The organism is Mesobacillus thioparans, assembly GCF_965138835.1.
Classification (GTDB): Bacteria; Bacillota; Bacilli; order Bacillales; family Cytobacillaceae; genus Mesobacillus; species Mesobacillus thioparans.
Window position 1 is genome coordinate 403201 of record NZ_CBCSFH010000002.1, and the last position, 57190, is coordinate 460390.

Annotated in this window: 66 protein-coding genes and 1 pseudogene (1 of these 67 cut by a window edge); 15 read left to right on the plus strand and 52 right to left on the minus strand. The window is 38.3% G+C overall.

From position 1 onward, the window contains the following. Nucleotides 1-167: 167 nt before the first annotated feature. From ACNAZ4_RS06510 to ACNAZ4_RS06555, 10 genes are all read right to left on the minus strand, one after another. Nucleotides 168-653, minus strand: a complete 486-nt coding sequence (locus ACNAZ4_RS06510) for a group II intron maturase-specific domain-containing protein (RefSeq protein ID WP_415813434.1) — start codon at nucleotides 651-653, stop codon at nucleotides 168-170. A gap of 94 nt (nucleotides 654-747) precedes the next feature. Further along, nucleotides 748-1458, minus strand: a complete 711-nt coding sequence (gene ltrA / locus ACNAZ4_RS06515) for a group II intron reverse transcriptase/maturase (protein ID WP_415813436.1) — start codon at nucleotides 1456-1458, stop codon at nucleotides 748-750. A gap of 584 nt (nucleotides 1459-2042) precedes the next feature. After that, entirely contained in the window at nucleotides 2043-3839 is a 1797-nt protein-coding gene (locus tag ACNAZ4_RS06520) for an ATP-dependent helicase (RefSeq protein WP_044390600.1), read from the minus strand. Then, nucleotides 3833-5980 (minus strand): AAA family ATPase, encoded by a 2148-nt coding sequence (locus ACNAZ4_RS06525; RefSeq protein WP_044390601.1) that lies wholly within the window; start codon nucleotides 5978-5980, stop codon nucleotides 3833-3835. Before ACNAZ4_RS06525 ends, ACNAZ4_RS06520 begins: the two co-directional genes overlap by 7 nt. Nucleotides 5981-6244: 264 nt before the next feature. Continuing rightward, entirely contained in the window at nucleotides 6245-6379 is a 135-nt protein-coding gene (locus tag ACNAZ4_RS06530) for a hypothetical protein (protein ID WP_277813868.1), read from the minus strand. 403 nt (nucleotides 6380-6782) lie between these two features. Further along, entirely contained in the window at nucleotides 6783-7322 is a 540-nt protein-coding gene (locus ACNAZ4_RS06535; protein ID WP_415813437.1) for a DUF5915 domain-containing protein, read from the minus strand. Between the two features lie 374 nt (nucleotides 7323-7696). Further along, on the minus strand, nucleotides 7697-7915 hold the full coding sequence (locus ACNAZ4_RS06540) for a hypothetical protein (protein WP_044390604.1): 219 nt from the start codon (nucleotides 7913-7915) through the stop codon (nucleotides 7697-7699). 195 nt (nucleotides 7916-8110) lie between these two features. Continuing rightward, complete coding sequence (locus ACNAZ4_RS06545) at nucleotides 8111-8959, minus strand: cytochrome c oxidase assembly protein (protein WP_052806912.1); 849 nt, start codon at nucleotides 8957-8959, stop codon at nucleotides 8111-8113. Between the two features lie 223 nt (nucleotides 8960-9182). Beyond that, on the minus strand, nucleotides 9183-9479 hold the full coding sequence (locus tag ACNAZ4_RS06550) for an AbrB/MazE/SpoVT family DNA-binding domain-containing protein (protein WP_044390606.1): 297 nt from the start codon (nucleotides 9477-9479) through the stop codon (nucleotides 9183-9185). Nucleotides 9480-9608: 129 nt separating this feature from the next. Further along, complete coding sequence (locus ACNAZ4_RS06555) at nucleotides 9609-10463, minus strand: peptidylprolyl isomerase (RefSeq protein WP_044390608.1); 855 nt, start codon at nucleotides 10461-10463, stop codon at nucleotides 9609-9611. Between the two features lie 205 nt (nucleotides 10464-10668). Here ACNAZ4_RS06555 and prsW point away from each other — a divergent pair, with 205 nt between their 5' ends. Both prsW and ACNAZ4_RS06565 read left to right on the plus strand, forming a co-directional pair. Continuing rightward, nucleotides 10669-11361, plus strand: coding sequence for a glutamic-type intramembrane protease PrsW (prsW, locus tag ACNAZ4_RS06560; RefSeq protein ID WP_044390609.1), 693 nt, complete (start codon nucleotides 10669-10671; stop codon nucleotides 11359-11361). A 300-nt stretch (nucleotides 11362-11661) separates the two neighbouring features. Further along, nucleotides 11662-11874 carry a hypothetical protein gene (locus ACNAZ4_RS06565; protein ID WP_044390610.1) on the plus strand — a complete coding sequence of 71 codons (213 nt, stop codon included), beginning with the start codon at nucleotides 11662-11664 and terminating at the stop codon, nucleotides 11872-11874. A gap of 64 nt (nucleotides 11875-11938) precedes the next feature. Here the strand turns inward: ACNAZ4_RS06565 and qoxD are convergent, their stop codons facing one another. The 7 genes from qoxD to ACNAZ4_RS06600 form a co-directional block, all read right to left on the minus strand. Next, a complete protein-coding gene (qoxD, locus tag ACNAZ4_RS06570; protein ID WP_044390611.1) occupies nucleotides 11939-12220 on the minus strand; it encodes a cytochrome aa3 quinol oxidase subunit IV in 282 nt (93 codons plus the stop codon). A gap of 2 nt (nucleotides 12221-12222) precedes the next feature. After that, nucleotides 12223-12819, minus strand: a complete 597-nt coding sequence (gene qoxC, locus ACNAZ4_RS06575; protein ID WP_044390613.1) for a cytochrome aa3 quinol oxidase subunit III — start codon at nucleotides 12817-12819, stop codon at nucleotides 12223-12225. Next, nucleotides 12816-14765: a cytochrome aa3 quinol oxidase subunit I gene (gene qoxB / locus ACNAZ4_RS06580; protein WP_415813439.1), complete on the minus strand. Its 1950-nt coding sequence runs from the start codon at nucleotides 14763-14765 to the stop codon at nucleotides 12816-12818. The genes qoxC and qoxB overlap by 4 nt, the downstream gene beginning before the upstream one ends. A 76-nt stretch (nucleotides 14766-14841) precedes the next feature. After that, nucleotides 14842-15735, minus strand: coding sequence for a cytochrome aa3 quinol oxidase subunit II (gene qoxA, locus ACNAZ4_RS06585; protein ID WP_044390617.1), 894 nt, complete (start codon nucleotides 15733-15735; stop codon nucleotides 14842-14844). 627 nt (nucleotides 15736-16362) lie between these two features. Continuing rightward, the gene (locus ACNAZ4_RS06590; protein ID WP_157841605.1) at nucleotides 16363-16530 is read right to left on the minus strand and encodes a hypothetical protein; all 168 of its coding nucleotides are present in this window, start codon (nucleotides 16528-16530) and stop codon (nucleotides 16363-16365) included. Between the two features lie 34 nt (nucleotides 16531-16564). Continuing rightward, nucleotides 16565-17893 carry an MATE family efflux transporter gene (locus ACNAZ4_RS06595; RefSeq protein ID WP_415813441.1) on the minus strand — a complete coding sequence of 443 codons (1329 nt, stop codon included), beginning with the start codon at nucleotides 17891-17893 and terminating at the stop codon, nucleotides 16565-16567. 30 nt (nucleotides 17894-17923) lie between these two features. Continuing rightward, nucleotides 17924-19687 (minus strand): ABC transporter ATP-binding protein, encoded by a 1764-nt coding sequence (locus ACNAZ4_RS06600; RefSeq protein WP_044390619.1) that lies wholly within the window; start codon nucleotides 19685-19687, stop codon nucleotides 17924-17926. Nucleotides 19688-20149: 462 nt separating this feature from the next. Between ACNAZ4_RS06600 and ACNAZ4_RS06605 the strand changes: the two genes are divergently transcribed. Beyond that, complete coding sequence (locus ACNAZ4_RS06605; RefSeq protein WP_044390621.1) at nucleotides 20150-20992, plus strand: COX15/CtaA family protein; 843 nt, start codon at nucleotides 20150-20152, stop codon at nucleotides 20990-20992. Nucleotides 20993-21068: 76 nt separating this feature from the next. On the opposite strand, the gene ACNAZ4_RS06610 is transcribed toward ACNAZ4_RS06605, so the two are convergent. The 6 genes from ACNAZ4_RS06610 to ACNAZ4_RS06635 all read right to left on the minus strand — a co-directional run bounded on the left by ACNAZ4_RS06610 (nucleotide 21069) and on the right by ACNAZ4_RS06635 (nucleotide 25911). Then, on the minus strand, nucleotides 21069-21797 hold the full coding sequence (locus ACNAZ4_RS06610) for a ZIP family metal transporter (RefSeq protein ID WP_044390623.1): 729 nt from the start codon (nucleotides 21795-21797) through the stop codon (nucleotides 21069-21071). Nucleotides 21798-22210: 413 nt separating this feature from the next. Beyond that, the gene (locus ACNAZ4_RS06615; protein WP_044390625.1) at nucleotides 22211-23128 is read right to left on the minus strand and encodes a cation diffusion facilitator family transporter; all 918 of its coding nucleotides are present in this window, start codon (nucleotides 23126-23128) and stop codon (nucleotides 22211-22213) included. A gap of 163 nt (nucleotides 23129-23291) precedes the next feature. Next, nucleotides 23292-23630 carry an ArsR/SmtB family transcription factor gene (locus tag ACNAZ4_RS06620; RefSeq protein ID WP_044390627.1) on the minus strand — a complete coding sequence of 113 codons (339 nt, stop codon included), beginning with the start codon at nucleotides 23628-23630 and terminating at the stop codon, nucleotides 23292-23294. A 119-nt stretch (nucleotides 23631-23749) separates the two neighbouring features. Continuing rightward, nucleotides 23750-23956 (minus strand): capping complex subunit for YIEGIA, encoded by a 207-nt coding sequence (locus tag ACNAZ4_RS06625; RefSeq protein WP_044390629.1) that lies wholly within the window; start codon nucleotides 23954-23956, stop codon nucleotides 23750-23752. Nucleotides 23957-23959: 3 nt separating this feature from the next. After that, nucleotides 23960-24871: a YIEGIA family protein gene (locus ACNAZ4_RS06630; RefSeq protein WP_044390631.1), complete on the minus strand. Its 912-nt coding sequence runs from the start codon at nucleotides 24869-24871 to the stop codon at nucleotides 23960-23962. A gap of 143 nt (nucleotides 24872-25014) precedes the next feature. Further along, nucleotides 25015-25911 (minus strand): cation diffusion facilitator family transporter, encoded by an 897-nt coding sequence (locus ACNAZ4_RS06635; RefSeq protein WP_044390633.1) that lies wholly within the window; start codon nucleotides 25909-25911, stop codon nucleotides 25015-25017. A gap of 271 nt (nucleotides 25912-26182) precedes the next feature. On the opposite strand from ACNAZ4_RS06635, the gene ACNAZ4_RS06640 reads away from it, so the two are divergent. From ACNAZ4_RS06640 to ACNAZ4_RS06650, 3 genes are all read left to right on the plus strand, one after another. Beyond that, on the plus strand, nucleotides 26183-27550 hold the full coding sequence (locus tag ACNAZ4_RS06640) for a sensor histidine kinase (protein WP_044390635.1): 1368 nt from the start codon (nucleotides 26183-26185) through the stop codon (nucleotides 27548-27550). Between the two features lie 2 nt (nucleotides 27551-27552). Then, on the plus strand, nucleotides 27553-28239 hold the full coding sequence (locus tag ACNAZ4_RS06645; RefSeq protein ID WP_044390636.1) for a response regulator transcription factor: 687 nt from the start codon (nucleotides 27553-27555) through the stop codon (nucleotides 28237-28239). Nucleotides 28240-28354: 115 nt separating this feature from the next. Further along, complete coding sequence (locus ACNAZ4_RS06650) at nucleotides 28355-29317, plus strand: arsenic resistance protein (protein ID WP_044390637.1); 963 nt, start codon at nucleotides 28355-28357, stop codon at nucleotides 29315-29317. A gap of 35 nt (nucleotides 29318-29352) precedes the next feature. Here the strand turns inward: ACNAZ4_RS06650 and ACNAZ4_RS06655 are convergent, their stop codons facing one another. Next, nucleotides 29353-29973: a YdhK family protein gene (locus ACNAZ4_RS06655; protein ID WP_044390638.1), complete on the minus strand. Its 621-nt coding sequence runs from the start codon at nucleotides 29971-29973 to the stop codon at nucleotides 29353-29355. Between the two features lie 235 nt (nucleotides 29974-30208). Here ACNAZ4_RS06655 and ACNAZ4_RS06660 point away from each other — a divergent pair, with 235 nt between their 5' ends. The 7 genes from ACNAZ4_RS06660 (at nucleotide 30209) to ACNAZ4_RS06690 (ending at nucleotide 35385) form a co-directional block, all read left to right on the plus strand. Beyond that, nucleotides 30209-30442 (plus strand): YkuS family protein, encoded by a 234-nt coding sequence (locus ACNAZ4_RS06660; protein WP_044390640.1) that lies wholly within the window; start codon nucleotides 30209-30211, stop codon nucleotides 30440-30442. A gap of 327 nt (nucleotides 30443-30769) precedes the next feature. Further along, nucleotides 30770-31093, plus strand: coding sequence for a four-helix bundle copper-binding protein (locus tag ACNAZ4_RS06665; protein ID WP_044390641.1), 324 nt, complete (start codon nucleotides 30770-30772; stop codon nucleotides 31091-31093). A 266-nt stretch (nucleotides 31094-31359) separates the two neighbouring features. Beyond that, nucleotides 31360-31869, plus strand: a complete 510-nt coding sequence (locus tag ACNAZ4_RS06670) for a hypothetical protein (RefSeq protein ID WP_044390642.1) — start codon at nucleotides 31360-31362, stop codon at nucleotides 31867-31869. Between the two features lie 141 nt (nucleotides 31870-32010). Continuing rightward, nucleotides 32011-32532, plus strand: coding sequence for a hypothetical protein (locus ACNAZ4_RS06675; RefSeq protein ID WP_044390644.1), 522 nt, complete (start codon nucleotides 32011-32013; stop codon nucleotides 32530-32532). Between the two features lie 41 nt (nucleotides 32533-32573). Next, nucleotides 32574-33350, plus strand: a complete 777-nt coding sequence (locus ACNAZ4_RS06680) for a hypothetical protein (RefSeq protein WP_415813442.1) — start codon at nucleotides 32574-32576, stop codon at nucleotides 33348-33350. A 103-nt stretch (nucleotides 33351-33453) separates the two neighbouring features. Further along, a complete protein-coding gene (locus tag ACNAZ4_RS06685; RefSeq protein ID WP_044390698.1) occupies nucleotides 33454-34863 on the plus strand; it encodes an MATE family efflux transporter in 1410 nt (469 codons plus the stop codon). Between the two features lie 69 nt (nucleotides 34864-34932). Beyond that, nucleotides 34933-35385 (plus strand): DUF305 domain-containing protein, encoded by a 453-nt coding sequence (locus ACNAZ4_RS06690; RefSeq protein ID WP_044390645.1) that lies wholly within the window; start codon nucleotides 34933-34935, stop codon nucleotides 35383-35385. A 52-nt stretch (nucleotides 35386-35437) separates the two neighbouring features. On the opposite strand, the gene ACNAZ4_RS06695 is transcribed toward ACNAZ4_RS06690, so the two are convergent. The 18 genes and pseudogenes from ACNAZ4_RS06695 to ACNAZ4_RS06780 form a co-directional block, all read right to left on the minus strand. Then, the gene (locus tag ACNAZ4_RS06695) at nucleotides 35438-35674 is read right to left on the minus strand and encodes a hypothetical protein (RefSeq protein WP_415813444.1); all 237 of its coding nucleotides are present in this window, start codon (nucleotides 35672-35674) and stop codon (nucleotides 35438-35440) included. A 10-nt stretch (nucleotides 35675-35684) separates the two neighbouring features. Further along, nucleotides 35685-36359, minus strand: coding sequence for a response regulator transcription factor (locus ACNAZ4_RS06700; RefSeq protein ID WP_415813445.1), 675 nt, complete (start codon nucleotides 36357-36359; stop codon nucleotides 35685-35687). Between the two features lie 9 nt (nucleotides 36360-36368). Beyond that, the gene (locus tag ACNAZ4_RS06705; RefSeq protein ID WP_044390649.1) at nucleotides 36369-37745 is read right to left on the minus strand and encodes a sensor histidine kinase; all 1377 of its coding nucleotides are present in this window, start codon (nucleotides 37743-37745) and stop codon (nucleotides 36369-36371) included. A 241-nt stretch (nucleotides 37746-37986) separates the two neighbouring features. Beyond that, nucleotides 37987-38469, minus strand: coding sequence for a multicopper oxidase domain-containing protein (locus tag ACNAZ4_RS06710; protein ID WP_415813526.1), 483 nt, complete (start codon nucleotides 38467-38469; stop codon nucleotides 37987-37989). A 30-nt stretch (nucleotides 38470-38499) separates the two neighbouring features. Next, nucleotides 38500-38697 (minus strand): annotated as a pseudogene (locus ACNAZ4_RS06715) (multicopper oxidase domain-containing protein); the annotation flags it as partial. After that, nucleotides 38669-38875 carry a cupredoxin domain-containing protein gene (locus tag ACNAZ4_RS06720; protein WP_044390651.1) on the minus strand — a complete coding sequence of 69 codons (207 nt, stop codon included), beginning with the start codon at nucleotides 38873-38875 and terminating at the stop codon, nucleotides 38669-38671. The gene ACNAZ4_RS06720 and the pseudogene ACNAZ4_RS06715, both read right to left, overlap by 29 nt. Before the next feature lie 225 nt (nucleotides 38876-39100). Next, nucleotides 39101-39652, minus strand: a complete 552-nt coding sequence (locus tag ACNAZ4_RS06725) for a class I SAM-dependent methyltransferase (protein ID WP_241768400.1) — start codon at nucleotides 39650-39652, stop codon at nucleotides 39101-39103. Between the two features lie 290 nt (nucleotides 39653-39942). Further along, nucleotides 39943-40197 (minus strand): QcrA and Rieske domain-containing protein, encoded by a 255-nt coding sequence (locus ACNAZ4_RS06730; RefSeq protein ID WP_241768401.1) that lies wholly within the window; start codon nucleotides 40195-40197, stop codon nucleotides 39943-39945. A 376-nt stretch (nucleotides 40198-40573) separates the two neighbouring features. After that, on the minus strand, nucleotides 40574-40864 hold the full coding sequence (locus ACNAZ4_RS06735) for a metal-sensing transcriptional repressor (protein ID WP_044390652.1): 291 nt from the start codon (nucleotides 40862-40864) through the stop codon (nucleotides 40574-40576). Nucleotides 40865-41094: 230 nt separating this feature from the next. Then, entirely contained in the window at nucleotides 41095-41346 is a 252-nt protein-coding gene (locus ACNAZ4_RS06740) for an SHOCT domain-containing protein (protein WP_044390654.1), read from the minus strand. A gap of 219 nt (nucleotides 41347-41565) precedes the next feature. Further along, entirely contained in the window at nucleotides 41566-41766 is a 201-nt protein-coding gene (locus ACNAZ4_RS06745) for a hypothetical protein (protein WP_044390655.1), read from the minus strand. A 272-nt stretch (nucleotides 41767-42038) separates the two neighbouring features. Then, nucleotides 42039-42860, minus strand: coding sequence for a prolipoprotein diacylglyceryl transferase (gene lgt / locus ACNAZ4_RS06750; protein WP_044390656.1), 822 nt, complete (start codon nucleotides 42858-42860; stop codon nucleotides 42039-42041). A gap of 706 nt (nucleotides 42861-43566) precedes the next feature. Then, nucleotides 43567-43794 carry an SHOCT domain-containing protein gene (locus tag ACNAZ4_RS06755; protein WP_044390658.1) on the minus strand — a complete coding sequence of 76 codons (228 nt, stop codon included), beginning with the start codon at nucleotides 43792-43794 and terminating at the stop codon, nucleotides 43567-43569. Between the two features lie 15 nt (nucleotides 43795-43809). Continuing rightward, a complete protein-coding gene (locus ACNAZ4_RS06760) occupies nucleotides 43810-44094 on the minus strand; it encodes an SHOCT domain-containing protein (RefSeq protein WP_044390659.1) in 285 nt (94 codons plus the stop codon). A 30-nt stretch (nucleotides 44095-44124) separates the two neighbouring features. After that, nucleotides 44125-44310 (minus strand): SHOCT domain-containing protein, encoded by a 186-nt coding sequence (locus ACNAZ4_RS06765; protein ID WP_044390661.1) that lies wholly within the window; start codon nucleotides 44308-44310, stop codon nucleotides 44125-44127. A 56-nt stretch (nucleotides 44311-44366) separates the two neighbouring features. Continuing rightward, on the minus strand, nucleotides 44367-44801 hold the full coding sequence (locus ACNAZ4_RS06770) for a hypothetical protein (protein ID WP_052806917.1): 435 nt from the start codon (nucleotides 44799-44801) through the stop codon (nucleotides 44367-44369). A gap of 26 nt (nucleotides 44802-44827) precedes the next feature. After that, nucleotides 44828-45076, minus strand: a complete 249-nt coding sequence (locus tag ACNAZ4_RS06775; RefSeq protein WP_241768402.1) for an SHOCT domain-containing protein — start codon at nucleotides 45074-45076, stop codon at nucleotides 44828-44830. 73 nt (nucleotides 45077-45149) lie between these two features. Beyond that, entirely contained in the window at nucleotides 45150-45377 is a 228-nt protein-coding gene (locus ACNAZ4_RS06780) for an SHOCT domain-containing protein (RefSeq protein WP_044390664.1), read from the minus strand. A 231-nt stretch (nucleotides 45378-45608) separates the two neighbouring features. On the opposite strand from ACNAZ4_RS06780, the gene ACNAZ4_RS06785 reads away from it, so the two are divergent. Then, entirely contained in the window at nucleotides 45609-47084 is a 1476-nt protein-coding gene (locus ACNAZ4_RS06785) for a multicopper oxidase family protein (RefSeq protein ID WP_415813448.1), read from the plus strand. 294 nt (nucleotides 47085-47378) lie between these two features. Here the strand turns inward: ACNAZ4_RS06785 and ACNAZ4_RS06790 are convergent, their stop codons facing one another. The 5 genes from ACNAZ4_RS06790 to ACNAZ4_RS06810 form a co-directional block, all read right to left on the minus strand. Further along, nucleotides 47379-48452: a copper resistance D family protein gene (locus tag ACNAZ4_RS06790; protein WP_044390665.1), complete on the minus strand. Its 1074-nt coding sequence runs from the start codon at nucleotides 48450-48452 to the stop codon at nucleotides 47379-47381. After that, entirely contained in the window at nucleotides 48449-49027 is a 579-nt protein-coding gene (locus ACNAZ4_RS06795) for a copper resistance CopC family protein (protein WP_415813449.1), read from the minus strand. The genes ACNAZ4_RS06790 and ACNAZ4_RS06795 overlap by 4 nt, the downstream gene beginning before the upstream one ends. A gap of 170 nt (nucleotides 49028-49197) precedes the next feature. Next, nucleotides 49198-49812, minus strand: a complete 615-nt coding sequence (locus ACNAZ4_RS06800) for a class I SAM-dependent methyltransferase (protein WP_044390669.1) — start codon at nucleotides 49810-49812, stop codon at nucleotides 49198-49200. A 21-nt stretch (nucleotides 49813-49833) separates the two neighbouring features. Next, entirely contained in the window at nucleotides 49834-51975 is a 2142-nt protein-coding gene (locus ACNAZ4_RS06805) for a heavy metal translocating P-type ATPase (protein WP_084221680.1), read from the minus strand. Continuing rightward, the gene (locus ACNAZ4_RS06810; RefSeq protein ID WP_044390671.1) at nucleotides 51968-52336 is read right to left on the minus strand and encodes an ArsR/SmtB family transcription factor; all 369 of its coding nucleotides are present in this window, start codon (nucleotides 52334-52336) and stop codon (nucleotides 51968-51970) included. Before ACNAZ4_RS06810 ends, ACNAZ4_RS06805 begins: the two co-directional genes overlap by 8 nt. Before the next feature lie 205 nt (nucleotides 52337-52541). Between ACNAZ4_RS06810 and ACNAZ4_RS06815 the strand changes: the two genes are divergently transcribed. Further along, the gene (locus ACNAZ4_RS06815) at nucleotides 52542-53033 is read left to right on the plus strand and encodes a PCYCGC motif-containing (lipo)protein (RefSeq protein WP_347230902.1); all 492 of its coding nucleotides are present in this window, start codon (nucleotides 52542-52544) and stop codon (nucleotides 53031-53033) included. Nucleotides 53034-53345: 312 nt separating this feature from the next. Here the strand turns inward: ACNAZ4_RS06815 and ACNAZ4_RS06820 are convergent, their stop codons facing one another. The 5 genes from ACNAZ4_RS06820 to ACNAZ4_RS06840 form a co-directional block, all read right to left on the minus strand. Beyond that, nucleotides 53346-54746: a HAMP domain-containing sensor histidine kinase gene (locus tag ACNAZ4_RS06820; RefSeq protein WP_044390673.1), complete on the minus strand. Its 1401-nt coding sequence runs from the start codon at nucleotides 54744-54746 to the stop codon at nucleotides 53346-53348. Then, entirely contained in the window at nucleotides 54743-55417 is a 675-nt protein-coding gene (locus ACNAZ4_RS06825) for a response regulator transcription factor (RefSeq protein ID WP_044390675.1), read from the minus strand. Before ACNAZ4_RS06825 ends, ACNAZ4_RS06820 begins: the two co-directional genes overlap by 4 nt. Nucleotides 55418-55749: 332 nt before the next feature. Next, entirely contained in the window at nucleotides 55750-56418 is a 669-nt protein-coding gene (locus tag ACNAZ4_RS06830; protein WP_044390676.1) for a PepSY domain-containing protein, read from the minus strand. Between the two features lie 121 nt (nucleotides 56419-56539). Beyond that, nucleotides 56540-56722 (minus strand): aspartyl-phosphate phosphatase Spo0E family protein, encoded by a 183-nt coding sequence (locus tag ACNAZ4_RS06835; RefSeq protein ID WP_044390677.1) that lies wholly within the window; start codon nucleotides 56720-56722, stop codon nucleotides 56540-56542. A 10-nt stretch (nucleotides 56723-56732) separates the two neighbouring features. After that, nucleotides 56733-57190: the 3' portion of a hypothetical protein gene (locus ACNAZ4_RS06840; protein ID WP_044390679.1), read on the minus strand. It continues 82 nt past the right edge of the window; the window shows 458 of its 540 coding nt (coding positions 83-540); its start codon lies beyond the right edge, outside the window — the gene reads right to left on this strand; it ends in the stop codon at nucleotides 56733-56735.

Sequence of the window (57190 nt, forward strand, 5' to 3'; positions counted from 1 at the left end):
CACTTCAGATTAACTTCATAAAATGAGCCATAGTATAACTATTGTTCTATATCATAATCAAGCGAAGCTTGGTCAACAAGGTAGTGTGCAACAATCAATTCCTTACAGTTTTTATTACAGGTTTTTCCCTCCATTAAAAGCCACGTACTTGCCTGTTTGTTGTATTATCAGTTATCGTCAGATGAATCGAGTAGATGACTAGCCATTAGCTGGCTAGTCGACCTCTCACACCTTTCAGTTGTTATTGCCCGATGGAGTACTTCGCTAAGAGATATGCGCCAGTATCCCTTACGGGAGTTAGCTGTTTTCATCGCTTTCGTATGGTCTATTCCGTATTTCCGAAGCATTTTATATCTTGTTTTTACTCTTTTCCATCGTTTCCAGATTAATTGCCTTAACCTGTGATTCAACCATTGTTGGATTTCTTTGACGAATATCTTCATGTACGATACACCGTAGTAGTTAATCCAACCCGTGGTTATTTGATTAATCTTTATTGTAATTTCTTCAAAGGTGCCAGGTCTTTTTCGACTTGTCTCTTTTCGTAGTTTCTCTTTGAATCGTTGTTTTGCCGACCTACTAGGTCGGCATCCAACTTTCCCAAGAGATTCTGTAAGTTGAAACCCAGGAATGTCCCAGATGTTGCCGTACATATTTTGCTTTTCTTTTGATTAATTGTTAGCTGTAGATCTTCTTCGATATATTTCGAGACACTTTCCATGACTCGTTCACCTGCACGTTTGCTCTTCACGTAGATGCAAAATCGTCCGCATATCTTATGAAACGATGTCCTCTTCTTTCCAACTCTCTATCTAGTTTATTTAGATAGACATTAGCTAGAATCGGCGAAAGAGGTCCTCCCTGTGGAGTCCCTTCTGTTTTCTCGATGTAGATATCTTTGTCTAGAATTCCTGAACGAAGGAATTTCCATATGAGCTTCAATACGATTTTATCGGAGATAAATTCCTCTAGGTAGGCTCTTAGCCTTTGGTGATGGATGGTATCGAAATAGCTTTTCAAATCACAATCCACCACCATTTTGTATCCCTCTTGATAGTATTGTTCTGCTCGTTTTATGGCTTGGTGTGCATCTCTTCCTACTCGAAATCCAAAGCTGTTGTTCGAAAAGTGTGGGTCAATGATGGGATTGATGACTTGAAGGATCGCTTGCTGGACCACTCTGTCTAGAACACAGGGGATACCCAAGTATCTTTTCGAGCCATCTGGCTTTGGGATGGCGACTCGTTTGACTGGTTGAGGAGTATAGGTTCCATCTTCCAGTTTTTGTTTCAATGCTCGATAGTGTTTCCTCATGTGTGATTCCAGTTCATGTACGGTAATCCCATCTATACCTGGAGCACCTTTGTTTGATTTTACTTTCTTGTAAGCTTTCCAAAGATTATCATCGGCAATAACTTCTTTTATTAAATTGATACCATCTTGTTCTTTCATATCCATGTTGACATCCCTATGCACTCCTATATACTCTTCAGTTTCGAACTTATCCATCAATAGGGAGCCATCTTTCGGTCTATACCACGATGTTTTCTGCATTGAGTCAGGATGTCTACACCTCCTTGTTTTCCAAGATTTAAGATTGTTCAGTCCTTCATTCCGTTCTTGGAATTACTATGACCTCTGCTGACTTCTCACGATAAATCTTGTCCAACCGAATGTTTTACGTTCGTCCGTGAGACCTCCCCGGGTAAGAGCGATAACCTTCTTCTCATGTAACTGCTATATTTACTGCATGGGATTTGGGCAGTATTGGACTTTATCTTGTTTGGCAGATTCGTCCGTCCCAATTCAGCCTTTTATATAGTTTCTGTTCGTCAGTTCGAGAATTTGCATCCGGCTTCCTTCAGATTCCACGTCACCATGGACACCCATGCCATTTGCTAACAGTTCCTACTGCCAAGCCTGTAGTGGACTTTCACCACCAAGTTATCATCCATGCCGGGCGCACCAAAAAACACCCCCCATTTTCATTAGGGGGTGTGTGTGAGAAAAACTCGGAAAATTAACTTCTGGAACTAGATCTCTTATTTCTCTTGATAGTAGGTGCCATCATATTCAAACTTAGCCTGTGCTAATTGATGATTTGTTTGATAGGCGTATCCTGAATTTGCTTTCCTACCTTTTTCAGCAAATAAATGCAGATTTTTTTTTGCCCTAGACCCAATCACATATAACAATTTATTTGAAGCAGATTCCGTAATATAGTTTGGTTGGTTTCTAATAGAACTCCAGTGAGGAATATATCCCCAAAGTAGGCCAAACGCAATCACCGTTTCAAATTCTTCACCCTTAACACCATAGCAGGTATTTATAACAACACCAGTTGAAGGCTTAAATATATTCTTAAAGTACTGAATGTCATCTGGAGTGCCTATAAAATCAGTTGATTCATACCGTGTACGAATACCATCAAAGAATATATCCCATTGTTCCACTAGCACATAGTAATCATTTAAATCGAGTTCTAGTTTATTGAAAAATGCTTTAAACGCTTTTTCCAAATATAGTATGCCATTTGATTCATTCGGTTTTATGGAATTGATTATCTTAAGGTATCTTCTACAGTCTATGTACTCATTTCCCAAAGAACCGTTTGTATAGCCGTTTAAATCATTAATTAGGTGACTCATCCATCTAAAACGGCTCATAGATGTTTTAGGGGTTATTTCTGATAAGAATAGCCTTGATAATTTCCACCAAAAACTCTCCCGATTTGTTGGCAATGGTGAAACCCCTGGTGCATCAAAAGGGATATCTGGTAAAACAGATTTTAATTTTTGTGCAAGTGGGGTTAAAAAATACCACTGGGGTGCTATGATACATATTTCGCTTGGCTTTACACCTTTTTTAATATTATGAGTAATGATATCAGCAAACTCTTTATAAAGATTATCCTTATTTGTTGTTGTATCAAGTGTTATATATCCATGCTCATTTGCACGCTGACCAAGTGCTTCAATATTTACTTCTGTTGACTGAAAATTTCTGAAGAAGTCAACGATTCTTTGTGTAGATCGATAATTTCCAGGAATCTCTTTGAACACTATATCTTGATTTCCGATTTCCTCTTGTATCTCATATAGACTTTTAGGCGTTCCTCCTAATGAGCCATATATTGCCTGATCTGGGTCCCCTACTAGAAATAGTTTACACTTATCGCCAGCCACAGTGAGAACTTGTCCAATAATAGCGTATTGTAAATCCTGTGTATCCTGAAATTCATCAACAAAAATATGAGAAAATATATTTGCCAGGTGTGAGCGTATTTTCTTATTGTTTATTAACATTTTATAGGAATAATAAAGCAATAAATCAAAATCTATTTCCTTGTTTTCTAAGATACTCTCATGGAACTCCTTTGCAATTGCATTATTATATGGGTCAGCATTCATATAATTCGCATTTCTATCCAGTCCTGTATTAATATCGCTAAAAAAAGGAATAGAATGTTTTTTCTTTAGTTCATTTAAAATTTTTCGCTTTTTGTTATCATCAATGATGGAAAATCCGTTAACTAATGCTGGTTCATATGCTGAATATGGTTTAATAATCCACTGATAGCAAAAAGAATGAATTGTGCCAGCCCAAAGCTGCTCTTGTGGAATGCCAAGGTCATCAAGTCTCCTTTGTATTTCCTCAGCCGCCCGATTGGTATAAGTGAGTGCAACAATAAACTTCTTTTTACTATCGAACCTCTCTAACTCATAAGCGATTTTGCGAGTTAAAACGCGTGTTTTTCCGCTACCTGGACAAGCAATCACAAGTGCATTTTTATCCGTTGTCACGGCATCTAGTTGGTTAGAATTTAAACCGTCTAACATACTTGATACCTCTCATAATTGTCAATCAGTAAAATAAGATCATCATTTTCATCTAAGTATTCTTCGCATAATTTTCTTAGCTCGCTATATGATTGCTCAATATCGTTCAGGTTTTCAAGAGCATCTACAAATTCACAAAATTCATCATAGCTGCAATGTTGCTCTATTCTGTACTTAGCCATTTTTACAAAGTGTTTAAATCCAATATGTCCCGCTGCAAACGCAATAGCTTTTAATATATAATCTGGAATGAATGTTTCATAAGTCAATTCCTCTGCAAGTGTAAGGGCAAACCATCCTTTTCCTACAACCTTATCCGCTAGACGAAGTGTTTCAAGTCCAACATTAATATTATCACTGGATTCTAATAAAGCCTTTGAATTGTCTATTGATTTTTTCGATTTATATATTTTGCTTAATGATTGTATTATTTCTCGCTGATTACCGGTTAAAACAAAATCAACTTCAAAAGTATGTTCTGCATAAAATGCTTCAACCCAAGGATTGTCTTTGCAGTATAAATCTAGTTTCTGTTTTCTTTCTTCCCCTTTTATTTCAGAGTTTCGAGATTTCCTTTCCTCAACAGTATCATCGTCTTTATTTACTTTTAATGGTGTAAGTGATATGTCATGATCAGTTATGATGGCACAATGTCTTCTGATTCTTTGATCATGGAATAAATTTGCAATATGGTCGAAGACTGTGCTATTCATATTAATTAAACTGACCCCCATTTCATCAAGGCTTAAACCAAAGACACTTTTAAAAAGAGCTGGTATTAGGACTAGCTCAGCATCTCCTTCAACTAGGATTACACCTTTAGCAAACAAAAGGGTACTCCTTGTAGCATCAAGATAACGCTCAATTTTAGTGCACTCATTATCATCAAGTCCATTACTTGGATGACATACGACAGTTTCGTTAACCTCTTTACATAGAATATTTACCGACTTTATTTTGTTTGCTGAAGAGATATGTGTCGAATGTGTTGTTGTAATGACCTGTGTATTCTGAAATTTGTAATTATCGAACAGCGTTTTCTGAATATGCGTATGAATGTGTGCCTCAGGCTCTTCGATTAATAGGAAATGAGCAGCTTTCTCTTCGGTCGGTTGCTTATACTCATATTCTAATAATTTTAACGTGATATAGATTAAATTTGCCCCGCCCAAGCTTAAATCTTCTAGTTTACCTTGATAGCTTGTATCTTCCCCATCTCCAACCCATAGTGTTAACGATTGGAACAGTTTATTTATATCTTCAGGAAGTTCAGAACGAATACTTACATTTGGTGCATATGTAAAGCCAATTGTTGAATCAAGTGTCTTTTTCACCTTTTCAGCCAATTCCTTAATCTCCGAGAGATTACTGATTGTTTCATTCAAATCTGTTACCTTGCTTGTAATATTTGATGCAGCAGTTACTTGAATATTTTTTGCACTACCCCTTAATAAATTTAATAACGGGCTTTGTCTATTTTTACGTAATTCTGCCATAACATCTCGAAGAGCTTTAATATGCGTACATGCAATTTCTGATCGCACTAAAAATATTTGAGATGTTGTAATACCCAGCAAGTCCTTTTTTTCATCATCAGGATTAGGGAAAATAATATTTTCAAAGTCGCCAACCAATTCTTTATATACTGCTTCAACAGAAAAATCAGCTGTACCTCGAAAATGATAAACACCCTCATATTCATTTATAGTTATTTCGTTTAGAATTTCTTCAAGCTTTTGCTGATCTTTATCTTTATCAATAGATAGCTCGTATAATTTTTTTCTGAATTTTTTATTCGGCCGAAAATAGAAATGATAAGAGCCGCTACTTGAAGCTTCATTAACATGTTCAAGTTTATGAGCTAAAATATTCGCTCCCTCACTTGAATCTAAATCTTCAAATTGAAGAGATATAATAATCCAATGACCTTGCCATCTAGATAAATTCCTATTAAAATCGGTTTCTATTAATTTAGAAGCACTGATGGGTAGATTATTATCAATCATAAGACGTAATGCAAAAAATGCATTTGTCTTTCCTGAGCCATTTTCTCCTATAAGCGTATTTACTCCTGGTTGAAATAAAAAGTTTTGTGAACAGAAATTCCTGAAGTTTCTAATATACAGTTTTGAGATATACATACTCTTCTCCCCTCCTACATCTGAAAAGGCTTCATTACCTATTTTAGCACTTTTTGTAAATATATTGATTGATTGCTCGATTAATGAACACATCTGTTGAAACAGAACGGGAATTAATCCACTGGTATAGTAGTAAAAAGTTGGGAACTAAGTTTATATCTGTGTATCCCATAAACATTGAAAACATGTTAAATAAAAAAAGCCACGTCATTAGCCTGGCATTTTGTTGCATGTAAAGACTACCTATGTATAATCGATTATTTGTTATTTGTTTTCATTGATTACTTTCCAAACATAATTTGTATAAGTTTTTAACCCTTTTGCAATCTCTACTTGTCTCATTCCTTGCTTATGTAACCGTAATATCATTTCTTTCTTTGTCAACTTTTCATCTAACATTCTGATCTCTCCAATCAAGCATTAATTTTTTCATATTATAAAATCAATAAACACTTTTTGAAAAGTAAGCAAGAGATGAGGTTTCTCTATTGTGGACATTTGTTGTGATAGAAGTGGAATACTGCTGAAGAAGTTTTTGACAGTATTGGTCTACCATTTAATATAAGTGCTACTCCAAAATCTAACCCATTAAACGAAAAAGACGCTATCTTGTTCATAGCGCCCGATTGTTGAATATCATATTTCCTTTTAAGTATTGTTGTTTGTTCAGCCAAAGAACCAGTTAAAATTATCGTGCACAGTGAAATATTAAAGTGTCAAGAAAGATAGAAAAATTCAACTTTTTACTGTTGAATCTACTCCCACTCTTATGATTTGTTATAAAAATTAATTTCGTGTTCATTTACTTTAAAACCTTTACCGAATTAATAATGAGGTTTTTTGGGACTAATTCATCAAATTTTATCGATACTGTTTGAAGCCAGGAATCAGTCTGAACATAAAGGTCTACTCGTAAATCAACTGGAAGATCTAATTCCTTTCTAAATGTTTGAACAGCACGAACAAATTCTCTTACTAATCCTACTTCTTTTAACTCCTCTGTCAATTTGGTATCTAATAGTGTCAAGAAATTGCTACCTTCTAATAATTCAAAACCACCCTTGCCTTTTTTATCAATAAGTACGTCATCCATTGTTAGAGTGACATTTTCACCTGAATTTAAAGGTAATTGAATCACTTTTTCTTCAATGAATAGTTTCTTATCGGTATCGTCTAACTTTTCAACTTTATTTTTTACTTCACCAACGGATTTGCCTAACTTTGGCCCGACTACAGCAAAATTTAATTTTAGTTCAATCTCTAATAAATCTTGGTAATTTCCACTAAATTCAACATCTTTAATGTTCATTTCATTTTTAATAATAGACAAATACTTTTCCAATTGAGATATAGTGGACTCTTCTGTCGGAATTACGACCAATTGAGCTAATGGTTGTTTGGTGTTAATTCCTATACTATTTCTAAGGGATCTTGTTAGCTCTTTGCCACCAATTAAAGTCTTTCCTTCACTTGGTTTGCAATTGTTTCAGAATCCAGAACCCATCATGGAATTCAATTTGGGATCATTACATTATGGGTTAAATATGGAACATTTTTTTGTTTTAGGTACATTTTGCAAAAAGTTGAACGTTGAAAGAAGATAAAAATACTTGTTTGTATCCTAATGATGTAATAGCATGTATATTCTGAGAAAAGTAATCTTGTCTCTGTTTAACCTGCAGTATGGAAATCCCACCTAATAAACATTTTTCGCACTTACCCCTTATTACCTTGTTTTTCATAATAAGCCAAGCAAATATAATAAACAGCTGCTGCAATCAATATAAATAGCCTGTATTCTGTTAATTGATTTTTTTCACTATAGTAATTGGCATCTATTATAGATGTTAATGCCATACCGCCAAATACTATGACTCCAATCACCACAAAAACCTTAAAGTTACTGTTATTCGTTATTTTCCTATTAATACCCAATTATTGTCAACTCCACAAATTTATTGTTTTGTTTTAAAACTATTTTTAATATAAATAAGGCTGTCTATTGCGACAGCCTTACTCATGTGAATAATTTATATAAAAGGGGGGGTCCTATTTCTCTTTTATAATAGCTGTTTTTGTTGCAGATATTATGCATATTTCATTACAATCTAATTACATTATAAATATTAATTAGACTCTTTGATTTTTTCTTAGAGAACTCAAATACTCCTCTTCGAATTTTTCTAGACGGTCTTCAATCTCGTCATTCCTTTGATCTTTTGCCCAAGCAAAAAAGATGAAAGCAATTACCGTTCCATAAATGATTTCTTGGATTATTTTCATTAGTGCTCCACCAGCCTGTTGATCATCCAACGAACTAACCCCAAATAACGAGGGGCTGTGTAAATAGGAATTATACAAAAGTTCCTTAGAGAAAATGATCAATGCACAGGCTGGGGTCAACAGGATGCCCATTCCACACACATAAGCAATTTTATATAACGGTTTCATATTATCCATGCTTTTCACAGGTGACACAACCGGCCACCACATTATAAATGATAATATTAACAAGAAAATAATGGATAGAGTCATATATAGCGAGCTGCCCATGATAAAATCAAAAATGAAAGGGACATGGTAAAAAGAGAAAAAGCCATTAAATAACAATAAAGCAAGGATGGGTTTTGTCAGGATATGATTGGTTCTTTTCAAAAAAGATCTTTTAGAAAAAAATACTTCAAGTTCCTTATCAGGTAAACCGTAAAGAATCAACGGAGGAACCGCCAGGTATATGATGGACTGGATGACCATATGAACCGAGAATAGATAGTCACCAACAGCATCGATTGGAGTACCCAAGGCGAAAATAAATAACCCCGCACCGGTGTAGAAAGAAAGTTTTTGCTTTTGGGAAATATGAAAGTTAGTCGTTCTTTGCTTGTGGTTATAATAAAGAATGATTACAATCCCAATTAAGATAACAAAAATATTCCAATCAAAAACTAACTCTCCTGCTGATTTATATTCCATATTCATTAAATTCACCCCTTATAATTGAATACTTATTTGTTCCCTTTCTTATAGGCCTTGTAAAGAAAAAAACCATAAGCGATTAAAAGAACTGCTAAAACCATGATAAGAACAGTAAATGCCTTAACCATTCCGCATCCTCCCTTACATGTATAGGTGTTCATATTTAAGCGTAAACTTACCAGCACATAATTTCAATAGATTGAAAAAGTAATAAAATTTGATATCATTATAATTGTGGTATTTGAGGTATTAATACAATCCTTGCTAATTGCTGATCTGCCTCTATAAGCAGATAACAGTCGCTTCCGATTCCATTTAAATCCCTAATTTCTTTTGGGATATTTATCACTCCATTGTAAATCGTTCGCTTGTTCAAATATGAATCGCTCTCCTGTGTTTCAATAATAATATTGCCTTGGCGATAGTCTACGAATAATGTGGTGTCTTCATTTATATTCATTACTTTGGTTATTTCTTTAGGAATTGAGACTTGTCCATTTTTATATAGCTTCCTGATAAACATGCAAGTTTCCTCCTATAAAGGTTCTAAAATAGAATAGATAGTACATATATACAGCACAATTGTTTACTCACAAAAATCCCTGTCCAATGATACTTGGACAGGGATTACTTTCCTCATTTAGAAATCAGTCTAACTGTTGCTCAGTATTCCCTTTAAGTCCTTGTCCTTTACAACCAAACCGGCATCTTTCAATTCTTTCTGCATCACCTCTTGAGCTTTTGTCTGATCAATTTTTGAAAGCTTCATTTGATATTCAAGTTCAGACTTCATTTTATCAAAGGACTTTTTCTTCTTTTTATCAGTTAACTCAATAATATGATAACCAAATGAGGATTTTACAGGTTCACTCACCTCATTAACTTCTAGTGTATACGCAGCTTTCTCAAATTCCGGATCCATCTTTCCTGTTCCAAACCAGCCAAGATCTCCGCCCATATCAGCAGAAGCTTTGTCGGTAGAATACTCTTTTGCTAAATCTTCAAATTTATTGCCGTTAGCAAGCTTACTCTTAACTTCTTTGGCAGTCTTCTCATCTTTCACGAGAATATGTCTAGCCTTAACTTCAGGCTTGTAGGCTTCATAGCTATCTTTAAGTTCCTGATCAGTCACCTTGACATCTTTTATTAAGGCTTTTTCCATCAAAAGTTGGCTTTTAAGTACTTCTTTCAATTCGTTCTCATCTTTAATATTATTTTGGGCAAGAACCATTTCAAAGTTTTCACCTGTTTGATCTTTGATTTCATTTAACTTTTTGCTAACTTCCTCATCAGACACTTCGTACTTTTTTGCAAGCACTTTTTCATATACAAGTTCCTGTAATTCTTGTTCTCCGTATTTTTTCTTCATTGCCTTATACAGGTCTTCCTTGGAGATATCCCCAGCTTTAGTTTCTGCAACAACCTCCGAATTTGTGTCACCAGACGAACATGCACTTAAACCTGCTATACTGGCTGCTAACGAAAGCGCAATAATAGTTTTTTTCATATTAACACTCCTAATTACGATAATTGAATCAGATACCAAATAAAGGATTTAAACTAAATGCATATGTGCTCATATAGACATTATGTTACAATGTTATGGAAAGGTCAAGTTTTTCTATGATCTTCTGTTTTCATGTGTTTCCTGTAAAACGTTATCCATAAAAAGCAATAGAATAATCCTTAAGGTTTTTTGAGGAGGGAATGTGGTGGTATCAACCATTACAGCAGGAATAGCACCTGGCGTGGCATTATTGAGCTATTTTTATTTAAAAGATAAATATGAGGCTGAGCCTTTATCCTTAGTTGCTAAAGTTTTCTTTCTTGGGGCCCTGCTTGTTTTTCCAATCATGTTCATTCATTATGTTTTGACTGCTGAGAACATCATTCCAGGACCGATCTTCGAATCTTTTCTATCGGTCGGGTTTTTGGAGGAGTTTTTTAAATGGTTCATAGTTTATTATACTGTATACAGACACCAGGAGTTTAATGAACCCTATGATGGCATCGTATACAGTACAGCTGTGTCATTAGGATTTGCGTCTGCTGAGAATATTTTGTATCTTTTGGCAAACGGAGTCGAATTTGCCTTGAGCCGAGCATTACTGCCAGTATCAAGCCACGCTTTGTTCGGTGTGATGATGGGATATTATATAGGAAAAGCAAAATTCACGAAGGATTTTCGCCTCTGGTTATTATTCCTTTCCATAATGGTGCCAGCCTTATTGCATGGAGGATACACATATATCCTGCTTACTATTAAGAATTGGTTTTTCCCCATAACAATATATATGGTGATCTTATGGTTTATTGGAATCAGGAAAACAAAATTGGCAAACTATCTTAGTGACCAGTTTTATAAAAATAGGCCAAATAAAGAAAAACCCTTTATTAGTCATTAATAAGGGGTTATTTTGGGTATATATTCGTAATACCGATTATTACCTTGTTTGAGAACCGACTTCTATAGCATTTTCAACTAGTGATTAAAAAGACCCTTGAAATCTATGACAAAACAACTCTAGAAGGGTTAATTTACTCCGGTGCATTTAACCTCTTCTGTTTGAATAAAAAAAATATTCATCAATTAAATATCAATAAACATACATTGCTTCAAAAGGCAACAATATATCATGAAAAAACCCAAAAAGTTTGACAATTTTTTGAACTTTTCGAATGATGTATAAAAGAGGTGAATTAGAATGGTAGACATCAGGATGCTTAATCTCATAAAAGTGGTCGGCGGTTTAGCCCTAACTATTGGGTGCGTAATATTTTTATTCGGCTTTTTTGGAAGCGATTCCAAAATTGTCACAGCTGTCGGGATTGGAACAATTGGGGGTTCAGTGATTATTTTTCTTATGGGTATGTTTTTTGTAGTATCTGAAGAAGTGTTAAAAAAAACAAATAAGTAGACAGAACTCTGTGTTTGAAGGTAACAAAAAGAGCGCCCTAATTGACGCTCTTATCCTTCTGTTTTCAATAACCCCACACAAGAGTGAGCAAGGAGCCAAAAATTGTGGCTAGTGCAATAAATACAGCATAATAGATGCTCGTGAAAATTGAACCTTTATCCTCACTCTCTCCAGCATGCATGAACACTACCAACTGGACAGCTGCCTGGATAAATGCAGTAAACAGCAGAATAGTCATTCCATTTGTAAAAGAAATATCTATGAAGTAAACCGTAAGAGCCACTGCCGTAAGAAGTAGTGAGAAAACAAATCCCATTACCTGTTTAAGGGGAAATAATTCTTTCATGTTTACATCATTCCTTTCAAGTAGACGAAGCTGAAAATAAAGATCCACACCACGTCAAGGAAATGCCAGTACAGTGAAAAAATAAATGATTTATTAGCTGTTTCTGGAGTCAATCCATACTTTTTTATCTGCATGACAATAGCCAATCCCCAGAAAACTCCGAACGTAACATGAGCACCATGTGTGCCTAGTGTTGTAAATAATGCCGCTGAAAAACCACTTGTTTGAAGAGTCAATCCTTCGTGGATATATTGAACAAACTCATATATTTCTACACCTATAAACCCAACCCCAAGAACAAGAGTAATGATAAAGAAATTTATCATTGCTTTTGCTCTTCCGAGTCTCATTGCATTAATCCCTAATCCAATCGTAAAACTGCTGGTTAAAAGCAAGAGTGTCTGAATAATGAGGGTAGGAGCCTTAAATACCTCTTCTCCACCAGGACCGCTTCCAGTGCGATCAACCATTATAAAATAAGTCGCAAAAAGTGTTGCAAACAAAGCAATTTCTGCACCCAGGAAGATCCAGAACCCTAATATTTTCAGGCGATTTTCTTCTGTACTATATTCAAGAGGGAGAGTATGATTTATTTTCATTTTTTGATTCCTCCCAATTTCTTCTCAGTTTCTTTTATTTCATCGACAGTGATGTATCGACCATGGTCTTTCTCGAACGAACGATAGAGCATAGTTGCGAATATGCCTATTAACGAAATAATGGCCAGGGTCCACATGCTGAATACCATAGCAAAACCAAATACAAAAAAGAAAGAACTCATGATAAATGGCAACCCACTGTTATTTGGCATATGAATTTTTTCTAGCTTACCAGGAAACAAGTTGTGCCCATTTTTCTTGGCATCCCAAAATGCTTCAGAAGAGTTCACATGAGGGACTAATGCAAAATTATATTCAGGCACAGGACTCTTAGTTGCCCACTCAAGTGATCTGGCATCCCAAGGGTCAGATCCGATGTTTCTTGGAGCGTAGCGAGTGCTGTAATAGATATTGTATACGATTAGTATGAAACCTACCGCAAGACCAAGTGCGCCTATTAAGGAAATCGTATTCCATATTCCAAAACCAGTCGATTCAGAATAGGTGTACATCCTGCGAGCTTGCCCATCAAGACCTGATATAAACATCGGGAAGAATGTCAAACATACACTGATTGCGATAAACCAGAATGACCATTTCCCAATTCGTTCATTCAGCATGAAACCAAAGATCTTTGGCCACCAATAGGTCATTCCAGCAATCATTGCGAACACGACACCAGGAATGATTACCAGGTGAAAGTGAGCTACAAGGAACATAGTGTTATGATATTGATAGTCTGCACTAGCCATTCCCAGCATTACTCCTGTAACCCCACCGATTGTGAAAATTGGAATGAATCCAAGAGAGTATAGCATAGGGACCGTAAAGGTGATTTTTCCCTTCCAAAGGGTAAGGAGCCAGTTGAAGATTTTAACTCCTGTAGGAATAGCAATCGCCATCGTTGTAATAGAAAAAATACTGTTAACCAGCGCACCTTGACCCATAGTGAAGAAATGGTGAACCCAGACTACAAATGACAACGCAGATATAGCGACGATGGAAATGACCATTGACTTATATCCATACAGGTTTCGGCGGGCAAATGTTGGTATGATCTCACTATAGATGCCGAACGCAGGCAAAATTAGGATATATACCTCAGGATGCCCCCACACCCAGAAGAAGTTGGCCCATAGCATATCCATGCCGCCGTTTGCTGTCGTAAAGAAGTTGGTTCCGAATAATCGGTCCATTGTCCCCATCGCCAGCGCGACCGTTAAAACCGGAAAAGCGAAAACGATAATCACATTGGTGATCAGCGCTGTCCAGGTAAACATCGGCATTTTCATTAACTTCATGCCAGGTGCCCTCATTTTCAAGATAGTGACAATAAAGTTAATACCAGTAATTAATGTTCCTAGACCAGCGATTTGAATCGCAATCATATAGTAATTCGTCCCTACCGAAGGACTAAATTCATTTCCCGCCAGTGGGAAATAGGATGTCCATCCTGAATCAGGTGAACCACCAACAATGAAGGAAATGTTAAATAACATCGCTCCCATAAAATATAACCAGAAACTTAAAGCATTCAATCGAGGAAACGCCACATCACGAGCCCCAATTTGCAATGGGACTACAAAGTTCATTAAAGCAGTGACAAACGCCATAGCCATGAACAAAATCATGACTACTCCATGTGTTGTAAAAACCTCATTATATTCTTGGGCATTCAAAAGTGTGTTCTCAGGTATAGCCGTCTGGGCACGCATCATTATGGCATCTACTCCGCCACGGAACAACATCAGCAGAGCTGAAATGAGGTACATGATGCCGATACGTTTATGATCTACTGTTGTTAACCATTGCTGCCATAAATAACCCCACTTTTTAAAATAAGTAAGGCCTGCAAGTATTGCAATAATCGTTAAGCCGATGGCAACCATCGACGCATATATGGTTGGACTTGGGTTTGGAATAGCAAATCTCTCAAAGAACTCCATCTATCGCAACCCCTTTCTGTTATTCATTTAAAATTAACTGCAACATCATTCAGAAACACTGTATTGTTACCTGGTCCTACATATCGTCCATTTTGTCTTGATCCATTGTTTCATTCTCTTTTTCTTTTGATGTCTCTTTCATTTGGTGACCCTCTGGAGGCGGAAGGAAAGATAAATGGGTGCCTGTAAATGTCTGTTGACCAAGGTGGGCAGGTTCTAACAATTTATCAAATTTTTCTGCAGTCATTGGTTCTGCAGTTGCCTTGATTTCATCTACCCATTTTTTGTATTCTTCCTGTTCCATTGCTGTAACGTTAAACGTTTGCTCTGCGAATCCTGCACCTGTAAAACTAGCATTCCGCCCACTATATTCTCCCGGAACATCTGCAGCTAGGTTTAGCTTATTGACCATGTCTGACATAGCGTATTTTTGTCCACCTAATTGCGGAATCCAGAAACTGGAAATCGGTCCAAATGAATAAAGCCTAAATTCTATCGGCCTATTCGTTGGAATAAAAAGATAGTTCACTGTTTCAATATTCTCTTCCGGGTAACTAAAATGCCACTTCCAATTCGAAGAAGATGCATAAATGACTAACGGTTCCTGTTTTTCAAACCCCTTAGGTGTTGACTCAACTTCATATGTAGATTTGACAGTAATAACCGAAAGGAAAATGACAATTATTATTGGAACGCCAACGAATATCGATTCAATTACTTTACTGCCTTTAATATGTGGCGGTTCATAATTTTCATTTTGCTTTGATGCTCGGTACTTCACCAACATGACAATGAAAAGAACAAAAACAACAATAACAACAAATGCCATGGTCCAAATCGAAATCATGATCACATCTGCTGTTGTACGAGCTTGAGGACCTTTTGGGTCGAGGACCGTTAATGGTTCACAACCAGAAAGCATGGCGAAAACACCAAAAATTAAAGTTAAAATCAACCATTTTACCTTCATTGATTTACCCCTTTCTTAGATTAACTGAGGAAGTTAGAAGCCTATCCGATAGATTTCGAATACTATGTAAATTACATCACATACAATTTCATAGTTTTTATTCAATGCCACCAAGAAAAAGAACGCCAAGAATTTAAATATATGAGCATATATACATAAATATCCTAGTAAGCATCTATAGGTTTCTAACACGCTCATAATGTTAACATACTTTAATTGGTGGCTTTATTTTAATTTGTGACAAAATGTTGAAGGTTTTATTTTACAAAATGATAAATAGTCGATTTGGCTGACCTGTTTATGTTAACTACCCGTTAATTGAGAATTGTTTCCTAAAGAGGGTAACTGTTTAAAGAAAATCGTTCAAACAATAGGGGTATGGGAACACTCCTCCACTCCCATTCCGCTTCTGAAACATAAAAAGATCGCTAAACAGCGATCTTTTTATGTTTTTCATTATTATAAATTTTCAGGAAACACCCTGGCAAACAGTCGAAATGCCCACGTAACTAAGTTCTATTATCGTTGGTTTTATAAACCTCATAAATCTTTTCCGATTCTTGACCTTATTGGAATAGCATCAGGTTCACACCGTCAGCCACTCAGGCTTATATTTCAATATAGAAACTATTTATCATGGTCATTTGAACCTAACTTTCTTTCCAATTCTATTAATTCCTTATCTGATTTCTTCTTAAATAAATAGATAACACCTATAGCCAATAAAGACAAAACAGAATACACAATTATTGTTGGCATAAGCTCAATCAAGTTCAAACCTAATACAAATTGCATGTCCATCACTCCCAGTTTATATTCTTATCAAAATTTACGCTAACTCTCTTATAACCTGTCTATTTTTTCGGTACCAAATAAACAATCCTGCAGGAAGGGCATTATCAGCAGCAATAGAGACCCAAACAGCGGGTAGGCCATATCCCAACTTCCACGCAAAAATATAGACTCCAAGTGTTCTGATCACCCAAATCCCAATAATTGTAACGATCATTGGAAATGTACTGTTCCCCGATGCCTGGACAGCTGAAGTATCAACAAGGACTGAAGCAAGGAATGGCTGGGAAAACATATCGATCAATAAAACAATCAGCAATAAATGCAGGACCGTCTGATCGGTTGTAAACAACATGCCAATCCATGGGCTGCACGCAGCGAGTATCGCCGTAATCAGCGTCATGGAAACAGCAGATTGGATATAGCTCCATTTTCGGTATTCCTTTGCATCCTCCAGGTTGTTTTCGCCAATCGCCTGCCCGATCAAGGTGCTGGCGGCGATGGCAAACCCTCCGCCAATCGTGTAGGCAAAAGTCGTCAGTGTGCCTGCAATGTTATGGGTAGCATAAACCTCGATACCCATCCGGACAATCAGGCCGAAATAAACGACCTGACCCAGACGCATGGACAGCCGTTCCAAAGTGGCCGGTAGCGCAAACTTCCCCATGCTGCCAGCCAGGCTTCCGACAAATTTAAAATCATCTTTAGACAAAGCGATAGCTGGAATCGACTGCGATTTCAGCCACAGCCGGAGAAATCCGTAAACCCTTGCCAAAATCATGGCAATGGCAGCTCCAGTCAGTCCCCATCCTTCTATTGGACCTACACCGAAAATTAAAATATAGTCCAAAATTACATGAACAGCATTCATTTCGATACCGACCCTAAGTGGCGTCCGTGTATCCCCAATTGCCCGAAAGGTAGCTGACTGTGCCGTGAACAATGCTACAAACGGTGTTAAACCGAGGATGACCTGGAAATAGATAATGGCCGTACTTTTTAGGGCCTCATCTGCTCCTGCCCAGTCCAGCAGTGTATCCGAAAACCCAACAGACACCCCGGAAAATATAAGGCCGGCTATTGCGGAGATCAGAAGACCATGAAAGATAACCGACTTGCTCCGGGCTTCGTTCTTTGCCCCAAAGGCTCTTGATAAAAAAACCGCAAGTGTCGCTGACAATGCGGTAAAAACCCCAATATATGTCATGCTGTAAATATTGGTTACACCGACAGCGTTAATGGCCAGCAACCCAAGCTGGGCAATAAAAAACGAATCAACTACTCCTAATAAACTTTGTAAATAGGATTCCCCAATCGCTGGCATAGCAATATTAAATACTTTTTTTGCTTTTTTCGGAATCTGCAAAATAATTCCTTCTTTCTTTATAATAAAAAATTAATGGGCCACTCCCTGTTCCTTGCTTAAGTTTTGGATGTTAAACAGCTGTTCATAAAGCCCGTTTTTGCCCATTAACTCTCCATGTGTTCCTTGTTCTGCCACTTTCCCATCTTTCATGAAAATAATTTTATCCACATGCGTGATGGTAGAAAGCCGGTGAGCAATTACAATAGTCGTTCTATTTTTCGCTAATCGATCGAGAGAATCCTGGATTAAAGCTTCCGATTCCAAATCCAAGGCAGATGTCGCTTCATCAAGAATCAATATTTTTGGGTTTTTGAGAAACACTCTGGCTATGGCAATTCTTTGCTTCTGGCCACCTGATAACTTCACCCCTTTTTCCCCGATTTCCGTGTCATATCCATTGTGCAGGCTAAGAATGAAGTCATGTGCATTGGCAGCCCTGGCAGCTGAAACGACTTCATCCTCGACCGCAGAAGGATTACCCAATAAAATATTTTCTCTAATCGTTCCGCTAAACAAAATATTGTCTTGGAGCACCATCCCGATATGGCTCCTGAGGCTTCGCTGGGTAAAGTCGTTGATATTGATCCCGTCAATTGAAATTCTGCCTTTTTCTATATTATAGAAGCGGGGAATAAGGCTGATGAGAGAGGACTTTCCTCCTCCGCTCATCCCGACCAAAGCAACGGTACTGCCCGGATGAATCACTAAATTAATATCTTTTAATATATAATTGGCATCTTGGTCATAACGGAACCACACATCCTGAAATTGAATCTCTCCATCCACTTTGGATATTATCTTGGCAGAGGGATGGTCAGTAATATCATAAGGATGATTCCATAATTCCATGACACGCTCAAGTGAGGCCGATGCCTGTGTTAAAAGAGTGGAGGAATTAACGAGCCTTCGAAGCGGGCTATAGATCCGGTCAAGATACCCAAAAAAGGCGACAAATGTACCAAGTGTAACCTCTCCGGTAATCACCTTATATCCTCCGTAGGCAATTACGAGCAAGGGTGCAATATCCGTCAACGTATTGACAACGGAGTTGGTTAGTGCATTCCAGCGAGTAGCTGCAAGTGCTTTTGCTAGGAATTTTCTGTTTCTCCGATCAAATTGGCCCTGATCATATTCCTCCAATGTAAAGCTTTTGACTACCGGCATCCCAGATACACGTTCATGCAGGTATGACTGAACATCTGCAAGGGATTGAGAACGTTCCTTTGTTAATCGTTTTAGACGTTTGTATAATATCCTTACCGAAATGGCATAAAGGGGAAGAATGGCGATTGCCACAAGGGTCAGCTTAGTGTTGAGAGTGAACATAAAGCCCAGAGCGATCGTTAATGTAAAGATATCGAGCCATATATTCATCATCCCTGTTTCGACGATATTCTTCGTTTGTTCCACATCGTTCATGACTCGGGAGATTACTTCACCTGTTTTATTGTTTTGATAAAACCTAAGTGAGAGCTTTTGTAAATGATCATACAGCCGATCACGGATATCATATAATATCCTGCTGGTAATTTCCTGCGCATAATATTGACGAAAATATTCAACTGGGAAGCGAATAATAATGAATAAAACAAACGCAGCAGCAACGACATAACCGAGCTTTAACAGCTTCTGGGAATTAGATATTTCCGCAAGAAGGATTGAGTCAACAGAATACTTCATCACTAAAGGCAGTGTTAAAGGAATTCCGAATTTAACGACACCGATCAGCATTGTAATGACGACAAGTTTCCAGTATGGCTTGACAAATTGACTGTATATCTTAAAGCTGTACATATTAACTCCTTTTGACCACTATTCCACTAAAAAAATACAAATCTATTGTATTTTCCTAGCCGGATTGTATTCTGAAGCCATCAAATATTGAGGGCAAATGCAACAATAACATTGAAAACTAATAAGCTACTTTTTCTATTAAACTCAACACCAGAACCATTTATATAATTATGATATCAGGGGGCCTATAAAATGAATAACTTTGTAAACCAGAAAAATCTGTCCACTCTAAAACATAATATCATTATTTAAGGATGGCAAACTGCAAATTTTTTCCGTTAACCTTTTCACCCTATACATGGTCATGTATTCATATATATAATCAATCTTATAATCACGCTTACTCCCTGTCAACGGGGAATTCCATCAAAGTAGTCTTCGAGTTATTGTGAGAATCTGATATTCATGTTATGTTTTTATATGATTATATGCACATACACAATAGGATTGGATGATTGACAAATGCGAAACAGGTTCCAAAAATTCACGATTGCTGCTACTATTTTGGCCCTTATCCTTGGAAATTTAGTTGTTGCAACAAATTCTGGCGATGCTTGCGGCTCTGACTGGCCGAAATGCAATAGTAAGCTAATTCCAAATTTTTCAAGTATTAATATTCTAATTGAATATTCACACAGACTTTTTACCACTTCTTTAGGTTTTATCATCCTGATTAATGCAATCCTCGTATGGAAAAAACTTAAAAAATCGAACACGAAATCGATTTGGCCGATTTTATCAATCGTTCTGCTGCTCATCCAATCATTGGTTGGGGGTCTGAATGTTTTACTGGGAACTCCGATCGGATTTACAACCCTTGATGTGACTGTAAGTCTTTTTCTGCTGGTATCGGTTATTTATACCCATAACATTCTTGAGCCGCCACTTTTAGGTAAGAAGAGTGCACCGCTCCAAAAAGGTTCCTTTGCATTGTTAGTGTTTATTTTTATTGAAACAATCATTGGGGCTGTTTTCAAGCACTTCCGAATCAGCAAAATGCTTATTACAGATGAAGGCGGAATTTCATATATCTTATATTCAATCCATGGATTACTAGGAATAGCGGCAGTTTTAGCATCATCTTATATTTTATTCTGGTCCTTAAGAAATAAAACGTTCAGGCTGCTGTCTGTTAGTCTGACTTTCTTTCTCTTATTAGCAGGAGTGTACGGGTTTGTTTCCAAGGCTAGTTCACTCGCTCCTGTCTATTCTTCATTCCATATGATTTTTACAATTCTGTCTATTTCAGCCGCTAGCTTCCTGGCAGCCGAGCGAAAAGGTTTTGGGAAAGGAATTACTTCGTAAAATTTTCAGCAAATAATCCAGAAAGCAGTTTCCCACAATAGCTATTGGAAAACTGCTTTTTATTCTATCTATTTTCTCAATGTTCCATAGGCATTAGGACGAGCAATATATAAATCAGCGATGCTCCTAGAAGCAATACGAAAGCTGCTTTCAATCTCGGCAGTTTTTTATAATTTTTCCAAATGCTCTCATAGAAGGTAATATAGCTAAGTGTACCGATTGCAATTCCGTTTAACATGGTTGGCAGCTTGACTGTTGTTGGCTGCAAGCTTGCACCAATTATTGAAGATAAGCCCACTGTGATTGATAAGGCTATACAGAGGCCAATAAAAAAAACTGCTTTTCCTCTTGAGTTTATAAGTACACCCATCAAGATGAATCCTTCAGGAATATGATGAAAAAATGCTGCAGCAAGGAATATCGACGGATTCAGCAATTGTTGTTGAAGATTTAGTCCGAGTGCTAATCCTGTTGGTATGCTGTGGACAAGCAGAGCGAAAAAGGGCAAAAAAATCGTCCACTTGCCTGCTTGAGTATCCGGAGCTTTTCTATGAATAAAAATATCTAAGGTGATCATTACATAAACCCCCAAAAAGATGCCCGCAGCAACACCAATAAAACTTAACTCACTGAATGCTTCGGGAAGTAATTCGAAGCATATGAGACCCAAAAGAAGGCCTCCAGAAAAAACATGTATATATCCGCCCCTTTTAACCTTCCCCGTCAGAATGGCTGCAACGTAACCTCCAATTGTCGTTCCCAGGAAAACAATAAAGAATAGATTGGCTACTCCTCCATAAATCATTCCTCATCAATAGCCTCCGTCCATCACATATGGTTTGTACAATTTATACTCACTAGATGTTCTTGTTATGTATAGTTGGGACCCTCCTAGGATAGTAGAAGGAATGCAGTAAAACGATTGTAAAGAACATTAGTTTATATATATGAGCATATACTCATAATAGAAGTGGTATTAATCTTTTATGTATATTTAGGTAAAGTTTTATTTTTTTTTACTGCGGGGTCTTTCATTGACTCTTATGATCGTAATGAAAAATCGCAACAAGATAACGGGTATTTACGGACTGGCCCCCTCTAACACAAAAGAGCTTATATTGCTGGAATCCGCTATTAATCTTTCATAGTTGCAGCCATAAAAAAGCCTTCCTTCCTGAAATCAAATCAGGAAGGAAGGCTTTCTTTGCCACTGTTCATTTAATTACAGCCGCCATGGGGATTAGGACATCCGTGTTCTTCTTTTTCAACCTGGATTGTAGCATGGTCAATTCCAAATTCTTCATGGAGAATGGACTGGGATTGTTTTAAAACTTCATCATGACTCCCCTCTCCTGAGATGGAGATGTGACAACTGAGCATATGCTCATCTGATGTAACTGACCATACATGAAGGTCATGTATGCCTTTTACATTTGGTACATTCAACAAAGCAGTTTTTAATTCATTGGTACTAATGCGGATTGGTGTTCCTTCCATCAGAACGTGGAAAGAATCTTTCGTAACTCTCCAGCCGCTAATTAAAATTAATATACATACAATAACGCTGGCAATCGGATCTGCAACACCCCAGCCAAAGAAATAAATTAAAATCGCCGCAACGATTGCCCCTACAGACCCAAGCATATCACCAATAACGTGGAGGAATGCACTTCTTACATTAAGGTTTTCATCTTTGTCTCCTCTCATAAGAATCCAGGCCGCCACAATGTTTACCAGCAAACCAATAAATGCAACAGTGAACATTCCAAGGCTCTGGACCTCTGGAGGGTTAAGAAAGCGATTATAAGCTTCATAAAAGATGTACACAGATATAATGATCAATGTCAAACCGTTTAATGCTGCTGCGATAATCTCAAACCTTCGATACCCAAAAGATTTGGTTTCACTTGCTTTCCGTTCTCCGAGTTTTAAGGCAAACAGACTTAATCCCAGCGCGGCGGCATCACTAAGCATATGCCCTGCATCTGAAAGAAGCGCAAGGCTGTTTGTAAGAATCCCCCCAATAACCTCAACCACCATGTATGATGATATAAGGATAAAAGACAACATTAACGCCTTTTTATTGCTCGAATGGCCATGACTGTGGCCATGGCCGTGTGAGTGTCCGTTTCCCATATTGACCCCTCCTAAAAACATGTATACATACTCATATACAAATATAAAGGATTATCTTTAAATGTTCAAACTTTTTTATGTTTATTTATGCCCCACTTACTTTCTTGTTAATAAAAAAATGACAATCTTCCTTTTAGAAAATTGCCATTATCCAGATATAATTTTAGTGATGACGGGCATGATCGATTGTTTCTTTTAACAAGTCCATAACATGCTGATCGTCACATGAATAATAAATAGTCGTTCCTTCTCTACGGAACTTTACCAGCCTTAAATTTTTCAAAAATCTCAACTGGTGAGAAATCGTGGTTTGAAGCATGCCAACCGACTCTGCTATTTGGTTGACCGAATGTTCATTTTTCGACAGCAAATAGAGTATTTTGATTCTTGTCGGATCCGATAAAGCCTTGAAGGTTTGGGAAACAATAAAAAGGGTCTCTTCATCTAAAACATCTTGATCTTGGTCTTGTTCCTGGTCCCGAATTTTGTCTTGATCAGCCATTTTACTCTCCTAACAATCCTTTTCCTATCATTATATCATTCACTTTATCCCAGAAAAAGTTTGTACCCCTTAGAAAACCTCTTCGGCAGCTTTTATAGAAGGAAATTCAATTTAAAAACTTAAACTCTTATAACTAAATAATCTCCACTTTTCATTTGGACTACATCAGCTTTCATTGCTTTGGCCACGTCCCGAACCATTAACCTCTGCTGTTCTTCATTCTCAGCTAACAGGGTAAGCTGACTGCCTCCCAGTATCCTTTCCTTGTTTAAAGTGACAAATGCCAGAATCTCATAACCTGGTCTCTCTGAAGATTCTCTTCCCATTGTTTATTCCTTTCCGACAAGATTTGTTTTCATGACCGCATGGCTCTTTTTCGTACTTTCAAGCAAAGGGGTCTTTTTAACGGCTTCAATGAGCTTATCCTTGTCTTTAATGATTGGAACGAGTGTCACCACAATCCTCCCTTTTTCATAATCCTTCCTTGTAAAATGATACCGTTTAACCCCCAGGGCCCTCGTTGCTTCAAAAAGTGCAGCCTGCCTTTGTCCGAAGTTGTCCAAAGCAATACGGAAATGTTCCTCGTGAGGGTAAATCACTACAGCCATTCCTTCATTTTTAAACAATGTGGCAGCATTTTCCGTTCCTAACTGGTTCGTCACATACATTCCATCTACAAACAATTCCGATCCCTTCACTTCAATCTTTCCTTCTTCTACTTCAGCAATATCTCCGATTGTTTTTCCTTTAGAAAACCTTTTTAATATGTAAAACCCTACTGCACCCGCAATTGTCCCGGAAATGATATTGATTAATTTCGACTCACTATCCACAATTTGAATCGTGAGGGCAGTCAAAAAAGAAACAATCAATGAAAAATAATTCCTTGCTTCGAATGTCTTTGCGATTCCGTCGATATACGCGTCTCCACGAAAAGCATATTCAGTGTTTTCCACATCTTTCAAACTTTCCCTTTCCGACTTTCTTACATCCCGGAACTGTTGGATGGCAAGCGTCAAAAAAGTCACTGCGACAAAGTTTTTAGTCATTAACGCCGGAATGGCTACTGCACCAAGGGCAGCAGCGACAAACCCGGTAACCAGATGAATCATATAGCCATTCGGATAGCTGGGATATTGCCTGAAATCTTCCTTCACAGTCAGAATCCGTGCCAATGTTCCAACGCAAATAGCCGTAATGATCATAACAATATGCTCAGATGATATCATTCCTTCTCTCATGGCTGCCTCCTTCATTCCTCAGCAGTCATTCCCATTTAGTTTTAGAAAAATACATATCAAATCCAGAGTGAGACTTTTGTATCCACCCCCTGGAAACACTCCCCCCTTTTTAAACCAAAAAGACCAGTCATTTTCACTGGTCCTTAATGGGTATATTCTTCTTTCTCTTTATGGGCAAAACTTTCTCCTTCAAGCTGAAGAGTTGAATGCTTTACTTTAAATCTCTCTTTTAAGAGGCTGGTCGCCTTGTTCAGCAAGTCATCGTTATCAAATTTTGGCTCGACAACGAGATGGCCGCTTAATGAAGGCTGATCGGAAGTGATCGACCAGATATGAAGATCATGGACTTCTTCCACACCTTTCAGTTCTTCAAGTGCCTTCTTCACCTCATCAATATTAATATGTGTGGGTGCTCCTTCAAGGAGAATATGGACCGACTCTTTCGTCACTCTCCAGCCACTGACTAGCACCAGGATTGAGACGACAATACTCGCAATTGGATCTGCAAGATTCCAATTAAAGAACAAAATCAGCAATCCAGCCACTATGGCTCCCACAGAACCTAGCATATCGCCAAGAACATGTAAAAACGCGCTCCGGAGATTGAGGTTTTCTTTCGTGTTTCCCTTTTGGAGAATCCATGCCGCAACTATATTGACAATCAATCCAGCTACAGCAATATATAGCATTCCGGTGTTCACTTCTGGTGGTTCAGAAAACCGGTTGAAGGCTTCCCAAAACACATAAATGGATATTCCAAGTAAAGTGATCCCATTTAAAAAGGCCACCAATATTTCTATCCTTTTATAGCCGTAGGTCTTGGCAGCTGTGGCTGCCTTCTCACCGATTTTAATCGCAAGCAAACTTAACCCCAGCGAAACCGCATCACTTAACATATGCCCAGCATCACTAATAAGCGCAAGACTATTAGTCCAAATCCCGCCAATTAGTTCTACTATCATAAAACCAAAAATCAAAATAAAGCTGATCAGGAGTAACTTTTTATTATTGCTGGATTCATGGCTATGCCCTTGCCCCATTGGTACACCTCCCCTTAACGACTAAATTAAGTTTTCTTATCCTTTATCCTGTATTTTGATGTTTAAAACTATTCGTCGGTTTGTCTCATATTTTGGAAGATAACTATCACAAAAATAGAAAACATAATTCTCATCTTTGTCTTTCCGAAACCTTAGTCGTGCGGGTTATGGTGGTGTATGATTAATATACTTCTAATAAATTGCGTTTTTAAAGAACTGCATATTTTCTCCACAAATTTCGGTTACATTTATCACAATCAAGAAGGTGACTATGTTGAAATTATCTTTAAAGTTAGGTTTGTGGATTTTCATCTGCATTTTACTGATTGAGACAGTTTCGATGATTTTTTTACATAACAATGTTGTCCACTCGCGAATCGACCAGGAATTAGATTCTTTAAAAGCACGCGGGAACAGTCATCGCGACGTACTGGAAATGGCTTTTGATGATTCAACCCTTCAGCATATTGGGTTAATGGAATCGCAAACTGACACGGATGTGGTGGTGACCAATTCCGCTGGAGAAGTTTTATTAACATCCAAGGAGATAAATGGCGGGATGGAACAAGTCCTTGACCATTCCCTTTCACAGCTTCCACGGCAGGGTGTTATTCTTCAATCGGAATGGAATGAGGAAGAGTACATAGCCACCGTTACTCCGTACGAAACGGTAACAGATAATGGATATGTTTATATGTTTCGGGATACAGAAAATGTTAAAGCATTCGTCTCCCAGTTAAACAGGCATTTTATGCTGGCATCGATCTTGATCATATTCTTTATGTTTATTACTATTTTCCTTTTAACAAAGGCACTTACAAGACCGCTTATTTTGATGAAGGAAGCAACGCGAAAATTGAGTAAAGGAGATTTTTCCGTTTCTGTGCCTGTTCAATCCCATGATGAATTGGGTGAGCTTGCCCAATCTATTCAGACATTGGCAAACGACTTGAATCATATTAAACAGGAACGAAATGATTTTTTGGCGAGCATATCCCATGAACTCCGGACTCCATTGACTTATATAAAGGGCTATGCCGATATAGCCCGGCGAACCAATTTAAGCCCACAGGAGCGAACTCACTATTTGCAAATCATTGGTGAGGAATCAGAGCGGATCAACCGCTTATTGGAAGAGCTCTTCTACCTTGCCAGAATGGATCAAAATGAATTTCTCATCACCAAAGAACGTGTCCGGCTCTTTCCTTTCCTTCATTCTATATACGAAAGAGTTTTACCCGCGTTTTTAAATAAAAACATACAGTTACATCTCGATAGCGATCATGATGTATATGTCGATATCGATCCCTCACGGTTTGGACAGGTGCTTTCCAATATTTTAGACAATGCTTTAAAATATTCGAATGAAGGTACTGCAACCACGATCCGGGCATTTAAAAAGGATTGGAATGTTGTCATTTCCATAACGGATCAGGGAATCGGGATTCCCGACGAAGACCTCCCCTATGTGTTTGAGCGGTTATACCGTGTTGAAAAATCCCGCGCCAGGATGACCGGCGGATTTGGTTTGGGGCTTGCGATTGCGAAACAGCTTGTCGAAGTCCATGGTGGATCCATTTCCGTTGAAAGCAGACTTGGAGAGGGGACAACATTTACGATTGTACTTAAGGAGAGCTGAAAATGAAAAAAGTGTTGTTAGTCGATGATGAGCAGAGAATGCTTGATTTGTTGGAATTATATATCGCACCACATGGATATGTTTGTATCAAAAAGAATTCAGGCAATGATGCCCTTTCCTTTCTCGAGAAGGAACAAGTGGATCTGGTCCTCCTCGATGTCATGATGCCAGATATGGATGGCTTGGAAACTTGTGAAAAAATCCGGCAACTCTCCAGTGTACCAGTTATCATGTTGACTGCCCGAAGTGCGGACGAAGATATAGTAAAGGGGCTTAAAAAAGGCGCGGACGATTATGTAACCAAGCCATTTAACGAGGAAGTCTTGCTGGCAAGGATCAATGCGGTGATCCGACGGTTAGATTCAAAGTCAGAAAAGGATACCCTTACTTTTTATGGATTATCAATAAATGAATCAGCTATGGAAGCATTATACAAAGGCAATCCAATTATATTGACGCCAAAAGAATTCTCTCTTTTGAGCACCTTTATAAAAACTCCTAACAGGGTGTTCTCGAGGGATTATCTCCTTACTTCATTATGGAGCTTTAAAACAGAAACGGAAAACCGTACAATCGATTCGCATATCAGAAATTTAAGGGACAAATTGCGGCAGGCAGGATTTCCCGTCGATCAGCATTTGCTAACGGTTTGGGGTGTCGGATACAAATGGAGTTCTGAACGTTCGTGAACCTCTTCCAATAAGCATTTAAAGTGGTACTTGAATAAGCCAAACTTACGGTACATACACACTATGGTAAAATGATGTGAGCTTTCAATTAATTTAGTTTTGGTTGTGATATACAATGAGTTTATTTGAAAAACTATATACTCTGATTATATTTTTAGCAGTAATGATTGGCATTGGGATAGGACAAGTGGGACCAATAAGATCTAATGCGGAAGGCTTTATTGTTCCTTTATTGGTAGCGATGCTTTATATTACGTTCTTACAAATCCCATTTGAGGATATCAAAAATGCTTTTAAAAATATTAAGTTTACCTACACTTCAATCACGATCAACTTTGTCTGGACACCAATCCTGGCATGGCTGCTGGCAATGGTATTTTTAGGTGATAACCCCGCTTTGTATATTGGCTTTATCATGCTGATGGTTACCCCATGCACTGACTGGTACTTAATCTTTACAGGGATAGCCAAGGGGAATGTAGCATTATCAGCTGCAATTTTGCCTTTAAATTTAATCTTGCAAGTCATTTTGCTGCCATTTTATCTTCTCATTTTTGGCGGGACAACAGAGGTTATTGAGTTCACATTTCTAGTGGAAAGTATCTTAATCGTTTTGTTCATTCCATTAGCTTTAGCTTATCTTACGAAAATGGTCTTGAGAAATAAACAAGAGTTAAGAGAAATTCTAATATCAAGGTTCAGCGTGCTACCGATCATTTTTTTAAGCCTTGCAATTGTGGCGATGTTTGCTTCTCAAGGTCAATTACTGCTTGATAACTTAGATTTAATGTGGAAAATTACCATCCCCATTCTATTATTTTTCCTCATCAATTTCTTTGTTGGTCAAAGGGTAGGCCAGCTTATGAAGTTCCCGAACTCCGACAGAACAAGCCTAAGCTTAACTACTTTAGCAAGGAATTCACCCATTGCTTTAGCCATTGCAATGACCGCATTTCCGGACCAGCCTTTAATCGCTTTAACATTGGTGATCGGTCCATTATTGGAATTGCCTATCCTTGCAATCATCACCCAGGTTTTATTAATTATTGCAAGAAAGCACACATCCCTTTTGTCATGATGTGTGTTTTACAACTTTTTATCTTTTAAAAAACGTCATTCTGCAGCTGAAAGTTCCTCTTCTGTCACCCATTTATGATTTTTCACAACTTCTCCTCCGCTTGTTGGAGTGAAATCAATCATATATACGGTAGATCGCTCAGCAGTATCGATTGTCGCTGTTGCCTCGTTCATTCCTTCCATATGCTCTGCCGTCAAAACAACTTCATCACCAGGTTTATAAGGTTGATCTCCCGCATTTTCCAGCTCTTCATGGATTACCCATTTGTGGTTCGATACTTTCTCGCCTCCTGTTGTTGGGGTATAGGAAACAGCATAAACCGTCGTGTCGTATGCTCCGACAACAGTTCCGATTGCTCCATTCATCCCTTGCATATGGTCGGAATTCACCATTACCTCCCTTCCTACTTCAAAGGCAGGATTTTCTGCTTCTTTCAATCCCTCTGGAACCTCACCAGAATCTGAGTGGTTCATCCCCCCATGGTCCCCTTCGTTGTTTTCGGTATTCTCCTGGCTATCCTTCTGGCTGTTCTCGTGGCTAGAGTTCTCATGATCCGCACTTTCATTTTCGTTTTCACTGCCAGTATCTGAACAAGCAGCTAAAACAAGTGCGGTAATGACTGATAGAACAAACAGCGCTAGTTTCTTAGTTTTCATGACGATTCCTCCTGAATGCTCAATTCTTTGTAATAATTAAGGTACCCGATTAAGTTGCAGAAATTGTGCATTTCTGATTACTTTTATTTTTCATCTATATATAATTTATAGTTTTAAATTCCATGCCCATCCTCCCCGCTTGCAAATGAATTCATTTCCAAAATAGAAAGTAATGTTTACATTGATAAAATTCGGTTAAACAAAATATACACCCAAAAAATGAGGAGGGATTGAAATGGCTAAAATTGCTGTTGAAGAGCCACTTACTGATATTAAACAAGCCTTAGAGGAAAAAGGGCATAATGTAGAAATGTTTAGAAATGAAGAAGACTTACCTTCCTGCGACTGCTGCGTAGCAAGAGGGACAGAAGATTTAGCTGATAACCAGTTAAATAATGTACCAGTTGTGGATGCCACAGCTCGTTCTGTAAACGATGTTGTTTCTAAAGTTGAGAACATTGTAAAGTAATCAAATAAGTTCTTGATATAGCACAAGAATTAATAGAGAAAAAGCTCGGAGTATTCCGAGCTTTTTTGTGTACAGGCAGCAAAATATTTTTAACCTTTCCTTGATAACCAGTCCAAGCAATAGCCTAGATTCGGTATGCCTCCTCTTTCATTTCCTTCTGTGTTGTTGAGTACTTGAAATCCATTATATGAGAATTAAAAACATGCACAGAAGCCCAGCTTTCCCCATATTAATGAAACGTCAGATAAAATAAAGGAGGTATGTGTTTTTTATCCAGCACAACCATTCAGACAGTATGGGCAATATTCGGGTGATATGGGAGGTCAAATGGCGAAAGGGTCTTCATTGCTGCATACTATTCAGCACTGTGAAGCAACATGCGAAGATATGGTCACCCACTTGATCGGTTTACAAAATGATGATAGAAGAGATGTTCAGATTCTATTGTTAAGGGACTGTGCCGATATGTGCACATTAATGGCAAAATACCTTGCACGAAACAGCTTTTTTTCTAAAACATTGGCAAATATTTGCGCCTATATCTGTGAACAGTGCGCAATGGAATGCTCCAAATACCCTGACCAGATGTCACAGAATTGTGCCCAGGTTTGCCAGCATTGCGCCCAGGCTTGCAGGGCATTTGCGGCGTAAGTTTGATACCCTGTAGATTAGCTGAAAATAGTGAAAGAAATTACACCAGTAAGGCAAGATGTATTCTTGGATTTACATGGTGTTTTTTTTATACTTGCCCATTCAGACTGGAGATATCGGGAGAAAACATGTATGTCCCGTGCCTATTTAAGTAATAATTTTAAAGAGGTTTTACCTGTACTGACCTACATATATTTAGATTTTCAGACAAAGTACCTTCCTCCTGCAGGATGAATATACTAACAAAAGAGGAGGGTGATAGACAAATGAATTTGCCTGCCGTCGACTTAGGGATTATGGCTGAACATTTAAGTACCCATGAAGGAGTCAACAATAAGCTGAAAATGTACTATTCCTCAGTCCAAAATCCTGTTTTAAAAAATATTTTAGAATTGAATATTAATATGTTAAGAAATCATGTCAGGACCATGCTGGCGCTAATTGACCCTGATCGAACACATCAAGTACATTTGCCTGAATTGCAACGTTTTGATTTTAGTATGGATGCTGGAAAGCTCAGTGAAATCGAACAAGATATTGCCCTTGAAGCAAGGTCCACAGCCAAGCTGATGGGGAGCGATAACTTCAATTCGGCTTTGATGATGAAGGATCCCAACGTCAAAAATATACACCTTCAAATGGCCTATCAAGATGTAAGCATGCAGATGATTTATGATCATTTAATAAAGCATACTCATGGAGAATTCATTCCAACTGTCAGTAAAGAAATGCAGTTCATGACTTTGCAGCACTATAAACATGTGCAAAATGAATAGACTTTTTAGGTCGGGGAGCCGCTTGTTAGCTGGCTCCCAACTTCTTATGGCAGAAGGAATTTGTGCATTTTTTATGCAGTTTATTTGATTAAAGAAGTGGTAGAAAGTAGTGAACCCAAAAATAGAACAGGAGGAATCAATATGTTATTGCCTGCAACTGATATGGGGCTAATTGCCGAACATCTATCAGCCCACGACGGCTTGATTGCAAAAATAAAAATGCATGAAAAAAAGGTCGAGAGCGTCGAATTAAAATATATCCTGAATAAAAAGCTCGATGTGTTAAGGAGTCATGTGAGATTGATGATGGGCATGCTGGATCCAGCCAAAAGTGATTTTGAAGAGGTTCCAACATTGGACGAGCTTCCATCTGGAAACCAATCTGTAGGAAAAGTAAAGAATGGGAGCCAGTTGGACAAGCATATTGCTCTGGAGACAAAAAAGGCGGCTGAGTCCATGGCTTTAGATAACCTGGTTTCTGCACTTAAGATGAAGGACCCTAAGGTCAAGCATGCACATGTTCAATTTGCTCTTCAAGAGATTGAGATTGTTAAGGATGTTACGGAAATACTAAAAGAAATGGGAGCAGAAATCACTCCTCTTGGTACTGAGGAAGAGCAGCAGAAGATCTTGAAGCATTTTGAACACATCTTAAAAGAATAGTTAATGAACATTATAGAAAAATAAAAAGAGGTGATATAAAGATGGAACAAGATCACGGACACCATGGGCATAATCAAATGGACCATGGTGCAAACCATGCCAACCATCAACAAACCACCCCTGCCGAAGCACTGAGAGTAGGCTGGGAGCTGAATCCGAAGGATATTCAGCCTAGACAGGAGACTGAAATTAAACTTTCCCTTAAAGACAGTCACGGAATTCCGGCCACAGCTTTTTCTGTTGTCCATGAAAAACAAATGCACTTATTGGCAATCAGCAAGGACCTTTCCACCTTTCTGCACCTCCATCCTGAGTATATTGGTGATGGAGAGTTTACAGTTAAGACAAAGTTTCCAAGTGCTGGTTCCTATAAACTCTTCGCAGATTTTATGCCCGAAGGCGGCACCCAGCAGTTAGCGACTTTCGAGCATAACGCAGAAGGGGCAGAGAATACACAAACTGTCACACCTGACGAAGTTTTAAAGAAAACGGTAAATGGCCTAGATTTCAAACTATCCTTCGACCGCTTGGCAGCGAATCAGCATCTTACCATGGCGTTTACGATAACAGATGCTGAAACTCAAGTTCCTGTAAAAGAACTGGAACCTTACCTTGGATCAGCTGGTCATGTCGTGATTGTCAGCAGTGACCTGGAGAAGTTCCTTCATGTCCATCCAACTGATGAAAAGACTACTGGACCTACGGTTACTTATATGACAACATTCCCAGAGCCAGGTATTTATAAAATTTGGGGACAGTTCAAGCACAAAGAGGAAATGCATACAGTCCCATTTGTAGTCGAAGTTCCATCTGAATAGCCTGATAATAGCACACTCTCCGTGTGCTATTATTCAATAAAGCTAATCCAACCAAAAGATAGGAGGTGTGGTCTTGAAACAACGAATTGAAACAAGCAAAATAATGGCAGCAGATACGAACAAAGCAAGGTTAAAGCTGATCATCATCCTTGCCATTCCTGCCGTGATTGAAAATTTCTTTCAAACTATACTCGGGTTTGTCGATACTTATTTTGTTTCACAAATTAGCCTGGCTGCAGTATCAGCAGTAGGAGTAACAAACGCCCTACTTGCAATTTATTTTGCCTTATTCATGGCAATTGGAATTGCGGCAAATGTAAGGATTGCAAATTTCATGGGAGCTGGCTTTCCAGAAAAAGCACGTCATATCTCTCAACAGTCCATCGTCCTTTCGATTGCTTTTGGTTTGCTCACAGGAATCATAACACTCTTTTTTGCTGAACCTTTACTAAGATTAATGGGGATTGAAGAAGAAGTATTAGAGCTCGGCGCGTTGTATTTTCGAATTGTTGGAATTCCGTCCGTATTTATGTCGCTCATGTTTGTCATGAGTGCGATCTTAAGAGGAGCCGGCAATACCAGGTCCCCGATGATTGTCAGTGTCGTAATCAACATCGTAAACGGAATTCTTGACTATCTATTGATATTCGGGTTTTTGTTCATTCCAGAAATGGGCATTATCGGTGCCGCAATCGCAACAGTCTTTTCCAGAATGGTTGGAAGCCTGTTCCTTGTTTACTATATAAACCGGGAAAAAGTTCTCAACTTCCGCAGGGATTACTGGAAACCCGATTTAACCCATCTGAAAGAACTCTCGACACTCGGTGCTCCTGCAGCTGGTGAAAGATTATTGATGCGTGCGGGTCAAATCGTTTATTTCGGATTTGTTGTGGCTTTGGGAACTAATTCATTCGCTGCCCATCAAATAGCAGGCAATGTTGAAGTTTTTTCTTATATGATCGGCTATGGATTCGCTACTGCTGCGACTATTCTCGTTGGTCAGCAGGTTGGAGCCGGAAGCTACGAAGAAGCAAAGACATATGCAAAACTATCCACTTATTTCGCTTTCATATCTATGACGGTTCTTGGAATTCTTTTATTTTTCCTTGGAGAATGGACAGGCAGTTTTTTCACTGAAGACCAGGCTGTTATCGGAGATATCGGTACAGCATTGAAAATTTCGGGAGTATTCCAGCCGCTGCTGGCAATCCTTCTTGTCATGACCGGGGCATTCCAGGGAGCAAACAATACAAAGTTTCCTATGTATTTGACCGCTGTTGGGATGTGGGCAGTCCGGACCGTTCTTGTGTATGTCCTCGCTATCATGCTCGACTGGGGTTTGGCAGGTGTTTGGATTGCCATTGGCATTGACATTGGTTTGAGAGCCATCGTTCTGTTGATTCAGTTCAGAAGGGACAAATGGATGGAAATCGAAAAAGCACCTGAACCAAGAGCGGAATGTGATCCACAGACAACAAAGGAAGATTTGCCAGCTTGTGCAAATAGTTATTAATCACTTACTTCAGTAACTGATTAAAGTAAGGAGATACATCAAAAAAATATTTTTAGAGGTGATTTTTTAATGAAACCGTATATGAAATTTGCCGGAATGGTTATTGTCTCTACAATTGTTATGTTTATCTTTAAATATCTCAGCACATTTAAGCTGGATCATGTTTTTTTCAGTGAAACCAGGGCTTATATGGCCCTTTTAATGGGGGCCACAATGGCTGTGATTATGTTGGCTTTTATGCGCAATATGTTAAAAAACCGCAAATTAAACATAGGAATTGCTGTTGGAAGCCTTGTCGTTTTCTTCGTTTCACTCTATTTATTGCGAAGCCAGGTCTTGGTTGATGATGTAGACTATATGGAAGCCATGATTCCCCACCATTCCATCGCCATTTTAACAAGTGAGCGGGCTCAGATAACAGACCCAAGAGTCCGGAGTTTAGCAGACAGCATTATTAAAGCCCAAAAGAAAGAGATTTCTGAAATGAAGAAATTAATAGATGACCTTGAAGATGAAGAATAGCATCAAAAAAAGCCTCCATGAGGCTTTTTTAATGCTTTCTTACAGCTGTCATTTATTTCTGCTTTCTATTGAGAATAATCCAAACGACCAAGAGAATACCCGCAATGATAAAAACCACCCAGATCAGCTGACTGAACCAAAAAACCATATGATTATACATCATTCCCCGTCCCATCATCATGCCCATATGTCCTGGAGGAAACCAGACCATCCGAACGACAAATACAAGGAGAAAAATTCCCATCAGTATGAAGAATGACAATATTATAGCCGGCAATAAACGTTTCATATGATCACCTTTATTCTACTTTATATCCCAATCCCCAGACTGTCTTGACGATGTTCTTGCCGATTCCGGCAGTTTTCAGCTTCTCACGGAGGTTCTTGATATGGGAATCGACAGTCCGGTCATCTCCCGTAAACTCGATGCCCCAAATCTTATCAACAAGCTGCTCCCTCGACAGGACCGTGCCGCGATTTTCAATCAATGCATGCAGAAGATCGAACTCAGTGTGTGTCAGGGATAACATTACATCCTTATAAACGGCTTCCCTGGCAGTAAGATTGATAATAATTCCTTGATACTTCAGGATCTCATCCTCTGCTCCTTTACTCTTGGATCTTCTTAGCAGAGCCTTGACCCTCGCAAGCAGCTCCTCTGCCTCAAAAGGCTTCACCAGATAATCGTCTGCCCCACTGGACAACCCGGCCACCTTGTCTTTGACTGAGCTTTTAGCCGTAAGCATGATGACCGGAACATCGGATACCTTCCTGACATGTTGGATCGTTTGCCAGCCATCCACCAAAGGCATCATGATATCAAGGATGATTAGGTCAAAATCATTCCTTTTTACTTTTTCGAAAGCCTCCTGACCATTTTCGGCATTTTCGACTTGATAACTTTCCTGCCGCAGATATAGCCCGATCAGCTGTCTCATTTCAAATTCATCGTCTACTACCAATATTTTTTTCATCACTGTCTCCTATTGGTTTTTTAAGTATATAGTGAAAACCGATCCTTGGTTTTCCATGCTTTCGACTTGGATATCACCATCGTGAGCCTCGATGATTTGCTTTACCACATAAAGTCCGAGACCCGTTCCTCCCGTTTTCCTTGCTCTTGATTGGTCGACCCTGTAAAACCTCTCCCAAACAAGTGGAATTTCTTGTTGGGGTATGCCTATGCCTGTATCGCTTATCTCAATGATGACAAGACTTTTCTTTAGGAAAGAACGAATTGATACCCTGCCTTCGGTTGAATACTTGATTCCATTTTCAATCAGATTATAGAAAACCTGCTCCATTCTGTGAATATCCATATTTAAGTACGGAAGGTCACTTTCCAGATTCGTTGTAATTTCAAGCCCTTTTTTCTCTGCTGCCGGTCTAAGGCTTGAAGCCACTCTTTCAATGATTCTGTTTATGTCTGCCTGTTCTTTATTCAATTCGAATTGTCCTACCTGCAGCTTGCTCATTTCAAACAAATCATTGATCATAAAAGAAATACGCTGAGCTTCCTTATTGATGATGTCTAAATATTTGAGGTTCTCCTCTGGATCTTTCGCCATGCCTTTCATCAATACATCACTGTAGCCCCTGATATAAGTGAGTGGAGTACGGATTTCATGCGATACCGCAGAAAGGAACTGATTCCTGCTGTCTTCAAAATACTGAAGCTGCTCCCCGAGCGCCTGAATGGAGCTCCCTAACTTCGCAATCTCATCATCGCCTTTATAAAAAATTTCCTGCCTGTATTTCCCCTGTGACATGTTCATTGTGGCTTCCTCCATTTGCAAAAGAGGTTTTGTCAGCCTTCTCGACAGGAAGCCAATCAAACCAAATGCCAGAAGGAAGATGCCAATGCTTGCAGAAATGATGAGCACATTCATGGTGAACACAATGTCTCTTAGAATGGATGAAGGGTAATACATATAAATGTAGCCTTCACCATTTCCTATGGGAGATACAGATATAACATATTTATGCTGTCGCCAATCACCTACCGCAATTTTCCCTTCCTTAATCTTTGAAGCTGCATTTATATGCTCCAGCATTTCATTGTCTGGAACAGCAGACGATGCGATTATTTTTCCAGCAGGATCGGAAATCAAAACCTCTGTTGGCACTTCCTGTTCCATCATAACGACATGGTCAATCGTTGACTGTTTAAAATTCTTTTTCAGAATACTAGCGTGATTGTTTCCCCTCGCAACCAGCTCCTGCTCAATATAATCGACGAAAATATTTGTAAACATTCCGTACATCGTCAATCCAAAGATCAGCAGCAAGGCAATGAAGACGACGCTGAAAATCATCCCAATTTTAAAAGATACACTATTGAATCTGCTATACCATTTCATCGGATGCTCCCTGGTATTTATTCTATATCACTGCTATTTTTCCGGTCTTTTTAATCTATCATACACTATATTGATTAGCGTAAGTAAACTGCATTCCTGATATGGAAGCTTCCACTTTAAGAGTACTTGATAAATATGGAGATTTCATGGAGAGGAAAATTTTCACATAAAAATCCGCTCTGGAATAACACCAAGCGGATTCTTTATTTCTTTTTCAAGAAATCTACTAAGTAATGAACCGTTAAATATAGCGTAACCTTGTGATCATCCCTCCAGGAGATACTCCATTGTTCGTTTTGTGGAATGGCTTCGTTCCGTTTACCGGCCATATACCTGGATTACTAGCAACTAAATCAACATCAAACCTTTTTCCTGAAGGCAGATTAATTGTATCAAGATATTTCCCTTTTCTTTTAAACGCATCTTCTTCGATTATTTTAAAATCATGCCCATGAATATGCATTGTATGGGACATGTTGGCATTATTGATGAACCGTACCCTTACTTTCTCACCGTAGCGGACATCGAGTGGTGTTGTGTCCGGAAAGCTTTTTCCATTAATAGTGAAAAAATTAGGGTTACGATTCAAGTTCTTTGGCTTGAACACCTCTGACTCCAAAGAACTCAGCGCTGGCTGGTCAATTTCCCATTGCTGTATTAACAATACATAGTCCCGGTTAGGGATTTTTATCTCCTGTCTTGGCAATACGATCAATACACCCATTAAACCATTGCTTTCTTGCAACGGATTGGAGGAGTGATAAAAAAAGGAACCACTTTGCCATGCTACAAATTGATACAGGTGTGACTTTCCAGGATGGATAAAGGGAGTTGGTTCAATTTCCGGCATTCCATCTTGAACATTAGGCTTTGATAGTCCATGTACATGGAGCGCTGTTTTTTCTTCGAGTCTGTTTTCAACTTCAATATAGACTGTTTTCTCCCTCCACAACTACTAAAAGAGGGGCCGAGGTTGAATTGTTGTATCCAACACCATCAATGACAATGCCTGAAACAATCTCCCTTTTTATCGGCTCTGCCCTTAGCTTAAAATATCGGCCGCCAGATACTTCCTTATATTCAGCCTTTTTGACATCAGGCATTTCCAGCAAGTTCTCCCACATCTGCATTGGCCTGTCCTCCCCTGTCATGGTTTCTCTTCTATCTATATGTGACACGGAGAAGCAATATTAGTTGTTTTCCAGGCAATCATTAGTAAGAGTAAAGGTTGAGATTTAAGAGTGTACTTTTATTGAAAACTCGGTCTTGTCCGAATACGAAGCTTATACTTATGAAAGCACAAAAAACAAACTAAATCACCACAAAAGCGGTTCATATCCTGAACCGTTTTTCGCCTATTTATCTGGAGATAACACCAGTCTTCTCATGATTGAACTCATCAGACGTTTTTCGCCTACAACGGATAATCCGGCTGCTTTAATATTTTCCATCGTTTCACGGTTGATGTTTGCACCCCACATCCTTACTGTTATGGGGTTAAGCACATCCATAACCACCCCCGCCATCGGGTTTTCGCTTCTCATATGCTCGAGCATCAATATCTGTCCATCCGGTTTGCAAACCCTTCTTAACTCCTTCAACCCCTGTACCGGGTCGGGAACGGAACAAAAAACACAGGTAGAGACAATCGTGTCGAAGGTGTGGTCTGGAAAGGGAAGTTCCTGAATATCCGCCTCAATGAGTTCGATGTTATAAGGAGCGAGCCGGGATGCCTTTTGTTTAGCATACTTCAGCATTTCGCTGCTGAAATCCACTCCAGTCAAGGACTGAATGCTGTCTGGGTAGGAAGCGAGGTTCGCTCCTGTCCCAACCCCCGCTTCAAGTACTTTTCCGGAAGCAAGGTTTAACAAGTCACGCCTCCAGTCTTCCCTGATCATTTTGTCCATGCTGTCATAAACTTTCGAGACTCGGTTGTACCTTTTTTTTTTTCATTTAGATTTTGATCCAACAGAAGCCATCCTTTCTGATGAGTAATCTGCTTTTTGGTATGTGCCCATTTTACGGCAACTTCTGCAGAAATGTTGTAGCTAACCTCTTCCTTTTATAGGGGATGTGAAAAACTAAGCAAGCCGCCAAATAGTCAGCAGGTTTTTAGTGTAAGGTTTTCGAAGTCATTTCCGCCATTCCTTAATCGCCTTGGCTACAGTTCTGTAACTTGATGTGCTATGGAAACATCTCAAGTCCTTTTGGCCGGACTTAACACAGGAATATAAACGTCGTTATCCTTAACAAACCCTTCAAAAATATCCAATGGCCTTGGCGGCGGTCCTCCAATATTTATTCCATTTTTGTTATATTCTCCTCCATGACAAGGACAGTAGAATTGAATTCCTTCCTTTACTTTCTTTTCTTCCGCTTCACCTGCGATGCAACCGAGATGTGTACATACTGGAGACATAATTAACAATTCATCTTCCTTCGTTTTGTTCACATTAACAAAACCGTCCAGATTTTGTTCTGTCCAACCATCCTGGACTGTTACTTTATAAGAAACTTTCTTTGGAAAGGGCCCTTCTCCAATTCGTTTAAAGGACCAAGATTTACCATAGAACTGGTGTCAATATTACTTTCCTCTTTACTGCAGGCACTTAAACCTGCCGGCAGAAAGGAAAGGGCCAACATCCCTGCTGTCCCTTTTAAAGACTTCCCCAAAAACTTCCGGCGATTCAACATGTAGCTTCATCTCCATGTTTTTGATCAAACACTACCAAATAATTCCGCAAAAATTATGAATGTGAAATTTGCATTGATGTCGTCTTTAAGTACGCAGAATGCATCCCTGATAAAAGGAGTGTAAATCTATCGTTTCACTGATTCATCTCAAATTGTGCAGAAATATATGAACTTTTCACTAACATATTTACAGCCTCATTTACTGCACTATAGTCTTCTTTTATGGAGTGTTTGTCATTTATGAGAGAATTTTGGAGATCGTTTGCGACAATGTAAGCTAATGCTCTATCTGTGGCACTTCGAATAGAGGACAATTGGTTCACAACATCAGCACATGCTTTTTCTGATTCCATCATTTTACCAACCCCGCTGATTTGGCCCTCAATTCTCTTAAGGCGGTTTACTGTTTCTTTGCTATAGAACATGCCGTCCCCTCCTTTTGTAATTTAAATATCATTCTAAACAAAAGGTATGGAGATTTTGTCGAGACTAAGGAATTTTTCACTGAAGAGTATGGGTAAAGTTTAAAAAGAAAAAAGCGGCTCCGTGCCGCTTAAGACAATATATTTCCGTACTTGGCGCTTCTATTTAAAAGGTACCCTCCACATGTGAGACGGTGAGGAGAGGCTCTAAGACGACCCACCGAGAAGTGCTATTACTGCTCTAATTTTTGTTTTAAACGATCGTACTCTTCTTCTGAAATTTCACCTCTCGCAAGTCTTTCTTTCAATGTCCCAAGTGAGTTGTTGCCGTCAGTGTTGGTTGAACTGTGATTTGACTTATTCTTAAAAAACACTATGGCTACAGCTATAACCACCACGACTATAATGACCAGCAGTATTCCCATTATTCCTGGACCAAAAAATCCTGTTCCCATCCCATTACCGGGCCCGCCACCATTCATCATAAACTACACTCCTTTCCTGATCTACTCTATTTATTCCCGTGCGGGTATTAAGTTAAGAATTGAAGGGTGTTATGGAAAGACGTGCACTTTCTTATGTAAAAAGGTTCACCTCAGAATGTTAGTCTCCAAGATGAAGAACCCCATAACACTAGGTACTATGGGGTTCCAGAATTTTATAATGTTAACAGGAGTAACCTACTCCTGTTTAGATGGAAGTTGTCATCCGCCTTCAACACAAGTTGCCGAGGAACTTCCTAGAAAATTATTTAATTCCTTAAGTAGTGTATTAAGACGATTGCCATCAACCACTTTTTCTAAAGGTACTGCTGAAATTGATATGTTATACTTCTGGAAGACAACCACGGAGTTTTCCCAAATCTCAATAATTGACTTTGATGACATATTTGGTTGTATTACCATACTAGTATTCTCCTTTTAAAAACGTTACCTTAACTATATCATTTATTCCTTATAGTCCAAATTGTTAAATAAGAATGTTTAAAACGCAAGGTTTCATACACCTTGCGTTTTCATATGCATATACTGCTAAGTAATGCTGTTTGCTCTGTTGCCATGCCCCTGGTGGCTTATAAGCAACTTATTTGGGCATGGGGATAGTTCCTTCTTCAATAATTCAATCGCGTCTCCAAGCTAGCATTTATAAGATTCAAATGTAGATGTTGAAATTGCTCTTACCTTTGGACCGTTTTATCTTTATACCCCATTGCCGATAACCCTTTATACCTTCTAAACCAGAATAGAAAAAGAGCTATGCCAATTAAAGCCAGTGACATGATCTGGGCTATCCTAAAACCATCCGTCAACATTAGACTGTCTGTTCTTAGTCCCTCCACAAAGAATCTGCCTGCAGAATAACAGATGAGATAAGTAAGAAAAACTTCCCCTCGTTTGACTCCCAGCTTTCTGACTCCAAGGAGGATAATGAATCCTGCGAGATTCCATAATGATTCATAAAGGAAGGTTGGATGATAGTAATTTCCATCTATATACATTTGATTAATAATCCAGTCTGGAAGCATTAGATTTTCAAGGAATACTCTTGTCACCTCTGTGCCGTGCGCTTCCTGATTCATGAAGTTTCCCCAGCGGCCTATCGCCTGGCCAAGTATAATGCTTGGAGCAGCAATGTCTGCGAGCTGCCAGAAGGAAATCCCTTTTTTTCGCGCATAGACAATGGCTGTTGCCACTGCTCCGATCAATCCCCCATGAATGGCGATGCCACCTTCCCAAATCGCGATAATTTGTCCCGGATTGTCCAAATAATATTCCAGTTTGAACAAAACGTAATAAAGTCTCGCACTAAGAATCGAGATAGGAATAGCCCAGAGCAACAAATCCGAAAACACATCCTGTTGCAAACCACGTCTGGTCGCTTCTCTTGTAGCAATTATCCACCCGAGGAACATTCCAAATCCAATAATAATACCGTACCAATAAATAGTGATAGGCCCTAATTCCAGGGCTATTCGATTAATTGGTTCAAAGTTCTCCACATACTTCACCTCATTCAAGTCGTATATCCATCATCATACAGAGGAATTTTGAATTTTATATGAAGACGCCGTAATAATTTTGTATAGTATCTCCTCGACGTCTTCGGGTTCGGTCCTTTATAAATGAAGAAACGGCTGTATGCAGACCGTTTCTTCTAGGGGGGTTAAAAAGTAACCATCTTCATATTAAAGGATATTTGTGCATTTTATAAGGATGATCATCTTAAAAAAATAGCCATTCATATCGTTAAACTCATCTAAACCCCTATAAATCATGTTTTTTTACTTGTGCAACGTTTTTTCCTGATATTTGTCAATGCTGGGACATTTACCGTTTCTTTTATTAAATGAATCTGCTCAATCCTTAATTTCTGCACTTTTTTAAAAATTGTCTTTAAACAAGACCTATCCCTTCCAGTCAATAATCCAGGAGTGATTTCCAAGTCGTATTGGCTAATAAGGATGGGATTCAATACCGAATCCAGCCGGATGAACTCGGATCCCAGTTTGCATGCAGGAAGATGGATTACAAGGAGTATTTGTATTTGCAAAAGAAGGGAAGCAGACGGCCGATAGGCCTCACACTAGCGATGACCTCTGGCTTTGGACGGAAGGGCGAGGATTCATTACGTCTCTTTTATAATAATATGAAAGTAAAACCCAAACCCTTAAAATAAGCTGCCGAATAGGCAGCCAGATTTTAGAATTAGGTTTTTGAAATCCTTTCATATTCACTCTGGGATATTTCTCCTTTAACGTAACGAAGCTTCAATGCTTCAGCTGGAGATTCCTTTTGAAATGAATCCTGTGTCTGCCTTTTGAAAGAAAACATTAGGTCAACGACCAGCTTCCTTGCCAGCTTGACCAGTTTGAATAAATCGCCTGTCCTCAACAGGTAATAGAAGACGATCGCAATTAAAACAAGATTTATCACTTCATTTCACCCCAATCATGATTGGATGGTTCTCAAGATTTGCTGGAACTCTTCAAAGGTGATTTCCCCTCTGGCGTATCTCAGCTTTACCATTTCTTCTGCTTCGATTGCCTGTGTATTCCCTGGCTTTGGATTGATGGCTGCCCGGTTTTTGAAAAGAAGGTAAGCTCCAACCGCAATCAGCCCAAGGAAAATTAGTGTCGAGAAATTGAAATACGGCATCATTCCAAACTGGCTGTAGCCAGAAGGACCGTTAAATCCGTATCCATTTACAAAAGAACCCATATGTCCGCCCATCATGTTCATCTGCTCCTTTCAACCATATTAAAATTAAATGAGATTTTTCAGTTTCATGTATTCTTCTTCAGAAAGTTTCCCTGCGGCATACCTCAGGTCAATGATCTTTCTTGCTTGATCATCTCCAGTATCCTGAGGATCCGTTTTCCCAAAGAATTTTTGCAAATCGCCTGTCTTATACAGATAAAAACCGATTGCCAGGATCAATAGTGCAAACATCGTTCCATTCCTCCCTCAAATTTTTAATTGGAGGCCGGATCAACCGGCCTGTATGTTTATAGTGCTGTATTTCCCATGCCCTCGAATTTCCTGCTGTTGGCCGCTCCATCTGTCCCATGCATGCCTTTATACATTTCTTCCAGATCCTGATTGCTCAAATCGGGGTGCATTTCCTGCATATATGGCTTCATTTGCCCAAAGTTGATATTCTGTTCATCCATGAATTTTTGCATATCCTCAAAATTCCCGGACTCCATCATTTGGTTCATTTCATTGAGGTCGACACCCTGACTCTCCATGTACTTCTGCATGTTTTCAAAATTGCCCTCATCCATGACGCTGGACATATTGCTAAAATTAATTCCTTGCTGCTTCATATAATCGAAAGGCCCTGCAGGGTTTTCTTTCGCTGATGCCATGTATAGCCCCGTTCCTCCCGTTGCGATCAGGGCAGCTGCCAATGCTCCAGTAATGATTGTTTTTTTCATCATTATAAAACACTCCTTATTTACGTTTTTTATAGTAGATTTTCCTTGATTTGTTCAAACTCCTCGACAGTGATTTCACCCCGTGCCAGTCTGGCCTTTGCCACCTCAAGTGCTTCATTGCTCCCTGACTGGCGGGGTTGCGTTTGGCTGTTCCCTCTGTTCTGGTTCTGGTTGAAAGCAAGATACAGCAGGTAACCGATTGCCAGGATTATGATGAGCATCATCAGTGATCCACCTCCCATCCCAAAGCCTCCAAAGTAACCTGGTCCCATCATCATTTCCTTCTCCTTTCCATTTCTTTATACTTTCATTCTCTATCAAAAAGATGTAGAAAGTATGGAGGTTACGCGATTATTTTAAGAGTGTTTCCTTCATTTTCTGGTACTCTTCCACGCCGATTTCCCCTTTTGCTAGCCTCATTTTCAATTGTTCCATCGCTTCACTGGAATCAGAACGATTTGGCTGATCCGGTCCCTTTTTGTTTTTCAACAGCAAGTAGATCAAGAAGCCAACCAGCAGCAAACCGATAAACCAGCCAATCGGCCCGCAGCCAGCAGCCGCAAAACTAGGTCCCATCATCGGAATCCCTCCTTTCGTGATGTTGTGTGTGCCTCTATGCTTTAACTATAAAATCGAATCATGGAGAAAATATGTAGGAAAATAAAAAAGCAGGGGCATCCTGATCCTGAGTTTCAAAATTTTTGTGTGCATTATAATTCGGTCTACATACTTTTTGCATATTTACAAGGTAGAATTATAAAATACCCCCCACCGGTTAAAAACACAATTTGATAAGGAGGTACTGCATTAATGGATAAATACGATAAATACAATAGAAGAAAATTTCTCTCTTATTCCTTAAAGGGAGCCGCAGGATTAGCAGCTATTTCTCTTGTTCCTGTTGGAGTAAGTAAATTTTTAAATAACAACGGCGGAATGATGAATGAAACTGATAATAATGAAATTCCATTCAGCGGGGGCACTCCTTTACCTATTCCTCCGCTGCTTAAAAATACCAGTTCGATTCCAAATAAAGCTGAGTTCCAGCTTTCAGCTCAAATCGCTAAAAAAGAATTCATTGAGGGGAAAGAGACAGACACTTATGGTTACAATGGAAATTATCTCGGTCCTGTCATTAGAGTCAGAAAAGGTGATGAGGTTTCTATAAAAGTTAAAAACAACCTAAAGGAAGAGACAACAGTCCACTGGCACGGGCTTGAAGTAGACGGGGAAAATGATGGCGGTCCTCACTCCCGGATTATGCCAGGTGAAACCTGGAATCCAAAGTTTACGATTAATCAGCCTGCATCAACCTTATGGTTTCATCCGCACTTGATCCACAAAACTGGAGAGCAGGTGTATAAAGGACTCGCAGGTTTATTCTATGTAGATGATGATGTCTCAGATAACTTGAACCTCCCTAATGAGTACGGCGTGAACGACATTCCACTTGTGATCCAGGATAAGAAGCTTGATGCAAATGGCAGGTTTGAATACAAACTGGGAATGCATGACGTCATGATGGGCCTCCAGGGGGGCACGATTCTTGTCAACGGTGCAGTTAACCCTTATCTTGAGGTACCTAAAGGCAAAATGCGCTTTCGCTTGTTGAACGGTTCAAACGCCAGAATTTATGAGTTGCTTTTCAGCAATAACCAGAGTTTTTATCAAATAGCGAGCGATGGCGGATTACTTGAACAGCCTGTCGGGATGACAAAATTGGTGATCAGCCCAGGAGAAAGAGCGGAAATCATAGTTGATTTCTCTGAATTTAAAGATGGCGATACTGTTGAACTAACAAACCAAGGTACCGAATTCATGAAATTCATGGTAACTGATAAAAAACAAAAAGACTTTATTACCCCAAACCAACTAGCAAAAATTGTAAAAATAGATCCATCAAAAGCTTTAAAAACAAGGGAATTCATTTTCCAAGGAATGGGAATAAATGTAAATATAAATGGTAAACAAATGGATATGGATCGAATAGATGAGTACATGGATATCAATACAACAGAAATCTGGGAAATCTCCAATGAGAGCACTGGGATGATGGGAGGAATGGCTCACCCATTCCATGCTCACGGGATCCAATTCCAAATTCTGGACCGTGACGGCAGCCAGCCTCCAGCAAATGAATCCGGCTGGAAGGATACGCTCCTTGTCTATCCAGGGGAGAAGGTCAGGGCGATTGCTACTTTCAAGTATCCCGGAATTTTCATGTACCACTGTCATATTCTTGAACATGAAGACGCCGGCATGATGGGACAATATAAAGTGGAATAAACACCGATTTGAAAAAGATCATATTTTACTCTTTATAAATATTTTCTGGAAATAAACTTGTCTTTCCACTTTATCAAATAACATCAGATAATTAAATTTTTCACTTAAAACTTTGGGTGAAAATTTAGATGATAGTAATACATTAAAAGGAGTTGGGTTATCCCCAACTCCTTTTATTTGCTATCCTATAGATTGCTGTCCTTTTTTCTTCATAGTCAACAAAGTAAAGCCAATTATTTCAAATAAAACACAAACCAAAATAGTTACATTCAGGTTTTAAAAAAATCATTTTACTTAATGAGCACCAGTCATCAGCGTAATATAGGTAATAAATACAAAAAATACCCCAAAAAGGACTGACAATAGTACAGAATCTTTTTTAGTAAAACTAAATATCATAAAAACTACAACAATAACCGATAAAAATCCACCAACTATAAAGAAAGAATCTACGTTCAATTTAACTACTGTATCGGGTAAAAATGGATGAAACCACTCATACAATGGAGAGTAACCTTCTGTTTGTATCATTGTTTTAATGTCGTGCGGTGGAGATTGAATTCCCAGGGTTCCAGTCACAATAAATATCAATGATATAAATATACTTTCTGCTTTCATCCATTTAATCGTTGAGGGATAGGGATGTTCTAATTGTTTTTTTCTCATCGATATTCCATTTATAAACGCAAAAGCTACTAAAGGAATTATTAGTATATGTTTAACTAATAAAGCCTGCCCATATGGCAACATCCAAGAAGAGACATAATCTTTAGGTTCTACAACTAACTTCATGGTCATGAAACCACTTAGAATGATTAAAACTAGAGAAAGAATAGCTGTTGGTGTGAACCAAGACAAAAACTTACTCCAATTACGCAAGTCTTTAGAGAAGAAAGAAACAATCAATAATATCCCTGTCCAAACCGTTATACCAAGAAAATGTATTGTGTGAGAGGTCAAGCCATACCAAAACGATAAACTGGCCGCATGACTTGAATAACCAACAGCGATTACCATCAAAAGAACGAGAAAAGCTTGAAAATACTTGGGTTTCTTATATAAAACCATGAAATATAAAAGAAGTCCTACCCATGAAGTAAACATCCAAGCTTTCCCTACTTCAAAATTATATAAAACTGATTTTAACGTTTGCCAAAAACCTAATGCTTCAATAAAATAAAAAACTACTTGAACTAGTGGTCCTACTGAAGCAAAAATGATTCCCAGTATCGAAAGAAAATATACTGACCTTGGAATATCAATCGTTGGTTTATAATTTCCGGGAATGAGCTGTAAAATGATAGCTCCCACTAAAATAGAGAAGGATACATATAAAACAGTTTCAGATACTATTAGGTAATAGGTCATTTTTTATCCTTTCTGAATAGAAAGAATGCCATAATTAGTATTGTTAAGGAGGCTAATGGCAAAAACCACTTTTTAATGGTTGAACTTCCTATTTGATTTACTTGTTCATTTCGAGACAAATTGTTATCATTCTTTTTCTGCTCTAAAGCGGGCTGTTCTGGGTCCTCAGTTTGTTTCTCGGTTTCAACTACTTTGTTAGAAGATTCATTTTGATATTGATTGGGCACTTGAACAGTAAAAGAAATGGTTCCCTCCAATGGATGGCCATCTTCTCCGACTATTTTCCAAATAGCCTTATACTGCCCGTTGCTTAATGGCTTATCTAATTGTCCTATTAATTTATCTTCTTCAATCGTAATATTTTTCACTTCAATTGTCTGGTTATTATATGTTAGAAAGAGTTCACCAATTGTTTCGATTTTTGTTTCAAAGGTGATATCTATCATATCAATAGGTTCCTTTACAATTTCTGCTTCTGAAGGTTTTGATTCTTTTATATAAGAATGGGCGAAGGCCACGATTTTTGAATCGATGCTTAGTAGGATCAAAATTATTAACATAAAGATTTTTTTCAACAATGAATACCTCCTGTTTAACTAAAACTTCCTATTATGACATACTATGTATCTTCATTTCAGTGATAAGTGAAATGAAAGGCCATCTTTGCGATCTCAAATTAAATATAAATAAACTACTCATGAAGAAGCCCACATTCACCATTCCAAATGTGGGCAAGATACACAAATTAAACTTTCCTTAATACGATTTTTTGGTACATACCATTAAATAATATATCTTTTTTCTCTATTAATTTTACATTCTCAGACTCAGACAAGATGGCATTAAAGGATATACCAATATCTGTTCCCAATATTCTAATCAATGGCCGAATAAAACGTTTCGATAGTGGAAGGTCCCTGGTGCTGTCAGCAAATTTATCAAAAACAACAATCTGTCCACCACTTTTCGTAACTCGGACCATTTCATCAAAGGCTTTTTTGCCATCGGGAACGACAGTCAATATTAAGCTGCCAATGACATAATCAAATGTATTGTCTGGCAAGTTCATGCTTTGGGCATCCATTTGTATAAAATCAATTTTTTCGCCTTCGTACTTCTTTCTTGCTTGATTCAGCATGTCTTCTGAAAAGTCTATAGCTGTTACCTTGAGGCTGTTATAAGGGACGTGATTGATATCCGCCCCTGTACCAACCCCAACGAAAAGCACGGAATCTCCTGCTTTAAACTCTATATCTTGAAATACTCGTTTTCTTGCTTCTAAAAATAGTCCTGAATTAAAAAAGTAATCGTAGATGGGGGACCAAATTTTATAGATGAATCGATTCCAATTATTATTCATCTGATAACCCCGTTCATTAAATTATTCTTTTACCCTCAAAAGTCGTAATCCGTTTAAAGTGACAATAAGAGTAGCTCCCATATCAGCAAATATAGCGATCCATAAGGTAAGCCATCCTGGTATCACTAGCATAAGAGCAATTAGCTTGATTGCCAGGGAGAATGTAATGTTTTGCTTGATGATCGTTAATGCTTTTCTGCTGAGCTTGATAGTAAACGGCAGTTTCTTGAGATCATCGCCCATTAAAGCAATGTCTGCAGTTTCCAGAGCCGTATCAGTCCCTGCTCCTCCCATGGCGATTCCTACAGTGGCAGAAGCTAGAGCAGGTGCATCGTTGACCCCATCTCCAACCATGGCCACTTTACCATGTTCATCACGCAGTTTCTTGATAAATGCCAGTTTATCCTGTGGAAGAAGTTCCGCTTCGATATCAGACACTCCGACTAATTTACCAATTGCATTTCCAGTCCCTTTATTGTCACCTGTCAGCATGATGGTCTTCTTTATACCAAGCTCATGCAATCTGGCAATAGTGGAAAGGCTGCTTTCCCTAACTTCATCAGCTACTGCAATCAAGGCTGATAAACCATCAGTGGTACCCACAACCATTACTGTTTTTCCTTGAAGCTGTAAATCATTAATTTTTTTGCTTTCAGGTGAAATACTGTGATCTAACAACTCTTCAAATAACTTTGGATTTCCAATAAAGTAAGTTAATCCGTTTATTGTTCCTTTTATCCCTTTTCCCGTAATCGATGAAAAATCCTCTACAACTACGTCCTTGAAAGAAATTTCTTTTTCCTCTGCTTTTTTTATTATCGCTGATGCAAGAGGATGCTGAGAATTATATTCTAATGCAGCTATGATACTCAGCAGCTCACTTTCTTTCTGCTCATTATCAAGCATTACATAATCAGTAACTGCAGGTACGCCTTTTGTTAAAGTACCTGTTTTATCAAATGCGATGGCGTTCAGCGCCCCCGCTTCCTCAAGGTAAACTCCGCCTTTGATTAATACTCCATTCCTCGCTGCATTTCCTATTGCAGTTACAATTGCAACCGGTGTTGAAATGACAAGTGCACAAGGACAACCTACAACAAGAACAGCAAGACCTTGATAAATCCATTCGCTCCAGTCTGCTTGGAACAGAAGCGGCGGGATTATGGCCACAAGTGCAGCAATCACAATAATGGCCGGTGTATAATACTTTGCAAACTTATCGACAAAAGCCTGGGAAGGTGCTCTCTCTGCTTGGGCTTCCTCTACCAGATGGATGATTTTCGCAATTGTTGTATCATCGACCCTTTTTGTTACTTTTACTTCCAGTAAGCCTTCTGTATTCAATGTACCTGCGAAAACATCATCATCCACTGATTTTTCCAGCGGTACGGATTCTCCAGTAATTGCTGCCTGGTTAACGGATGAATATCCTTTAACCACAGTTCCGTCCATAGCAATTTTTTGACCTGGCTTTACGATCATGATATCACCGATTTGAATATCATCTACTTTAATCAATAGTTCCTGACCATTACGACGGATGAGTGCTTCTTTTGGCGCGATATCCATTAATGAACGAATCGAAGCCCGAGCCTTATCCATGGAATATTTCTCAAGCGCTTCAGAGATTGCAAATAAGATAACAACTACTGCACCCTCGCTCCATTCGCCGATAAAGCCAGCACCGATGATGGCAATCGTCATGAGAGTTCTCATGTCAAACTCTAATCGGAATAAATTTTTAAAACCTGTTTTAAATAAAGAAAATCCTCCAATTAAGATGGCTGCCAGAAAAGCAGCAATCGTTGGCAGACTCTCTTCACCATTAATGGATTGAGAGACATAACCTAAAACCACAAACAGTAATGAAGCCAAAACCGTGGAATATTCCTTCCAGAATGGTTCTTTTTTCTGTGGTTTCATCTCACCTTTTTCTGAATAAAGCTTTAAATTTTCAAAGGCTCCTGCCTTTTCCAGCTCTTCAATAGTGGTGTTTCCAAAAACCGTTATTTTTGAAGCACCGAAGTTTACATTTGCATCATAAACACCATCCAGGTGTTTAACGTTCTTTTCGAACTTAGTGGCGCAGCCAGCTCAGGTGAATCCTTGGATGCGATAAACGTGCTTCTCAGTATTTTGATTTTGTTCTAAAGCCTCAGTCAAGGCTGCTCAACTCCTTTTGATGTTCAAATGCAATACTAATCAATTGTTTTACATGTTCATCCGTAAGAGAATAAAAAACCAATTTCCCTTCCTTCCTATACTTAGCCAAACCCATATTTTTAAGTAAACGCAAGTGATGTGAAGCAGTTGCAGTTGAAGACCCTACAATATGGCCAACATCACATACACAAAGCTCATCCTCCAAATATAGAGAGTAGGCTATTTTCATTCTGGTATCATCGGATAACGCCTTAAAAATCTTGGCCACATCTTTTGTCACTTCAGGATTAAGTATTGCTTTAACACGATTAACCCTTTCTTGATCCACACACGCCACTTGACATACATCGACCTCTTTCATAAATCCACCTCCATCAAACCATATTCAAATACTTGTTTGAATATATTATATTCAAAAATATGTTTGAGTGTCAAAGTTTATCTCATTTCTTTAGTATCTATATTACTAATCATTTATTTCCTTCATCAAAGGGAGATTTGATTATGTTATACTTTTAATTAGTCCTATATTTAAAGCATAAAATAGAAAGTGTGGTAATAATAAATTGAAAAAATTCATTATACCAATGATTATTGGCTCTATTATCGTTTCCGGTTGTGCCTCAAGTAATAATGAACAGTCCAATGAAGGACATAGTGACAGTCATAGTTCCCCAACTCAGCCGTCATTAAAATATGAACTAGGTAGCAACAATTGGTCTTCTGTCACTTCTTTAACGAACGATCCAAATATTTTAGAAGCATATCAATTCGCAGTAGAACATCCAGAAGTTCTAAATTATATGCCATGTTACTGTGGCTGTTACGAAGAAGATGGTCATACATCTAACACGAATTGTTTTGTAGATTCAGTAAAAGGTGATGTGGCAAACTTAGATACCATGGGCTTTGGCTGACAAGTCTGCGTAGACATCGCCCGTGAGGCGAAATCAGAGTTTGAAAAAGGAACAGACCTCAGAACGATTAGGGAAAATATAGACAACAAATACAAAGGTGGAGGCATAGAACCTACGCCAACCCCATTACCAAAAGCATAATACTGAAAAACAAAGAAGGCGTTAATCTACTTGGATTAACGCCACTTTACTAATATATTGACGATATTTTTACTTTGTAAAGCGATGAATTTAATTATGGCAGTACTTTCTCTATAAACCATATATTTCCTTCCTTTTCTCTCACAATAGATTTAATTCCTTAATTCCCCAGTACTGTTTTCAATAAAATTTTATATATTAAATACCTGCATAGTGTTTAGTTAAATACCTTTGTAATAATCGGAGTAGTTGGCCTATTTAATTTATTTTATATATAGGAACAACATAGTTATTGGAAATGTTAACTACTTATTAATCTAATGGAATAGTAATCTGAACCTTCGTCCATTTCCCATACACACTATCGATTTCTAAAGTTCCTTGATACATATCCAGTAACCTTTTTGCAATTGATAGTCCTAGCCCATTTCCACCATGTTTTCTGCTTCTTGCTTTATCCACACGATAAAAGCGATTGATCACAAAAGGCAATTCCTCTTCTGGGATACCTTCCCCATAATCTTTTACCTCAATCTTCAATTGCCTGTCTGTATGCCTTACATTAATCTGTATGATCTTTTCATCTGTTGAATATTTAGTAGCATTGTCTAATATAATGATCATGATTTGTTCTAGGTGGCTCTTTAGTATTTTGATAGTAAAATCGGTGTCAACATCTATAGTGGAGGATATTTTAAAATCATCATTTATTGTTTGGAAGTTTTCAACTATATCTTCCATAACTTCCTTCATTTTGACTTCTTCCAATGAGTTCATGTTTGTGGTAGATTCTTCTGCTCTTGAGAGAGTCAACAATTCCGAAACCAGGTGAATAAGTCTGTTGGTTTCCTTTAAACTTAAATCAATTGAGCGTTCTAACACTTTTGGATTATTTTTCCCCCAACGATTGATCAGCGATAAATTTCCATGTATGATGGACAAGGGTGTTTTTAATTCGTGGGAGGCATCTTCTACAAATTGTTGCTGCTGCTGAAATGACTTTTCTAAGTTATCCATTAATTCATTAAACATAATCCCTAACTCTGTCATTTCATCTCGTTGCTTGTTAATTTGAACCCTTTCTTTCAGACCATTCTCTTTTATTCTCCTCAGAGTTCTTATCATTGAATTAATCGGCTTTAGCAGTTGAAAGGAAATAAGTCTGCCGCCGATTAAACTAAGGAGAATAGCAACCACTCCTGCTACGATGACCAACATAAATATTTGATTTATCAAGCTATCAAAGTTCTCTAAATTACGGATGATTTCTACTGTTCCTTTAAAGCCATTTACTTCGATTGGCTTCCTAAGGATCAACAAACGATCTCCTTCTGGTGAAAAGTCCACCAGTTCCTCTTTTGTTACATTTTTCGGAGATACCCACCCTTGTGGTACCTCGTCTGATATCGTAAATAGCGGAGAATTGTTTTCCCTCACAATCCTTATCAATTGGTATTTTTCATTCAGAATGTCTAAATAGTGTTCACTTTCCGAAATATTCCCTTTAAAATTTGAATCCTGAATGTAGGCTGTTACTTCTTCCATCTTTTTTTGGATGGTTTGTTTTTCTTGGTTAACTACCCAGTTCTGAATGACAAAATACTGCAAAATATTATAAGAAAAAAATAAAAATAGCATTAAAAGGGCAGCCCATAAAGTTAATTTCCATTTAAGATTGATGCTTTTTGGAATAAAGTCTTTTACGTTTCTCATTCTCTCATCACATACCCCATCCCTCTCATCGTTTGAATATAACTTTCTTTATCAACAGAATCCAGTTTATTTCTAAGGTGTCTTACATAAACATCAACGACATTTGTTTCAATTTCCGCATAATAACCCCATATTTTTTCCAGTAGAACCTCCCTTGTTAAGACACGATTAATATTTTTCATGAACATGAACAATAAGTCATATTCCTTTTTCGTTAATTCGATCAATCGTTCGCCTTTTTTTAATAATCTTGATTCAATATTTAATTCTAAATCTTTAAATGATAAAAGCATGCTAGGCAAATCATTTCGTTTTTCTTCTCTTCTCATGATGACTCTAATTCTCGCCAGTAATTCTTCAATCGCAAATGGTTTTGGGATATAATCATCAGCGCCGCTATCGAGCCCCAATACCCGGTCCATTACGCTGTCCCTTGCCGTTATCATAATAATCGGAATATCCTTGACTGCCTTTAATCTTCGGCAAACCTCGATACCGTTTAACTTTGGCAGCATTAAATCTAAAAGAATCACATCCCAATTTCTTTCTAATGCTAGTTCAAGCCCTTCTCTCCCATCAAAAGCAGCACTTACATTGTATCCTTCATGCGTTAACTCAAGTACTATAAATTCCGATAATGCTTCTTCATCTTCAATCACTAAAATATCCAAATTCGTGACCTCCAAATGTTACTTTATCTATTTTGTACTACTTTCATAATTTGATTAAAATGACACTATTATTTTAAATCAAAAAGAAAAGTTATGATACAAAATACATATAATTCAAATTAGTGCACTCATAGGAAAGACCAAAAGCGCAAGCGCCTTGGTCAGCCCCGACAAGCGCTGGAGAGCGGACCGAAGCGACTCGAGGGGCTAGGCGCTGGAGCTGGATTATGACATCCACAGTAGTTATCCTCACCTAATTAATTTTATAATTTCCTATAAAGTGAATAAGCCCTACTTGCACAAGCAAGCAGGACCTATATTCATTTACGGAATTACTCTTCTTCACTGTCACTTTCGGAATCATTTTCATCATCCACATCAACCTTTAAGACCTTACCTGTTTTGGCGTCTACTTTTACATCATGTGTTTTTCCTTGGTCGTCTGTTATTTCAACACCATACACAACAGTTCCGTCTTCATCTTCAAGTTCAGTATCCGTTACTTGGCCTTTTACTTCTTTTAATGCAATAGTTGTACTTTCTTCAGCCGTAATTTTCGCTTTCTTTTCTAATTGTTGTTGTTCTTGTTGATCGGAAACTTCACCATCTTTATCTTCTTTTTCTTCCTTCTCTCCTTTTTCATTTTCTTCATCATCATCAGCCTCTACTTTTAGGACCTTACCTGTTTTGGCGTCCACTTTTACATCCTGTTGCTTTCCTTGATCATCAGTAACTTCTACGCCATAAACAACTGTTCCGTCTTCATCTTCAAGTTCAGTGCCAGCTGCTTTTCCTGCAACTTCTTTTAGTGCGGCTGAAATGGCTTCTTCCTTAGTGATGGTTGCTTCTTTCGCCAATTGCTGCTGCTCCTGTTGATCTGTTACCTCTGCCTTTTTACTATCATTGCTTGATGCAAATGCGGAAGAGTTTAATAGAGAACCTGCTACTCCTCCTCCTACAATCGCAGCTGCCAATGCTGGTACGATAAGTTTTTTCTTCATTTTTTCTTCCTCCTCATATTAATGAACTGTGGTACATCCTTATCTTAAGCCTCTACCATGAAGTAAGTCTGAATTGAATTTAAAATTAAAATAACCTTTAGGTGAAAAAATTTTCATTTTATTATGTGAGTGCCTTTATCTTCATTACTTGATTGATCATTATGTCTAATTCTTGACTGACATACAAGGCCTCTTTACTTCTTAACCCATATTTCAAGACTACATTATTTAACTCTTGTTGCTTTTCTGCCATCAATTTTTCAATCTCCTGTTTTAGTAAAAACAAGTCTTTTTCCAGCACCATATTTTATTCCTTAAGCAATTCTCTTCTTTCTATTTTTTATAAAATTCAACACCACCAAAAACAAGATTATAAGCGGTGTTGCTATTGAAACAACTTGTATAGTCGTCGGATCAATTTTTGTGTTACCCATAATTACGATAGGGATTCCATTACTTGAATAGATATCTAAACTATCAGCACTTGCAGCCGTTACGTATAGATAATAATTGCTGGTATACACAAAACGGATGGGCAGTGAAACTTCCTTTGTTTCACCGGGTCCTAATTCTTTAACCTGTTCAGGTTTATCTGCACTATAGTCTTCTAGATTAACCGTCCATTTTTTGCCCATATCCGTCATTGTGATATATACGACTAAATCTTTTATAGATTGGTTGGTATGGTTTGTAACTTGTGCTTTAACTGTTGTTTCTTTCCCAGGATAATCCTTAACCTGATTAGGAGAGATTACTTTAACCTCAACATTAG

Coding starts and splice junctions, on each gene's coding strand:
- ACNAZ4_RS06510 (WP_415813434.1), bottom strand. CDS start 653: ATGTACGGCAACATCTGGGACATTCCTGGGTTTCAACTTACAGAATCT.
- ltrA (WP_415813436.1), bottom strand. CDS start 1,458: ATGGATATGAAAGAACAAGATGGTATCAATTTAATAAAAGAAGTTATT.
- ACNAZ4_RS06520 (WP_044390600.1), bottom strand. CDS start 3,839: ATGTTAGACGGTTTAAATTCTAACCAACTAGATGCCGTGACAACGGAT.
- ACNAZ4_RS06525 (WP_044390601.1), bottom strand. CDS start 5,980: ATGTATATCTCAAAACTGTATATTAGAAACTTCAGGAATTTCTGTTCA.
- ACNAZ4_RS06530 (WP_277813868.1), bottom strand. CDS start 6,379: ATGTTAGATGAAAAGTTGACAAAGAAAGAAATGATATTACGGTTACAT.
- ACNAZ4_RS06545 (WP_052806912.1), bottom strand. CDS start 8,959: ATGAATATGGAATATAAATCAGCAGGAGAGTTAGTTTTTGATTGGAAT.
- ACNAZ4_RS06550 (WP_044390606.1), bottom strand. CDS start 9,479: ATGTTTATCAGGAAGCTATATAAAAATGGACAAGTCTCAATTCCTAAA.
- ACNAZ4_RS06555 (WP_044390608.1), bottom strand. CDS start 10,463: ATGAAAAAAACTATTATTGCGCTTTCGTTAGCAGCCAGTATAGCAGGT.
- ACNAZ4_RS06565 (WP_044390610.1), top strand. CDS start 11,662: ATGGTAGACATCAGGATGCTTAATCTCATAAAAGTGGTCGGCGGTTTA.
- qoxD (WP_044390611.1), bottom strand. CDS start 12,220: ATGAAAGAATTATTTCCCCTTAAACAGGTAATGGGATTTGTTTTCTCA.
- qoxC (WP_044390613.1), bottom strand. CDS start 12,819: ATGAAAATAAATCATACTCTCCCTCTTGAATATAGTACAGAAGAAAAT.
- qoxB (WP_415813439.1), bottom strand. CDS start 14,765: ATGGAGTTCTTTGAGAGATTTGCTATTCCAAACCCAAGTCCAACCATA.
- qoxA (WP_044390617.1), bottom strand. CDS start 15,735: ATGAAGGTAAAATGGTTGATTTTAACTTTAATTTTTGGTGTTTTCGCC.
- ACNAZ4_RS06590 (WP_157841605.1), bottom strand. CDS start 16,530: ATGCAATTTGTATTAGGTTTGAACTTGATTGAGCTTATGCCAACAATA.
- ACNAZ4_RS06600 (WP_044390619.1), bottom strand. CDS start 19,687: ATGTACAGCTTTAAGATATACAGTCAATTTGTCAAGCCATACTGGAAA.
- ACNAZ4_RS06605 (WP_044390621.1), top strand. CDS start 20,150: ATGCGAAACAGGTTCCAAAAATTCACGATTGCTGCTACTATTTTGGCC.
- ACNAZ4_RS06610 (WP_044390623.1), bottom strand. CDS start 21,797: ATGATTTATGGAGGAGTAGCCAATCTATTCTTTATTGTTTTCCTGGGA.
- ACNAZ4_RS06615 (WP_044390625.1), bottom strand. CDS start 23,128: ATGGGAAACGGACACTCACACGGCCATGGCCACAGTCATGGCCATTCG.
- ACNAZ4_RS06620 (WP_044390627.1), bottom strand. CDS start 23,630: ATGGCTGATCAAGACAAAATTCGGGACCAGGAACAAGACCAAGATCAA.
- ACNAZ4_RS06625 (WP_044390629.1), bottom strand. CDS start 23,956: ATGGGAAGAGAATCTTCAGAGAGACCAGGTTATGAGATTCTGGCATTT.
- ACNAZ4_RS06630 (WP_044390631.1), bottom strand. CDS start 24,871: ATGAGAGAAGGAATGATATCATCTGAGCATATTGTTATGATCATTACG.
- ACNAZ4_RS06635 (WP_044390633.1), bottom strand. CDS start 25,911: ATGGGGCAAGGGCATAGCCATGAATCCAGCAATAATAAAAAGTTACTC.
- ACNAZ4_RS06640 (WP_044390635.1), top strand. CDS start 26,183: ATGTTGAAATTATCTTTAAAGTTAGGTTTGTGGATTTTCATCTGCATT.
- ACNAZ4_RS06645 (WP_044390636.1), top strand. CDS start 27,553: ATGAAAAAAGTGTTGTTAGTCGATGATGAGCAGAGAATGCTTGATTTG.
- ACNAZ4_RS06650 (WP_044390637.1), top strand. CDS start 28,355: ATGAGTTTATTTGAAAAACTATATACTCTGATTATATTTTTAGCAGTA.
- ACNAZ4_RS06655 (WP_044390638.1), bottom strand. CDS start 29,973: ATGAAAACTAAGAAACTAGCGCTGTTTGTTCTATCAGTCATTACCGCA.
- ACNAZ4_RS06660 (WP_044390640.1), top strand. CDS start 30,209: ATGGCTAAAATTGCTGTTGAAGAGCCACTTACTGATATTAAACAAGCC.
- ACNAZ4_RS06665 (WP_044390641.1), top strand. CDS start 30,770: ATGGCGAAAGGGTCTTCATTGCTGCATACTATTCAGCACTGTGAAGCA.
- ACNAZ4_RS06670 (WP_044390642.1), top strand. CDS start 31,360: ATGAATTTGCCTGCCGTCGACTTAGGGATTATGGCTGAACATTTAAGT.
- ACNAZ4_RS06675 (WP_044390644.1), top strand. CDS start 32,011: ATGTTATTGCCTGCAACTGATATGGGGCTAATTGCCGAACATCTATCA.
- ACNAZ4_RS06680 (WP_415813442.1), top strand. CDS start 32,574: ATGGAACAAGATCACGGACACCATGGGCATAATCAAATGGACCATGGT.
- ACNAZ4_RS06685 (WP_044390698.1), top strand. CDS start 33,454: ATGGCAGCAGATACGAACAAAGCAAGGTTAAAGCTGATCATCATCCTT.
- ACNAZ4_RS06690 (WP_044390645.1), top strand. CDS start 34,933: ATGAAACCGTATATGAAATTTGCCGGAATGGTTATTGTCTCTACAATT.
- ACNAZ4_RS06695 (WP_415813444.1), bottom strand. CDS start 35,674: ATGAAACGTTTATTGCCGGCTATAATATTGTCATTCTTCATACTGATG.
- ACNAZ4_RS06700 (WP_415813445.1), bottom strand. CDS start 36,359: ATGAAAAAAATATTGGTAGTAGACGATGAATTTGAAATGAGACAGCTG.
- ACNAZ4_RS06705 (WP_044390649.1), bottom strand. CDS start 37,745: ATGAAATGGTATAGCAGATTCAATAGTGTATCTTTTAAAATTGGGATG.
- ACNAZ4_RS06710 (WP_415813526.1), bottom strand. CDS start 38,469: ATGGGTGTATTGATCGTATTGCCAAGACAGGAGATAAAAATCCCTAAC.
- ACNAZ4_RS06720 (WP_044390651.1), bottom strand. CDS start 38,875: ATGCAGATGTGGGAGAACTTGCTGGAAATGCCTGATGTCAAAAAGGCT.
- ACNAZ4_RS06725 (WP_241768400.1), bottom strand. CDS start 39,652: ATGGACAAAATGATCAGGGAAGACTGGAGGCGTGACTTGTTAAACCTT.
- ACNAZ4_RS06735 (WP_044390652.1), bottom strand. CDS start 40,864: ATGTTCTATAGCAAAGAAACAGTAAACCGCCTTAAGAGAATTGAGGGC.
- ACNAZ4_RS06740 (WP_044390654.1), bottom strand. CDS start 41,346: ATGATGAATGGTGGCGGGCCCGGTAATGGGATGGGAACAGGATTTTTT.
- ACNAZ4_RS06745 (WP_044390655.1), bottom strand. CDS start 41,766: ATGGTAATACAACCAAATATGTCATCAAAGTCAATTATTGAGATTTGG.
- ACNAZ4_RS06760 (WP_044390659.1), bottom strand. CDS start 44,094: ATGATGGGCGGACATATGGGTTCTTTTGTAAATGGATACGGATTTAAC.
- ACNAZ4_RS06765 (WP_044390661.1), bottom strand. CDS start 44,310: ATGTTTGCACTATTGATCCTGGCAATCGGTTTTTATCTGTATAAGACA.
- ACNAZ4_RS06770 (WP_052806917.1), bottom strand. CDS start 44,801: ATGATGAAAAAAACAATCATTACTGGAGCATTGGCAGCTGCCCTGATC.
- ACNAZ4_RS06775 (WP_241768402.1), bottom strand. CDS start 45,076: ATGATGATGGGACCAGGTTACTTTGGAGGCTTTGGGATGGGAGGTGGA.
- ACNAZ4_RS06780 (WP_044390664.1), bottom strand. CDS start 45,377: ATGATGGGACCTAGTTTTGCGGCTGCTGGCTGCGGGCCGATTGGCTGG.
- ACNAZ4_RS06785 (WP_415813448.1), top strand. CDS start 45,609: ATGGATAAATACGATAAATACAATAGAAGAAAATTTCTCTCTTATTCC.
- ACNAZ4_RS06790 (WP_044390665.1), bottom strand. CDS start 48,452: ATGACCTATTACCTAATAGTATCTGAAACTGTTTTATATGTATCCTTC.
- ACNAZ4_RS06800 (WP_044390669.1), bottom strand. CDS start 49,812: ATGAATAATAATTGGAATCGATTCATCTATAAAATTTGGTCCCCCATC.
- ACNAZ4_RS06810 (WP_044390671.1), bottom strand. CDS start 52,336: ATGAAAGAGGTCGATGTATGTCAAGTGGCGTGTGTGGATCAAGAAAGG.
- ACNAZ4_RS06820 (WP_044390673.1), bottom strand. CDS start 54,746: ATGAGAAACGTAAAAGACTTTATTCCAAAAAGCATCAATCTTAAATGG.
- ACNAZ4_RS06830 (WP_044390676.1), bottom strand. CDS start 56,418: ATGAAGAAAAAACTTATCGTACCAGCATTGGCAGCTGCGATTGTAGGA.
- ACNAZ4_RS06835 (WP_044390677.1), bottom strand. CDS start 56,722: ATGGTGCTGGAAAAAGACTTGTTTTTACTAAAACAGGAGATTGAAAAA.